This window comes from Nocardia sp. NPDC004654 (assembly GCF_040609595.1).
In the GTDB taxonomy this organism is placed as follows: Bacteria; Actinomycetota; Actinomycetes; order Mycobacteriales; family Mycobacteriaceae; genus Nocardia.
Map to the genome: position 1 here is coordinate 171,858 of NZ_JBEXKI010000009.1, position 57,671 is coordinate 229,528.

Here is a 57,671-nt window from a genome sequence, read left to right on the forward strand (position 1 = left end):
TTGGGCAGTTGCACCAGCACGCGGTCGTGGCGGCCGATACCCAATCGCGCCAGGCCGGTCGCCAGCGACCGGGAGCGATGGTCGAGCTCGGCATAGGTCCAGCGGTGCGCGTCGTCCACGACGGCGACCGCCTCCGGGATAGCCGCGGCGCGCGCGTCCAGCAGGTCGCCGAACGTTTCTCCGGTCCAGCAACCGAGCTCGCGATACCGTCTCGCCTCCTCCGACGGCCACGGCGTGAAGCTCGGTGGAACGGTCAATGCCATTGTGGGACACCTCATTTCGCAGGGCATTCGGGTCGCTCCGCGACCGTGTGGAAAGCGGAGCCCCCACATTCCTATCAGGTTAGGCTAACCTCATGTTCATGATCGATTCTGGTGCGCGGGTGGTCGTCGTCACCGGGGCGGCCGCGGGTATCGGCGCGGCGGTCGCGGCCGAACTCGCCAACGGCGCGCGGGCGGTGGCGCTATGGGACCGAGACCCGCGAGTGCACGACGTGGCACGGGAAATCGACGCCCGCACAGCCGGAGCCGTGCACGCCACCGAGGTGGACGTCGCCGACCGCGAGTCGGTGTCCGAGGCATTCGACCGTTTCGGCGCCGCGCACGGCACCCCCGACGTGGTGGTGCACGCCGCGGGGGTGATGGATCCCGGCGCGGCACTGGACATCACACCGGAGGCGTGGGAGCGCAGCTTCGCCGTCAACGCGACCGGCACCATGCACGTCACCCAGCGCGCCGCCCGCGACATGGTCGCCGCCGGACGCGGGGCCATCGTGGTGGTCTCCTCGAACGCGGCGAGCACGCCGCGGCTTGGCATGGCCGCCTACTGCGCCTCCAAGGCGGCGGCCACCGCCTTCACGCGCGCCCTTGCCCTACAGGTCGCCCCGCACGGCGTGCGCGTCAACCTGGTGTCGCCGGGCTCCACGAACACGTCCATGCTGAGCGGCCTGTACGCCGACGGTCTCGACGAGGCCACCCGCGCCGGTCTGCTCGATGGCGACCCCGAGACCTACCGCCTCGGTATTCCCCTGCGGCGCATAGCCGAACCCGCGGATATCGCCGCGGCCATCCGCTTCCTGGTATCCGACGACGCTCGCCACATCACCATGCACGATCTCCGGGTGGACGGCGGCGCGACCCTCGATAGGTGAACCGAGAGGATGATCCCCATTTCCGACACATCAGCCGATACTTCGGACCCCGCTTTCGTGCTGTCGCGCCCTTATCGCACCGTGGTCGCGCACGGCAGCGGTCGCACCTTCCGTTCCGCGCGGGACGCGGTGACCGCGCTGCGCCGCGGTGAGGTCAGCCATATCGTCGGTGCACTGCCGTTCCTGCCCGACGCTCCCGCGGCGCTGTGGGCCCCGGAATCGTTGTCCACCAGCGACAGCGGATACCGGCCCGCCGCGGCGCGGACGCCGCGCTTCGACTTCGAGGCCGCCGTTCCCGAGCCCGAAACCCATCTGCGCCGGGTGGCCACCGCCGTCCGGATGCTGGCCGATTCCGCTCATCCGATCCAAAAGGTAGTGCTGGCCAGGGCGATTCGCGCACGCAGCGCCGAATCCGTTCGGCCGCACGCCATTCTGGATCGCCTTGTCTCCACCGACCCGATGGGCAACGGCTTCCTGGTCGATCTGTCCGCCGCGGGCGCAGCGTACGCCGGAAAGCATCTGATCGGTTCCAGCCCAGAGGTACTGGTCCGACGGGACGGGCCGGAGGTGCTCAGCCATCCACTCGCCGGATCGGCGCGCCGCGTGCTCGACGACGAGGCGGCCGATCGCGAGGTCGCTCGGACGCTGCTCGGATCCGCCAAGGATCAGCACGAACACCGGTATGTGGTCGATCAGGTGAGCGGCGTGCTGCGCGACCGGTGTGTCGAAGTCAACGCTCCCGCACCGGAACTCACCAGCACACCGGAGATGTGGCACCTCGGTACGCCCATCACCGCCGCGGTGCGCGCGGATGGACCCTCGGCGCTGGAGTTGGCCGCGGCGCTGCATCCGACGCCCGCCGTCTGCGGGACGCCCACCGCGGCGGCCGCGCGGCTGATCGCCGAACTCGAGGGTGATCGCGGCTTCTACGCGGGTGCCGTCGGCTGGTGCGATGCCGAGGGCAACGGCGAGTGGATGGTGAGCATCCGCTGTGCCGAGCTGTCCGCCGATGGTCGCAGCCTGCTCGCGCACGCGGGCGGCGGCATCGTGGCGGAATCCGATCCGGCGGCCGAATTGGCCGAGACCACCGGCAAATTCCAGCGCATCCTCGCTCCGCTCGGTATCGCGGATCTTCCCCTCACGGTGGCCTGACCCGCACACCGCGACCGCTCTTCCGGCCCTCGGCCGTTCTCGCACAACGCACACGAAAACCGGAGATTCACATGCCCATTCCCCCGATCGCGCCCTACGACATGCCGACCGCGGCGGAAGTCACCGACAACCAGGTGCCATGGACAGTCGAGCCGTCCCGTACCGCGCTGCTGATCCACGACATGCAGCGGTACTTCCTCGCGGCCTACGACCTCGAGCAGGAACCGGCGCACACTCTCGTCGCCAATATCTCGCGGCTCCGAAACCGCTGCCACGAGTTGGGAATTCCGGTCGTCTACACCATGCAGCCCGGAAACCAGCACCCCTCGCGGCGCGGCATTCTCGCCGACTTCTGGGGCAGCGGGATGTCCACCGGCGCCGATACCGAGGTCATCGCCGAACTGCGCCCCGACGAGCGCGACATCCAGGTCACCAAGTGGCGCTACTCCGCGTTCCAGCGCACCGACCTACGCGAGCTGCTGGGCTACTACAACCGCGACCACCTCATGGTCACCGGCGTCTACACCCACATGGGCTGCATGCTCAGCGCCGCGGAGGCATTCATGAGCGACGTGCGCCCGTTCCTGGCACTGGACGCCACGGCCGACTTCAGCCGTGACGAACACCTCATGGCGCTGAACTACACGGCACGCCGCTGCGGTGCGGTGGTGACCACCGACGAGCTGCTCCGACAGCTCGACGAGGCCTCGGTACCCGCCGCGAAACGCGCTTCGTGACGGTATGGAGCCGACCGACCGTTACGCCGGGAGCAGTATCCGGCCGCCGAGCGAACCCGATGGCGCGAGAAGAGGCGGGCCGCCACAGCGCCGGGGGTCGTCCGCGTTCCGGGGAGTGTCGTGGATCGCGGTGCCGCTGGATGGATTCGACGGTCAGCGTTCGGCGGCGCGGTCGTCGGTCCGCGCAGTGCGACGCACCCAGACCCAGGTGCCAGCGAACGCGGCGAGGAGCATCGGTTTGTTGAGGACGAGCGCGAGAGTGCCCAGTAGTACGACGTTGTCGGCGAGGTAGACCGGGCCCATGATCACCACGTGAGCGACGCAGAAGACCATCCACGCCGCGGTGACGCGGCGGTGCAGGCGTGTGCGCGCGGCGGGATCCGGCGTGAGGTAGCGTGCTCGGCATGCAGCGCGCTCAGTCCACGACGACGCCGGACGACGTCCCGGCGCGCTGAACCCTGTTCTGATCGAAGCCCCGGGCGAATGCCCGGGGCTTTCTCGCGTGGTCATTCGCCCTCGACTGGGAGGAGACCCACATGCACGACCACCGAAAACTCGGCCGCGAACTCGACCTGTTCGACACCGACCCGCTGATCGGAGCGGGCTTGCCGTACTGGCTGCCCGACGGGGCGATCGTGCGCCACACCCTCGAGGAGTACATCCGCGCCGCGGAACGACGGGTGGGCTACCGGCACGTGTACTCGCCGGTGCTCGGCAAACGCGAGCTGTACGAGATCTCCGGGCACTGGGCGCATTACAACGACGACATGTACCCGCCGATGGATATCGGCGGTGAGCAGGTGGTGCTGCGTCCCAGCCTGTGTCCTGGCCACGCGGTGATCTACCGTTCCCGCTCACACAGCTACCGCGAACTGCCGCTGCGGATCGCGGAGCTCGGTGCGATGTACCGCTCCGAATTATCCGGGGTGCTGGGCGGTCTGACCCGTGTGCGCGCCATTCAGCTCAACGACGCGCACATCTTCTGCACCCTGGATCAGGTCGCCGACGAGGTCGCCGCCGCATTGGCCCTGATCTGCTCCGCGTACCGCGCCATGGGGATCACCGCCGCCCGCTACCGGCTGTCGCTGCCCGGAGCGAGTGGGAAATACGTTGCGGCACCGGATATGTGGTCGCGCGCGAGCAAGCTGTTGAGCGAGGCGCTCGACGGGGCCGGATTGTCGTATGAGGCAGTCGAGGGAGAGGCCGCGTTCTACGGCCCCAAGATCGACGTTCAGGTAGCCGATCACGCGGGGCGCGAATCCACCCTGTCCACCGTGCAGGTCGACTTCTACCAGCCCGAGCGATTCGATCTGCACTACATCGGCCCCGACGGCGGCAAGCATCGACCGGTCATGGTGCACCGCAGCATCATCGGCAGCGTCGAACGCGCGGTCGCCCACCTGATCGAACAACACGGCGGCGCATTCCCGGCGTGGCTGGCACCTGTTCAGGTCGCGGTGCTGCCGATATCCGCCGCCGAGGAACCCGCGGCTGCCGAGCTTCGTGACCGGTGCGTCGATGCCGGGCTGCGCGCCCGCGTCGCCGGTACCGAAGCGGGCAGTCTCGCGGCGCGTGTACGCGAGAACCGTTTGGCGCCATACCAGTTCATTCTCGGACCCGCCGAGATCGCACAGGCTGAGGTATCCGTGCGGCTGCGAGACGGACGCCGCCTCCCCGCCCAGTCGATGGATGCCGCCGTCGCGCGTATCCGCGCTTCGATCGAGCGCCACGACACCCGCTTGTGGACCGACTGACGGCTGCGTCGCTCAGATCGTGCGGACGTCCTGTGCCTGTCTGCCTTTGGCCCTGACCGCTTACGAACTCCACGCGCTGTCCCTATTTCAGGGATTCGAATCCCGAGCCGGAGGCGGCGGAGTAGTGAACGTAGGCGTCAGGGCCGCCATCAATCGACAACGGCGGCCAGATCTCCGCTGGCTTCGGCCTGTGGTCGATCTTGTAGGCTGTGGAACCGGAGGGCCGCTCGACCTGGGGAGTTGTCATAGCGCGCAAGGGTTTACGGCGATTCGTGTTTGCCGTCGCAACAGCATTGATGGTCGCCGCAAGCACCGTGGGCGCGGCGGGAGCGTCACCCGAGACGTCACCGAGCCACCCTGTGACTCTCTCGTTTCCTGCTCCGACAGGCCCATATTCCGTCGGCGTCACCGAACTACATCTGATCGACCCAGACCGCGCCGACCCGTGGGACGCCGGTCGACGCCGCGAACTGATGATCCAAATCTGGTATCCGGCCGAGGACAGCACCTCACCGCCCGCACCTTGGATGCCGCTCGGCGGACAAGAGGCGCAGCACGTCTACCTCACCGAACTCGGTGTACCACAAGGCAGTTGGACACTCGGGCTCAGCCACAGTCACGAGGATCTGCCCGCCCGCACCGATATCGGCCGGTTCCCGATCCTGCTGAATTCTCCCGGGATGGGCGACACCACTGGCTGGAGCACCGCCCAAGCCGAGGATTTGGCCAGCCATGGCTACGTCGTGGTCGCGATGAACCACACGCATGAAGCGTTCGCCGTCCATTTCCCAGATGGCCGGATCGAACGCACGGTGGTTCCGCTGGATTCGCCCCAGGAAGTGCTGCGGGATCTCCTGCTGCCGACACGGGTCGCCGATACCAGATTCGTGCTGGATCGGCTCGCCGCCTACGTTGCGGGCCAGCCTTCGGATCTCGGCAATACGCTGCCTGCGCATCTTGCTGAAAACATGAACTTCTCACACGTCGGAATGTTCGGACATTCGCTCGGCGGTTCGACCACGACCCAGGCTCTGCACGACGACCCAAGGATTCGCGCGGGTGTCAATCTGGACGGACCCATCCTGGGGTCGGTCGCCGACGACGGAATAAATCGTCCGCTGCTGATGCTCGCGAGTGAATCGTCGCCATGGTTCGGTAAGCCCGGCTGGGAACCCCACTGGCGGAACAACACCGGATCGAAACTGCCGCTGCGGGTGTCGGGCACCGAGCACATGTCCTTCTGCGACCAGCAGGCGATCCTGCCGCAACTCGCTACGGCCGGACTCCTCCCCGCGGACACGAGAACCAAGGCGGTCGGCTCCATCGACGCGGATCGGTCGATAGAACTCCAGCGCGGGTATCTGCGCGTCTATTTCGACGTGGTCTTCGGTCGTGTCGATGCCGATATCGTCGAGGCGATCGAGCACTTGCCCGAGGTCATTCCGCATCCGTAGCTATGCCGCCGGCGGGGGAGCGGGTGGTGGCGGGTAGCACTGTGCCCAGCCAGATCTTCTTGCCGTGGCGGTACGCGGTGGCGACGAGTTCCTCGTACCTGGCGATCGTCGGCGTCGGCGTCGGGGGTGGGCGGTAGTCCGAGGCCGTTGATGCCATCCAGGACCAGCACCCCGCTGACGCCTGCCTGCCGCAGCGCGTCGCGTTCGAATCGTGTTCGATGCGCCAGAGAGTAGCGTTGTTACTGGCATCGGTATATCCCTTGGTCAGTGCGGGCGGCGCGAGCCCTGCTCGGTCTCTGCGGGCCTGCCGTCGATGAAGTTCGGTCAGGGGCGCGATGACGCCTTCCGCTACCTCGTTGACCGGCCCGAAGGCCAATCCCATCGGTGGCTGCACTGTCTACTGAACACTGCACCGCCGGGAGGGGAGCCGAGATCCAGCTACGGTGTCGCGACCGTACACGACTTCCTTCGGTACGAAGCCGCGCACGCGGATATCGTCCTCGTTCGGTAGTCGATACCGGAGTGCGCGCGAGGCGCTTGTCGAGTAGCCGTATTCGATCTCGCTTTCATACGGTAAAATCGGGAGCGGCAGAGATCGGTACAGCGTTCGAGACGTAAAGGCGCACAACGGTACTTGATCCGTACCTCGGGTTCGATTCTGTGTGGGCACTACGAGCAGGGGGCGCGGCATGGTCATCGACAGGTCTCTCGTGATAGTGGACGCAGTTCGTACGGTTCGATTCCTCGAATAGTCACCGCCATCTCGCCGTAGTCGTGGAACCCCGGTCGCCAATTTGGCAGGCTGGGTGATGTCGGTCGTCTATTGGCCACGGCGACAGCCGGACGGGGTATTCGGACCGTCGATCAAGCGGTTGTTCGTCCTGGGTGACCCAGGTCGGCGACCACGAGATGTTCTTCGCTGAACAGTTTCGCGATCAACTCGGCGTTCGCCGGGCGCGATCGTCGGCAATTCGACCGGTGCGGCGAATCCGCTTCCCCGTCTGCAGGATCGACACTATTCGCGATTCCGATACCTACTCGCGCCTCGAAACCAGCGGCGCGGCTTCAGGAAACCCTCTCGCACGGAACAGGAAAGGAATGCAATGACCCAGCCTCGCCAGGACCGACTGCGACTACTTTCCCCCGATCAGGACCACGACGTCGACGCGGTCGTGCACGATCTGCTCACCGGAGACGCGACCGGTGTCCCCGCGGACCTCGTCGACGATATCGCCGCAGTCCGAGCCCAGTGTCGCCTCGGCGCCGAGCAGATTCCCGGTGCGGAAGGCGTGCTGCTCGACGCCTTCGCCGCATGGCCGAACACCGGCGGCCCGCACCCGCTCGTCATTCTTCCCGCCGGACTGGACCCCAAGGGCTGGAAGATGTACGGCGGCGCCATCATCCGATTGCTGATGCGCCGATACGCCGTCGTCGCGTACACCGAACGGGGTCTGCCGGGTTCCGACGGGAAGCTGACGGTGGCAGGTCCCGAGGACATCGCGGACGGACGCAAGGTCATCGACTGGGCGCTCGCCAACAGCGGACTCGACGCCGACCCGGACCGCATCGGCATGCTCGGCATCTCCTACGGTTCCGGCATCAGCCAGCTGGTCGCCAACGAGGACCAGCGGGTCAAGGCGGTGGTCGCGCTGAGCACCTGGGCGGACCTCGGCCAAGCGCTCTACGACAACCGGACCCGGCACATCGCGGCCGCGGAAGCCCTCGCCGCGATCAGCGATCGGCCGAGCGACGAACTGGTGCAGGTCCTCGAAGACTTCCGCGAGAACACCAACATCGACGAGGTGCTGGAGTGGGCGAAGCCGCGCTCGCCCGCGCACGTGAGTAAAAAGCGTTCCGTGCCAACATTCTTCACCAGCTACTGGCACGAAACGATCTTCCCGCAGAATCAGCTGCTCGACTACTTCGATCGCTACCCCGGCCCGAAGCGCCTCGACCTCGCCGTCGGCGACCACGGTGCGGTGGAGATTCCCGGTATCCTCCTGGGCGTCTACACCCGGACCACCGAAGCCGCCTACGACTGGCTGGACCACCACCTGCTCGGTGTGGACAACGGCATCGACCGAGACGGCGTCGTGCACACCGAGACCATGTACAACTTCGCCACAGAAGCCGCCGCGGACCTGAAATCCTGGTCGAACTCGATGCTGCGCTACTACCTGAACGCGCCGAGCGGCGGGTCCACCGACGGTGCGCTGACGACATCTCCGGCGCAGACCTACAGCCAGAGCATTCAGGCGGGCACCGAACAGGTCAGGGCGGCCAGCACGCTGGTGTTCGACGGTTTCCTCGAACGACTGCTGATGCCCAAGCGGCAGCTGCTCGACGACGTCGACCGTGGCGCCGCCGCGGTCTGGACCACCGAGCCGTTCCCCGAGCCCCGTCGCATCGCGGGCGCCCCTGAAATGCAGGTCACCGTCACTCCCTCCGACAAGACGGTCACCGTTTTCGCCTACCTGTTCGACCACAATCCCTTCACCGGCAAAATGCAGATCATCACCCATGCTGCCGTCACCGTGCAGAATGCGGAGGCCGGTCGCCCGACCGTGGTGAACGCTCGATTGCAGGCGGCCGACTACCGGATCCCCGCCGGTCACCATCTGACGATGATCGTCGACACCAAGGATCACCTGTACGGCGACGAAACCATCGCGGGTACGACCGTCACGCTCTCCAACCAGAACGGTCCGGCCTACGTGGACCTGCCCATGTCGTCCTGACCGCCCCGCGACCGAGTACACGGATTCCGCGAGCCGCCGAGCCTCTTCGGCTCGGCGGCTCTCGGAACGGGGGCGCCGCCGAGTTCCGGCGCTCTTGTCAGCTGGCCGGACCCAGCGCGCGGATGTCTCCGGTCTCGACGGCGCACTCCTGCCGATCGCGCCCGCGCGATCTCACCGCAGAGTATTTTGTGGTACGCGCTCCTCCTGTTCGACGCATCTTTCATCCAGCTGGCGAGGAGGACTATGTCTCCGGAGAACGGAACGAGCACGGAGGGATTGGTCCCGTTCTATTCGGACGTCCAGTCGCATTACGACCTGTCCGACGATTTCTTCGCGCTGTTCCTGGATCCGACTCGCACCTACAGTTGCGCGTATTTCGAACGCGAGGGGATGAGCCTCGAGGAAGCGCAACTGGCCAAAATCGACCTGGCGCTGGGCAAATGCGATCTGCGGCCCGGCATGACATTGCTCGACGTGGGGTGCGGCTGGGGCTCGACGATGATGCGCGCGATGGAGCGCTACGACGTCGACGTGATCGGGCTGACGCTGAGCCGCAACCAATACGAGCACGTCAACAGCCTGTTCGAGGCGCATCGCGGACCCAGGCGCGGCCGTGTGCTGCTGCAGGGTTGGGAAGAATTCGACGAGCCGGTGGATCGTATCGTCAGCATCGGCGCGTTCGAACATTTCCGGCGTGAGCGGTACGAATGGTTCTTCGGCAAGTGTCACCGCATGCTGCCCGCCGACGGACGGATGCTGCTGCATACGATCGTGCAGTTCGACCGGCACGAGTGGCGCGCGAAAGGACTGCCGATCAATCGCGAGATACTCGAATTCGGCAAGTTCATCGCCAGCGAGATCTTCCCGGGCGGCCAGCTGCCGGAGCCGCAATGGGTGATCGATTACGCCCGCGCGGCGCACTTCGACGTCCAGCGCGTGCATCCGCTCGGCCCGAATTACACCGTCACGCTCGAGCATTGGGCCCGTGCGCTGAGAGAACATCGCGACGAGGCGATCGCGCTGACCTCAGAGGAAACCTACGACACCTATTCGAAGTACCTGAGCGGCTGCGGCAGGTTCTTCCGCGATGGCTACATCGACGTCGTGCAGTTCAGCCTGGTCAAGAAGTAGTACCCGTGGGCGAGCGCGGTCGGCGCGGCGCGGTGAACTCGTCCGCGAGACCCGGTGGCGAAAGCGGATGCCGCACACCGATCGGCGGATCCTCGCCTACCGCCCAATCGGCTGTCGCGTGTCGGATTCCGTCGACACAGCCGTGTGTGTGTCGGATTCCGGCGACCGCACGGCGGGACTGGGCGTTGTGCGCGAATGCCGCCTGACACTCGGTTCGTCCGTTCCGAGAAGGAGGTAAAGAAATGTTGACTGTGCTGCCGATCAGGTATGTGTCGGATGTGCAGGCGTGCCGGAGGTTCTACGCCGGTCTGGGGCTCGCGTTCGACGCGGACGCGAGTGTCAATGTGTGGGCGCAACTTTCGGCCGACGCCGGGGCCGTCGGGTTGCACGACTTCAGGGTCTCGAAAGGGCGCCCGGCAGGCTCGGTCGAACTCGGGTTCGCGACCGACGAGAAGCTCGAGATGGTCGCGAACCGGCTGCGCGAGCAGGGCTACGAGTACGAGATCTTCGACGAGGACTTCGGTCGCAGCCTGCGGGTCGTCGATCCGGACGGTGTGACGATCCAGATCCAGGAGATCGACATGGAGGTCGCCAAGGCGTCGGAATCCGCCTTGGCGGCGCCGGAAGGTCACTGACCAGTTGCCGAACCCGAGGGCGGAACGCACGACGACTCGCTCTCGGGTGGCAGTCCGTCACCCCGATGTGGGCTGCGGCCGAATCGTTCGACCAATTTCCCCTCGGTTGACACATCGCGCATGCTTCGCGCTTACATCGGCTGGCATATCACGAACTGGCTCGCGCTCGACTTGGCGGCACCTGACTGATCGATGGTGCGTCCGAACGCTTTTCGGTGTGGTCGCCCGAGGCCGTGGTGCAGGCGCCGTGGCGGGTGAAGGGTTCGGCGAGCTGAGCCAGGTAGCCCACCGGGTAGTCGGGTTTGGCGGCCATGCCGAGGTCGGCGCTGGTGAAGCGGCGGGCGGGGTCGTAGCTGAAGGTGCGCAGCAGGTGATCCCAGACGAGGGTGAACAACCCGAAGTTGACGTCGCCGATGCCCGCCCATTTGAGGTGGTGGAAGCGGTGGCCTTCGTTGAGCGCCAGGACGTATTCGAGTGGGCCGACGCGGTAGTCGGCGTTGGAGTGCTGTAGCAGCAGCTGCACCGCGACCGCCAGCGACAACGCCGCCGCGACCGGCACCGGAATCCCGGCCACCAGCAGCGGGGTGACGCCCGCGGTCATCTCGAGTGTCTGGTGCAGGGGGTGCTTCATCAGGCCGTTGAGGCCGTAGAACCGCGTAACGCTGTGGTGCACAGCGTGAAACCGCCAGAGCAGCCCGATCTTGTGGCTGGCGTAGTGCGTCAGGGTGATGCCGAAGTCGGCGACCAGAATCGCGATCAGTACTTGAACGACGAAAGGCCACTCGGTGGGCCAGATCCCGTCGCCGGGGACGAGCGCGGCCAAGGCCGGGATGGCGGCGACACTGGTGAGAATGAGCGTTTCGTTGACGAAGGTGTGCGCGGTGTCGCGCCCGACGTCGCCGTGGGAGCTGTTCCAGACACCTTGATACGGCAGCAGGCGTTCGGCGCCGAACGACAATGCGATAGCGGCAACCAGCAGGGCCAGCAGCCAGGCTTTGTTCGCTCCGCTTGCGGCCAAGGCGATTCCGGCGCCGTTGATGCCCAGCAGCAAGAGCGGTGCGTAGCCGTAGCGGACCAGGGGGCGAATGATTGTGGACATGGGTTCAGCGTCGCCGCCGCAGCATGGTCGAGGCTTGTAGAAATCAGCTGAGCCGCGCGGGTGGTGGTCGCCAGCCGGTGGCGATGAGAGCTTCGGTGGGGGTGATGCCGAACAGGTCGCGGCAGGTCTTGGTGAGGTGAGCGCTGTCGGTGAAACCCGCGGCGTGCGCGGCTTCGGTCAGCGAGCCGCCCGCGCGCACGGTGCCGACGGCCAGCTGAAGCCGAGTCCAACGCCGCCACGCCGCGTACGGCAGACCGACGTGCTCGGTGAACAGATGCGACAGGCGGCTCGGCGACATCGCGACGGCGGCCGCGAGATCGCCCAGCGACGGTGGGCCGCCCGTGGAGACCGCTGCCACGCGAAGCGCCTCGGTCACCACCGGGTGCGCGGACCGGCGCGGCATCGAATGCGGTTGCGGTGCTTCCACTCTGGTGCGCGGCGTTGCCGCAGTGATCCAGCTGATGGCCGCATCGGCTGGCAGGCCACGCAGTCGAGTGAGGGCGGCACGGCCGACGAGATCGGCGGAGTCGAGGTAGGCGATGAAGCCTTTGGCTCCGGGGGTGGCGCGCACTTCGTGGCGTACACCGGGCGGGATGATCGCCACCTCGGCGGTCGTGGAGCGTCCGGCGGCGTCGATCAGCGTCACGTCGCCTGCGGTGACGAGCAAGATCTGCACGGCGGCATGGGAATGAGCCGCGGTGTCGCCGATGTCGCCCGTGAAGGCCATCAGGCCCGGCGTGAACAGGACCCCGCCGAGCCAGCGCGGCGTCACCGCGGTGCGCTTCCGGCTGAGCGAAGCGGGACGAGCACAGCCGGGGTCGCGCTGATCGCTGCACTGACCGAAAACGCCGACGACATCGCGTGAGCGTACCCGGGGAGCCGACAGCCTCAACTTCCACGAGCACCATTCCTTCCGTATGGAATACGCGCCGGAAGATGTCGACCAGCGCCGTTTGGCGCTGCGGCAGCAGTCCTCGGCGCTCGATTGGACGATCGTGCGCCCGAACTGGTTCCACCAGAACGTCACCGAGGGGCCGCTCCGCGATATCGCCCTCGCGGGCGCGGGAACGCTGCGGCTCCCGGTCGCCGGCGGCGCTGAGTTCCGTGGACACCCGGGATATCGCCGCGGTGGTGACCGAGGCGCTCGTCGCGGAACGCCACGCGATGTAGCCGACGTGCTCGGGGCATCGCCGCGCTCGTTCGCCGGTTCGCACGAGAATCTCGGCCTGACCCGCAGCTTGGCGACGGGGTACGAGATCGCACCGCGTGGCGCGGCCTCCCTGCGGGCCATCGAGGCCGAACAGCCGCACCGGTTCCGGGCGGCGAAGTGGGTAGGGTCGGTGTCGGCTGTCTGTCGTGACGGAGTTCGCTAGGTCGTGGCCGCCGCGAGCTCGATCAGGCGGGCGCGGACCAGGTCGGGGCGTTCGTCGGCGATGAAATGTCCACAGCCAATGACGGTTTCGAGGGTGTAGTCGTCGGCGCGGGCGGTTTCGGGGGCGGCCAGGGAAGGATGAAGAGCGACGTCGTCCAAGCCGAACAGTGCGCGAATGGGGATGGTGACGCGCCGACGCTCGGGATGCCGTGCGGCACTCGGGATTTCGCGCAGCCAGAACGTGCGGTAGGTGTCGGTGGCGGCGCGGGCGCAGACCGGATCGCGGAAGCGGTCGGCGAAGATTCGCACCACCTCGGGGTCGACCGCGCTGCGGTCGGTGATCGCGGCGGTGATGAGCCGTTCGAGGAGGCGAGTGCGCTGTTGCAGCGGCACGCCCGCGATGGCGAGCAGCGGTTGGTAGGCGAGGAAGCGCCAGAGATGTCGCGTCACCGTTGCCGCGGGTACCCAGGGATGCGCCATGTTCAGTGCGAGGTAGCCGTCGAAACGTTCGGGCTCGCGCAGCACCATCAGGTATCCGACGTAACCGCCCCAGTCGTGTCCGACGAGCAGTACGCGCTTCAGGTTCAGCGCATCGAGGAGCGCGAGCACATCGGAGGCGACGTCGTCCTTCGCCCATCGATGCGGCGCCGGGCCCGACCAGCCGTAGCCCGGCAGATCGGGCGCGATGATCCGGAGTCCCTCGGGCGGGTCGGCGAGGAGATCCCGGTAGGCGTAGTGGTGCTGCGGCCAGCCGTGCAGCAGCACGACCGGTCGGCCGTCGACCGGCCCGGCTTCGGTGACGTGGAATCGAACGCCGCGGGCGGTGCTGAACGATCGGCGCACCCCGGGGATGACTGGCGGTTCGGTAGCGGTACCGGCGGTAACAGGCATGACGCCACGATAGTTCGCCGGGTGGCCACCGAACCACCGTCCGCAGGTGGAGACGGCGATCCGACCGTGGGTGGAGAGCGAACCGTTCGGCGTCGTCGAATGGGAGCGGGGTCGGCGGATTCGGCTACACGGGCGCCTCCGCTGCCTCGGCTTCCGGAGTGGCGAGAATGCGCTGGAATTCCGGGCAGTCGACCAGCGGTCGGTGGGTGCAGGTCGCGGTGTGGCGGAGGCCGTCGCGCATTCTGGTGAGGCGAGCGATGTCCTCGTCGAGCTGGTTCGCTCTCTTGGCCAAGTGGGCGCGGAGTTCGGCGTCGTGGGGGGTGGCTGTCAGGAACCTGGCGATCTGCGTGAGGGTGAAACCGGCCGAGCGCGCGCAGGTCACCAGGGCCAGTCGGGCGAGCACATCGGGGCGGTAGGTGCGGCGTAAACCGTTGCGGCCGTCCGGCTCGATGAGGCCGCGCTTCTCGTAGAACCGCAACGCGGAGGGAGCCAACCCGGCCCGCTCGGCGACTTCGGCGATATCCAGCGACGTCATGCCCGATCACTCCTTGACTTGAACTGTGCTTCAAGTTGCACCATAGGCGCATGACCGAAGAAACAGAAGGCCAGATCTCGTTGCACCCGCAGGTCGAGGCATATTTGGAGCGGCTCGCCCAGTTCAATTTCGGTGAGCTGCACACGTTTCCCCTCGAGCTGGCGCGCGAAGGGGTGCGCAGGGGTGTCGCTCTTTTGGGGGAGCCCGAAGCTGTCGCCGCCGTCGAAGACCGCGTGATCCCCGTGGCGGATGGGGAGCTCGGAGTCCGGATCTACACTCCGGCGGGCGATGGCCCCTTCCCGGTGTTGTTGTTCTTCCACGGTGGCGGGTTTGTGCTCGGCGATCTGGACACCCACGATGGCCTGTGCCGGAGTCTCGCGAACGGCGCCGAGTCCATCGTGGTCTCCGTCGACTACCCGCGGGCGCCGGAGCACAAATATCCGGCGGCGCCCGATGCCTGCTACGCCGCGACGCGATGGGTCGCCGAGCACGCGGCCGAAATAGGCGGGGATCCCACCCGCATCGCTGTCGGCGGCGACAGCGCCGGAGGCAACTTGGCGGCGGTTGTCGCGCTGATGGCGCGGGAGCACGGCGGGCCTGCTCTGGCCTTCCAGCTCCTGATCTATCCCGACCTCGATTTCCGGAGGTCGAATTACTCCATCCGCGAGTACGCGGGTAAGTACGGCAATATCAGCAGGGCCACCCAGTACTGGTTCATGGACCACTACCTGACCACCGAAGCGGAGAAGCTCGATCCCCGAGTCTCACCCCTGCTCGCCCCCGACTTGGCCGGGCTTCCACCGGCACTCGTCATCACCGCCGAATACGACGCACTGCGAGACGAGGGTGAACAGTACGGTCGGCGTCTCGAGGAGGCCGGCGTCCCGGTCACCGTCAGCCGCTATCCCGGAATGATCCACGAATTCGTCCGGCACCCCTTCGACGACAGCGCGAAAGCCCGATCCGAAGCAGCGACAGCACTGCGAAAGGCGTTCGTCCGCTGAGCTTTGTCCCCCGGATCCTGAGATAGCGGAGAGGCATCTTCCTCGTGGCGGCCGCCGTTCACCTGTCGGTGGCCTGCCGCGTTGTCTCTGGACGCACACTTCCATCGGTTTCAAGCCAGGCTAGGGCCGCGGGCGATTTCAATGCGGCAGAACGCCGCGCTGACGGGCGGTGACTCCCGATGAGGCACTGGAGAGCCATGCCGCGATGATGTCGAAGTCGTTCGGCCGCAGTCCTGTTCGAGGGTCGACGTGATGCAGAAGCGCTCGGCCGCTGTGATGCTCCGCGATCCATTCCCGGTCGCTGGCGCTGATCTCGTCATCGATCCAGATGAACGAACGCCCCGCAGCCCGTTCGACCAATGCACGGGTCTTCCAGTGCAGGCCGAACCATTCGTCGATGCGATCGTCCGGTGAATCCGGCCAATCCATCACGGTCAGGGTCGGTAAACCCAGAATCGGGCCGACGAATCGGTTGGCGTCGTGCATCCAGGTCGTGGCCCAAACCAGTTCGCACGGAAGGGCCGCCAACATCCGCCCGATCTCCGAATCGAGCCGGGTCGCGAGCGGATTCGAACCAAGCCGGCCGTCGCGGAGAGGCATCGGTTCCGCCTCATGCCCGTGAACTCCGCCGAAGGGAATCAGCGGTCCATCGACGTCGAGGAACAGCAGAGGACGGTCCGGCGCGTCGGTCATACTTCGCAGGCTAGCGTCCTGATCGCGACCGATCCGGGTGCCGACTGCTCAGGAGCCGGTCACTTCCGGCGGAAGCGATCGGTTCTTTGTGTCGATGTCAGGGGCTGCGGGGCGGTTGTTCGGTGTCGGCGCCTCGCTGCTTCTCGCGTAACTTCGTGTCCGGATCGACCTTGTCGGCGCGTTCCCACTCCTTGTCCAATTCGGTTCGCGAATCCGCCGCCGCGCTGCGATCCATGTGCGCTTGCTGGGCAAGCTGCTCGGCTTGCGCCACCTTGGCCTCGCCTTCCGCCTTCGCCGCCCGGCTCCTGGCGGCGATCTCCTCGGCCCGCGCCTCCCGCTGAGCGACCTCGACGTCGCGTTCGGCCGCGCGGTCACGGAGAGCCCGAGCCTCGACCCGCTGGTGTTCGCGCCGTCTGCGCATCAGCACCCAGGCGGCGACCAGCAGGATGACCAGGGCGATGACAATGATCACGATCAGAACAGTGGTGCTCATCTTTCGACTCCTCGCACTCACCCCCCTTCACCCTAACGCCACTCGACCACCTCCGAACTGCGAAAACGCACGGCGGTCGGGCAGCGCAGGAGGACGGCGAGGCGAGGGGGCGGTGCGAAGATGCGCCTGAACAACGCCCACCGCCCAGGCCTCGGACGACGCTCAGGCCGCCACGAGCCGTCCGGCGGTGTATCCGTGTGCGGCGGCGACGGATTCGGACAGCAGCGTGCCCTGGTGAGTGCTCAGTCCGGCGGCCAGGCCGGGATCCGCGGCGACGGCGTCGCGCCAGCCGCGCTCCGCCAAGGCGATGACGTAGGGGAGGGTGGCGTTGGTGAGAGCCACCGTGGACGTGTTGGGGACCGCGCCGGGCATGTTCGCGACACAGTAGAACACCGAATCGTGGACCCGGTAGGTGGGTTCGGCGTGCGTGGTCGGCCGGGAATCGGCGAAGCAGCCGCCCTGGTCGATGGCGATGTCGACCAGCACCGAGCCGGGCTTGAGCTGTTCGACGAGATCGTGGGAGATGAGTTCGGGGGCTTTGGCGCCGGGCACCAGGACCGCGCCGATCACCAGATCCGCCTCGCGCACGGAGTTCTCGACCTCGAACGCGTTGGAGACGACGGTGCGGACCTGCCCGCGGTACAGGTCGTCCACCTCGCGCAACCGGGCGACGTTCAGATCCAGCACGGTGACGTCGGCGCGCATGCCGACCGCGACGGCGATGGCGTTGCGTCCGGAAACGCCCGCGCCGAGTACGACGACTTTGGCGGGTCGCACGCCGGGAATCCCGCCCATGAGCACGCCGCGGCCGCCTTCGCTGCGCATCAGGTGGTAGGCGCCCGCCTGGGGTGCGAGCCTGCCCGCGACCTCGCTCATCGGCGCCAGCAGCGGCAGGCTGCCGTCGCGTCCGGTCACCGTCTCGTAGGCCACGGAGGTGATGCCGGAGCTCAGCAGGGCGTCGGTGCACTCCTTGGAGGCGGCCAGGTGCAGGTAGGTGAACAGCAGCTGCCCGGCGCGCATCCGCGAATACTCCTCGGCCACCGGCTCTTTCACCTTGAGCACCATATCCGCGACGCCCCAGACCTCGTCCGCCGTCGGCAGGACGTGGGCGCCGACACAGCTGTAGGCGGCGTCGTCGAACGCCGATCCGGCGCCGGCATCCGCCTCGAGGAACACTTCGTGTCCGCGAGAGACAAGCTCACGGACACCGGCGGGCGTGCACGCCACTCGGTATTCGTGATTCTTGACCTCGCGGGGGATCCCGATTTTCATCAGCTCTCCTGATCGTCTCGTCGCTGTTCGAGCTAGAGCGAGTCCCTATCGGTCGGGGTCGCTTCAGGATCTAGTGTGAAGATTCTGCGAGATCAGATCCAGATGCCTGAAGATGATTCTCGAAAGAGGCGAATCACACGCGGATCTACCGGATCGACTGGTTACCGCGGCCGCCTGGTCGAATCATCTTCGCCGTTTCCGGGAGACCTCCGCGGTGGTGCCGGCGCGATCCCCTGATCGGTTCAGGTCGGGTTGACGGCGAGGACGGTCGCGGCGTTGAGAGTTATGCCGATGCCGATCCCGCCCACGGTCCACCCGAGGGCCTTCGCGCTGTTCCGGGTGAACCAGTCGTTGATTCGCTGCAGGAACGGATCGACCCGCTGGTGCGCGGCGAGGCGGGCCAGTGCCAAGGCGATGGCGGGCAGGGTCATGACGACGCAGTAGGCGGCCAGGGTGAAGCCGGTCAGCTGCCAGGGGAGATCGGCATTGGCGATCAGTCCGACGGCGGCGAGGTAGGGGAGCATGGTGGCGACTTCCAGGGCGGCGGCCACGAGTGCGAGCTTCATCAGGCTCCCCGCGCTGCCGTCGCCCGCCATCGTTCTGGACCGCCAGCGCTGGATCCTGCCTGGCGTCCCGGCCCGTCGTTCGGCCCTGGCCTCCAGCCGGTAGCTCAGCGCGATGATGAGGATGCCGAGGATCAGTTGCCCGATTCGCAGCGGAACCGGTGGGACTTCGATCGCGCCCACCGCTGAAAGCGCGGCGTCCGCGCCGAGGACCAACAGTATTCCGACCCCGAAGTAGAACACCGCGACGGTCCCGAGGTAGACCGCGATCCGCCCGGCCCGCAACCGCCCCGGAGTCAGCAACAACCAGATGGGGATCAGCAGCGTGCCGAAGCTGGTGCTGTCGATGAGCGCGAGCCCGATCAACGCCGCGACGAGAGTGAAAGTCATGCAATTCCTTTCGGACCGGCAGGACTCTCATCGTCGAGCGGCTGAACTCCCACCCACATCCGACAAAAGAAGGACACCGGGTCGTACATCGACGTGCGCCTCGTAGGCTGCCTTGCCGGGGGCTCCGGCCTGTTGTGCCGTGGTGTTCAGCATGGGACAGGCCGTTGCGGGTCTTTGTTCGGTGAGGAGTTGGTTGGTGTGCATCCCGATGTGGCCGAGGCGAGGCTTCTTCTCGACTCGCTGGGTTTGGCGTTCGCGGCGGCGCTTCCCGAGACGGAGAACGCCGAGTACGGGGCGTTCGTTTCCCGCGTGGGTCGCGGGTCGATCAGGTTTCGAGTCGGCAAGCTGACACCGACCAAGGTCGGCCTGTTCGTCACGGTGTGGAGGCGTGCGGCGGATGGGTCGACGGAGCCGTTGGCGGCCGAGGACGGCGTCGATCTGCTGGTGATCACCGCCCGAGAAGAGCAGCGTTTCGGTCAGTTCGTGTTCCCGAAGGCGGCACTGGTCGAGCACGGCGTCGTTTCCGTGGCCGGTCGCGGCGGGAAGCGCGGATTTCGGGTGTATCCGCCGTGGTCCGCGACCCAGAACCGGCAAGCGATGCGGTCCCAGAAGTGGCAGTGCGACTTCTTTCTCGAACTCGACGACGGCGAAAAGGTAGATCTGCGGCGGGCCCAGCGGCTCTACGACCCGGTGTGTCCCGGTCTCGATGATCGGTCCCGCTGATAGCGGTCAGCCGAGGGCCCGGTGCGGGACGTGCCGGGTGGCGATGCGGTGCAGCAGCCGTGCCGCGGCGCGCGCGGTCCGGTTGTCGATATCCAGGCTGGGATTCAGCTCGGCCACGTCGACGACGGCCAGTTTGCCGCTCGCGGTCACCCGGTCGCAGACGGATTGGATCGTCGAAAGGGGGATCCCGAACGCCGCGGGCGCGCTGACGCCCGGCGCGACGGCGGCGGGCAGGACGTCGAGATCGATGGTCAGGTGCACCAAGTCGACTTCGGCGAGGAAGTTCTCGACGAAGGTGAGCGACGTGGTGGAGTCACAGTCGTCGTCGAGGAGGTAGCGGACGTCGAACTTCGCGGCGGTGTGGAACAGCGCGGCGGTGTTGCTCGGCTGGCTGATGCCGAGCACGGCGTAGCGCACGGCGTCGCCCTCGGCTTCGAGGATCTGCCGGAACGGGGTGCCGGAGCTGGGGACCGGATCGGCGCGGAGGTCGAAATGCGCGTCGAGATTGAGGATTCCGACACGGGTGGTCGAGGTACGCCGCGCGGATCCGGCGACGCCGAGGTAGGTGCCGTAGGCGATTTCGTGCCCGCCGCCGAGAACGATAGGGAAGTGACCGGCGTCCAGCAGGGCGCTGACGGTGGCGCCGAGGTCACGCTGGCCTTCCTCCAGCTTCTCGTCGGTCACCGCGACGGTGCCCGCGTCGAACGCGCGATGCGGTTCGGCCAGCGCCATGGGTGCGAGTGCCTGCCGCAGGGCATCGGGTCCGGCCGCCGCACCGATGCGGCCCTTGTTGCGCCGCACCCCCTCCTCGCTGGCGAAGCCGACGAACACGCAGGCGCCCGGCTCGGCGCCAGGTACGTACGGTTCGACGACCTGATGCCAGCGCAGATGCTCGGGCGTGGTGCCGTCGGTGCGGCCGGTCCAGCGGGGCGCGGGGTGCATCGTGGTGGCCTCCTCACTTCGAGTAGGCGAGCGTGCCTTCGCGCCACACTCGGCTGATCAGGGGAACACCGGGCCGGTAGGCCAGGTGCAGGTGGGTAGGTGCGTCGAGCGCCAGGGCGTCGGCGCGGGCGCCTGGAGTGAGGGCGCCGAGATCGGTGCGGCGCAGCGCCCTCGCGCCACCGGCGGTGGCGGCCCAGACGGCTTCGTCGGGAGTCATGCGCATATCGCGTACCGCGATCGCGATACAGAACGGCAGGCTGGTCGTGTAGCTGGTGCCGGGATTGCAGTCCGCGCCGAGTGCCACCGTGATCCCGGCGTCGAGCAGTGCGCGAGCGTCGGGATAGCTGCCGCGGGTGCAGAAGTCGGCGCCGGGCAGCAGAGTGGCGACGGTGTCGCTGTGGGCGAGCGCGTCGATATCGGCCGAGTTCACGTGCGTGACATGGTCGACCGACGCCGCGCCCAGCTCCACCGCCAGCTGCACACCGGGCCCCTGCCGCAGCTGGTTTCCGTGCACCCGTGGAATCAGCCCGTGCGCCACACCGGCGCTGAGCACGGCATGTGCTTGATCTCGGTCGAAAGCGCCCTGCTCACAGAACACATCGATCCATTTCGCGTGCGGCGCGCATTTCGGGATCATCTCCGCGCACGCCATGGCTACGTAGTCGTCGACGCGCCCGGCGTACTCCGGCGGCGGGACGTGCGCGGCCAACAGCGTCACCTCGTCGGTGTAGCGTCCCGCCACCTGAACGCTGCGCAATTCGTGCTCGACCGACTGCCCGTACCCGGATTTGCACTCGACGGTCGTGCTGCCCGTCCGCAGTGATTCGTCCATCAACCGCCGGACATTCGCCTCGAGCTGCTGATCGGTGGCGGCCCGGGTGGCCTCGATGGTGGTCCGGATACCGCCCGCGGCGTACTGCTGCCCGGACATCCGGGCCGCGAACTCCTCGGCCCGATCCCCCGCGAACACCAGATGCGAATGCGATTCCACGAATCCGGGTAGCACGGCGCGCCCGCCCAGCTCGTGGCCGGTATCCGCCGCGGGCGCGTCGGCGGAATCGCCGACCCACGCGACGATGCCGTCCTCGAAGACGACCGCCGCGTTCCGGCGCAGGCCGAGGACGCCGTCGCCCAAGGCGGGATCGTTGGTGACGAGCAGTCCGATGTCGGTGAGTGCGGTGGTCGGCATGGATGACTCCTAGATCCGGGTATCGACCATCTCGGTCTGCGAGGGATAGATCATCTGCGCGGGCGGGTTGTTGGTGCGCTTGGCGACGGGGTAGTAGATCGCGCCGGTGAACACGATGCCGACGATCCACGAGATATCGGCGCCGCCGAGCATGTCGGTGATGGGTCCGGTGTACATCTTCTGCGCCAGGAACGGGATCTGTGCGACGACACCCAGGGCGTAGCAGACCAGCGCGGGCACGTTCCAGGATCCATAGCGGCCCTTCGGGTCGTAGAGCGCGGGCAGGTCGATGCGTTCCTTGGAGATCAGGTAGTAGTCGATCAGGTTGATCGCGCTCCACGGGGTGAACACCATCAGCAACACGAGCACGAAGTTCTTGAAGTTGTTCAGGAAGTCCGCGCTCGCGGCGATGGCGATCAGCATCGAGACCGCGACGAAGCCGAGGATGTAGAGAGCGCGCGCGGCGGTGGAGATATGGGACCGGCCGTTGAACGCGGTGACGGTGGTCAGGATCGACATGAACCCGCCGTAGGCGTTGAGCACGTTGACCGTCAGCTTGCCGACCACGATCACCAGGTAGATCAGGAACGCGAGGACGGCGGGTCCGGCGAGTTCACCCAGGAAACCGACCTGATTGCCGAGGAAGGCATCACCCGCGACGGCGGCGACCAGCGCGCCGAAGGTCATCGACCACTGCGAGCCGATCACGCTGCCGAGGAAGGTGGACCAGAAGGTGGTGCGCTCACTGGTGCCGCGCGGCAGATAGCGGGAGTAGTCGGCGACGTACGGGCCGAAGGTCAGCTGCCAACCGGCGCCGAGGGAGATCGCGAGCAGGAAGGTGACCGTGTCGAAGCCGACGGTGCCGACGAAATCGCCCACGTTGTACTCGGCGAACAGCCGGATCGCCAGATAGGTGAAGCCGATGATGCCGATGACGGTGGCGATGCGCCCGACGATGTGGATCAAGCGATAGCCGGTGATCGCGACGAAGGCGGTGAGACCGCCGAAGATCAGAATGCCGACCGTCGGACTGTCGATGTCGAGCATCTTGTTCACGGCCTGGCCTGCCAGCACGGTCCCGGTCGCGGCGAATCCGAGGTACATGAGGATCACCATGATCAGTGGCACCACCGCGCCTTTGACGCCGAACTGGGCGCGACTGGAGATCATCTGCGGCAGCCCCATACGCGGACCCTGGGCCGAATGCAGCGCCATCACCGCGCCGCCGACGACGTTGCCGATGAGCAGACCGAGGATCGCCCAGAGCGCGTCGGCACCGAACACCACCGCGAGTGCGCCGTCGACGATGGCGGTGATCTGCATGTTCGCCCCGAACCACAGGGTGAACTGACTGCGCGGGGTGCCGTGGCGTTCGTCGTCGGGCACGACGTCGATGGTGCGACGTTCGAGGGTGAGGAGATCCTCTTGGTTGCCGTCGTTCTTCATTGGCGGGCCTGGCTTTCTGCAGTGAATCCGGCGTATATACAAGCTGTCAAGAGTTCATCGGAATGCGCACGCCGCGCTCGCGGGCCACCTCGGCGGCATGGTCGTAGCCGGCGTCGACATGCCGGATGACGCCCATGCCCGGGTCGTTGGTGAGTACGCGCTCCAGCTTCTGGGCGGCCAGTTCGGTGCCGTCGGCGATGCACACCTGCCCGGCGTGGATGGAGCGGCCCATGCCGACGCCGCCACCGTGGTGGATCGACACCCACGAGGCGCCGGAGGCGGTGTTGACCAGGGCATTGAGCAGCGGCCAGTCGGCAATGGCGTCGGAGCCGTCGGCCATCGCCTCGGTTTCCCGATACGGCGAGGCCACCGAGCCGGAATCGAGGTGATCGCGGCCGATGGCGATGGGCGCGGAGAGCTCGCCCGAGGCGACCATCTCGTTGAACTTCAGCCCGGCACGGTGTCGTTCGCCGTAACCGAGCCAGCAGATCCGCGCGGGCAGACCCTCGAACTTCACCTTCTCGCCTGCCAGCTCGATCCACCGCCGGAGGTGCTCGTTCTCCGGGAACAGCTCTAGGATCGCCCGGTCGGTGGCGGCGATGTCTTTCGGGTCGCCGGACAGCGCGGCCCAGCGGAACGGGCCGAGCCCCTCCTCGAACAGCGGCCGGATGTAGGCCGGGACGAATCCGGGGAACTCGAAAGCGCGGTCGTAGCCGCCCTTTCGGGCCTCGTCGCGGATGGAGTTGCCGTAGTCGAAGACCTCCGCGCCCTTGTCCATGAAGCCGACCATGGCTTCGACGTGCTTGGCCATCGATGCCTGCGACTCCGTGGTGAACCAGGCCGGATCCTTGTCGGCGAGGGTGTGCCAGTCCTCGAGCGCGACGCCGATCGGCAGGTAGGACAGCGGGTCGTGTGCCGAGGTCTGATCGGTGACGATGTCGATCGGCGCTGCCATGGCCAGCAGCTGTGGGAAGACCTCGGCGGCATTGCCGAGCACGCCGATGGACAGCGGCCTGCGCTCGTCGCGGGCGCGGATCGCCAGGTCGAGCGCCTCCTGCACCGTCTCGGCCTTGGTGTCGAGATAACCGTGATCGATGCGGCGGTCGATGCGCGCCGGGTCGCATTCCACGCAGATCGCCACGCCCTCGTTCATCGTCACCGCCAGCGGCTGGGCGCCGCCCATGCCGCCGAGGCCCGCGGTGAGCGTGATGGTGCCCGCCAGGGATCCGCCGAATCGCTTGCGCGCCACCGCGCCGAAGGTTTCGTAGGTTCCCTGCAGGATGCCCTGGCTACCGATGTAGATCCAGGAACCGGCGGTCATCTGGCCGTACATGATCAGGCCGAGCTGCTCCAGCTTGCGGAACTCTTCCCAGTTGGCCCAATCGCCGACGAGGTTGGAGTTCGCCAGCAGAACGCGGGGCGCCCACTCGTGGGTGCGGAAGACGCCGACCGGCTTGCCCGACTGGACCAGCAGCGTCTCATCGGATTTCAGGGTCTTCAGTGTGCGCACGATCGCGTCGAACGCGGCCCAGCTGCGCGCGGCCCGGCCGGTGCCGCCGTAGACGAGGAGATCGTCGGGGCGTTCGGCGACTTCGGGGTCGAGGTTGTTCATCAGCATCCGCAGCGCGCCTTCTTGCTGCCAGCCGAGGGTGCTCAGTTCGGTGCCGCGGTCCGCGGAGACGGGACGTGGGCCAGGTTCGGGCGTGGATGCGTCGGTCATGTTCTCTCCTCTGACGGGTGTGCGCGGGGTCACTCAATGGGTGTATAGTCCTGTATATACAACCACCTGTCAAGCGTGCTCGGAGGTCTTCCACTTGCTCGCGCCACTACGCATCGGCCACTACGGGAAGCTATGAGCGACATGTCGATCCGAACAGCGCGCGGCGCGAGCGTCCCGCGTCGGACGCGGTCGAGCCGCGCCCTGGAACGAGTGGTCGAAGCGAACGCAGCGCCGCTGGCGTGTGGGAGGGTGTTCGGCGACGCCGAGTGCGGTGCCGACCGCGGCGTGGCCCGACCGGTCCGTCCGCGACGTATCCTCGGGGCGATATCGGAATCGGGCGACCGAGACTCGGCGGCGCTGTCGGTCGTCGCCCGGCGGCTACGGGTGTCGGCGCGGAGCGTGTCGGTGCGAAGCCCCGTGAGGCAAGGGAACGGATGTCGGTGGTGGCGATCGAAATAGTCGACGCGGACCTGGCCGCGCTCTACGACGGACTCGGTACCGAGTTCGCCGCGTACGAGCGCGTCAAGCAGCTGATCGCTTCGCAGATCAAGGGCGGCCGGTGGCGGCCGGGCGATCAGATCCCCTCCGAGAACCAACTCGTCAACGCGTTGGGCCTGTCCCGGATGACCATCAACCGGGCTCTGCGCGACCTCACCGCCGACGGCGTGCTGAACCGGGTGATGGGCGTCGGCACCTTCGTGGCGCAGGCCAAAACGGCCTCACCGCTGTTCGAGGTGAAGAACATCGCCGACGAGATCCAGCAGCGCGGGCATCGGCACCGCACCGAGGTGGTGTTCGTCCGGGCCGAAGACGTCGAGATGGGTCACCCGGTGCTGGGTAACGCACTGGGCGGCAAGGTGTTCCATTCGCTGATCGTGCATTTCGAGGACGACGTGCCGATTCAGGTGGAGGACCGCTACGTCAACCCGGCCGAGGCGCCGGAGTATCTCCAGCAGGATTTCACCACGCTGACCCCGAACACCTATCTCAGCAAGGTGGCCCCGCTGGAGCGTGGTGAGCACGTCGTCGAGGCGGTCCTGGCCAGCGCCGAGGAATGCAGATTGCTCGGTATCCCACGCTCGGAACCGTGCCTGTTGATCCGGCGGCGTACCTGGTCGTCGACCGGCCTGGTCAGCGCGGCCCGACTGATCCACCCGGGTTCGCGGAACCGGCTCGAGGGCAGTTTCGGCAGCTCTCCGATCTGACGCACCCGCGCGACGGCAGGAGTGTCGCCGTACCTCGGCCTGATTCCGGAACTGGCGGCTACGTCCGAGCTCGAATTCCCATCCATCCCAATGGCAATTGGAGACGCCGTGCTCGAATCTCCGCCACCATTTCCGCGTAGCCCTCTCGGGCTTCGCTCAGGTGACACCATGCCTCGTGGCGCGTTTCGCCATCCGCCGAATGCAGCACTGTCCACCACGTCTCCGCATACAGCTTGGCGATGTGGCTCAACACCTCGCCCAGCGAATGCGTGTGCTTGCGTGCGCCTTTCGTACGTGGAAGGTTGCGCGCCGCCCACGAATCGATCTCGCGCACGACTCGGTCGATCCTTAAGCGAAGCCGTTCACGAGCAACCGCTTTGTACTGCGGCATCGGGGCGATTTGTGCGGGTATCAGTTCGGCATGCATATCGCCGAGCTCTCGTACCCATTCCACGAGAGGCAGGCTGCCGGTACGGCATCCGGAGATGGCCTGAAGTAGATGCGCGGGTTCCAACAACGGGACTGTCCTGATTCGGTCCATTGTGGGTGTCGATCCGTTCGAATACATCACGTTCTGCCTGTAACTGAGAGACGAGTTGTTCGATCCACCTTCGGATTTCATTCGGACTTGGCGTTGCGCACACGGCAAGCGAGGTATCCCGCCCCGACGGCCACCGCCCAGACGGCGCCGACCGCGACGGCGGTGCGCCCGCTGCCGGTGAACAACAGCAGAACGACGACGAGAACGAGAAGTCCGAGCGCGAACCAAGTGGTCACCGGCGCGGCGGGCAGCCGGTAGTCGCTGGCGGGCAGTGCGCCGGCCCTGACGCGGGCGCGGTAGATCATGTGGCAGACGAGAATGATTCCCCAGACGAAGATGATGCCGACGGTGGAGACCGAGGTGATGTAGGCGAACGCCCTGTCGGGGGAGATGGCGTTGACGATTACGCCCAGAACCATGACACCGGCGGAAAGGCAGATTCCGGCGAAGGGCACCGAGCGGGAGTTGAGTGCGCCGACCGCGGCCGGTGCTTCCCCGCGCAGCGACAGGCTGCGAAGCATCCGTCCCGTGGAGTAGATGCCCGAGTTGCACGACGACAGTGCGGCGGTGAGCAGGACGAAGTTGACAATGCCTGCCGCGGCGGGGATTCCGATCTGCTCGAAGACTTCGACGAACGGACTTCTTCCCGCGTGGAACGTTCGCCAACTGGCAACAGACATGATCACCAACAGCGAACCGATGTAGAACAGGCCTATGCGAATCGGCAGAGTGTTGATCGCTTTCCGCAGCGTCTTCTTCGGGTCGCGGGCCTCGCCGGCGGTCACACCGACGAGTTCGACGCCGACGTAGGCGAACAGCACGATCTGCAATGTCATCAAAGACGGTCCGAAGCCCTGGGGGAACACTCCGCCGTCGTCCCATAGATTGGTAACGGACGGCTGCGCGGCGTGGCCGAATCCTATTGTCAGAACTCCGATCCCGATCAGGATCATGCCGAGGATCGCGGTGATCTTGACCGCGGAGAACCAGAACTCGGCCTCCCCGAACAGCCGTACCGAGATCATGTTCGCACCGAACAGCGCCGTCAACACAACCAGCGCGGTGATCCACGGTTCGATGTCGAACCAGTACTCGACGTACTTGCCCGCGACGGTGATCTCGGCCATGCAGGTGCTCACCCACACCGCCCAATAGGTCCAACCGGTGGCGAACCCGGCGAAACGGCCGAGGAACTCGTTGGCGTACTCCGCGAAACTGCCGGACACCGGCCGGTACGTCAGCAACTCCCCAAGCGCGCGCATCACGACGAAGACGGCCACTCCCGCAACGAGATACGACAGAATCAACGCGGGCCCCGCCTGCTCGATCGCTCCGGCCGAACCGTAGAACAGACCGGTGCCGATCGCCCCACCGATCGCGATCATCTGTATCGTCCGCGGAGTCAAACCGCGGGCGTATCCCTCCGACTCGCTGGTCGCCGGTGCCGGCCGCGCACTCCTCTTCGTCTGATTCTGCTGATCGGGAATCGTCATACATCTCCTTCGGCGCCCGCGGCCGCGGTCAGGGCGGGGGTCTCTCCGCTACGCGGCATGCGTCGTCGTCTGGATTTTCAGATTGATTCGTGGGGCGGTGTCGAGGGGTGGTGACAGCGCCGCGGCCGATCGACGTGATGTGCATCACCAGTAGGCCGGCACCTAGTATCGAATATTCCTCAGCGCTATCGATATTGTGTTGCAGATAATTCTGATATTGGCTGTCCACTGCGCGAGATGTTCCAGCTGGGCGCTGAATCACGGCCTGGTGTCGTGGAATCTTCGGTATTGAGCGGTAGTGCCGCTCGTTCGGAGGCGTTGGATCCAGCCCAGTGCTGGGTCTGAGCGCCTGTGGATCGACGAGGGCGCTGCATCGGGTGCCGAGCTTGCTCATGTCCGATAACCCTGGCTCATCGCCCCCTGTCCGCCATGGCTTGGAGGGTCCCGGCCGCCACTACGACACGTCGCGGTCTCCGCACTAGGAGAGCCCTGGCTCGGTTTGTCTCGGCATGCTCGCGCAATACGATTGGCGGGAAGGGATCGACGAGATCCGGAAGGTTTCGCAGCGGCTCGGATCGCGGCCACGCGCCACGGCGGGACCGACCGCGCGCGGCCTGGAGCCACCCCGTTTGACCAGCGGATTAGCTCTCCAGACATACACTGTTGTAATCTCTTCAAGCGCCCCAAGCGGGCGCACCACGGGCTGTGGCGCAGTTTGGTAGCGCACTTGACTGGGGGTCAAGTGGTCGCAGGTTCAAATCCTGTCAGCCCGACATAGAAAACCCCTTCCGACCAGGTCGGAAGGGGTTTTCTCGTTCTCGGCCGGACGTCGGAATTCGAGCGTTTCTCACAAAAATCTCACGTTTTCGGCTCCCGCGACCCCCGCGCCCAGGCCTCGAGCACGTCCCGGTTGTCGGGCACCGTTTCGGGGATGTCGATGTAGTGGGTCTTGGCCACCTCCCGGGTGTTGCCCAGCTGGCGCGCGGCACGCTCGGGGTCGTCGTAGGCGTGATCGACCGCGGTCGCCACGCCCTTGCGGAAGGTTCGCGGAGTGACCCAGGCGAAGCTCTCCCCACGCGCTGCCCGCCAGATGCGTCCGAAGTTGTTCGGGTTGCGCACCGAGCCGTTGCGCGCCGGGAACAACAACCCCATCGGGTTGGGCCGGGCGGTGACCTCGAGGTCCTTGATCGCCTCCCGGACCGCCTCGACGGTGTGCTCGGGCAGCAGGATGCGCCGCCACCCGTTGTCGGTTTTGGGAGCTGGTTTGCGTACCCATCCTCCGGAGCCCTCGCCTTTGACCTCGACGAGGGTGCCGGTTACATCGAGGTAGGGATCGCTGGCGTCGAGATCGATGTCGTCGAGCAGCAGGGCGAACACCTCGTGTGGACGCATCCCGGTCCCGGTGATCACATCGACCACCCACACCACCGTCCAATCCCGCGCCGGCCCACTGACGTAGCCGGGGGTGCCGGGGATGGCCTCTCCGCGCGCCCACGCACGCACCTGCGCCCGGAACGCTGGGAGCGCGCCGTGGTCTTGCACCTTGCCTCGCGCCGTGACGCGGCGGCGGGTGAATCCGCCGACCCCGTCGATCGGGTTGGTGTCGATCACCCCGTGGCGGACCGCGATCTGCATCATGGCGCGCAGGATGATCTTGTGTTGCTTGGCTTTGCGTCGCAATCCCAGCGAGACGAGGTGTTTGAGGTGGCGGTCGAGCTCACTGGCGGTGGCCTGCCAGATCTGCAGCCGACCCAGCGAGTTCTCGATCTTGATCGTCTTCCGGCTGGCACGCCGGTCTTTCGAGACATAGATCTCGCGCCGGTAATCCTCCACATTGCCTGCGGCGTAGGCGTCGTCACCGGCCAGCTCGCGCAGCAACTCGGCCGCCAGATCGATCAGCTTGGTAGTGCGCGTGATTCGTCCCTGGCCGAGCTGGTCTCGATAGTCGCGCATCGCCTCGGCCAACCGGTTTCGGGCATCGTCGGCACTCGAGCCGATCCGTTCGATCTGATGCGCCCCACCTGCGCCGTAGTACCGCACGGTTGTCCGCCAGCGTCCGTTGGCCTGCTTCTTCGGCTTGGTCGGCACCCCGAAGGTACCCACCGGCTTCGGTAGCCGTCCTCCCACGTGCCTCCCTTCCGAATCATCTCGATTGCCGCCAGTTCGCCCCGATCGATGACCGCCCGGCGTCGCGTCGTGCTTCGGTCTCAGTGGTCAGGGAGCTGCGCCCGGCGAAGATGCTTCAGTGCGCCGGTCAGCGTGCAGCGACCATCCAACTGGCCGCAAGAGCCAAATAGTTGCTAGAAGATTGCTGTCAGTGTTAGTGGCATCCGCCGCCGCAGCTGCTGGTTCCAGCGCTAGGCGGTCACGAACTGCTGCGACCGCCGCCTCCGCGCTCCACCTGTTGCTGCTCCCAGGCGAGCAAGTCGCTGAGCCGGTAGCGGCGGTACCTGCCCATCCGCGCATAGCGTGGGCCGCGACCACCCGCGGCCCACGCCGCCAGCGTCTTCACCGGAATCTGCAGGCGGCGCGCAACCTCGTGCGTACTGAGCCAGATCTCGTCCAACCCGCTGGTATCGGCACCTAACGTGGGCTCGGTCGATGCGAAACCACCCGAGGATCGAGCCGGTTTCGGCGTCGGCTTACCACGCATGAGAGAACGCTTCGAACGAAAGTCCTGGGAGACAATAGATCCGGCGGCCGCGCACCTCGGCGATGATCGGAAAGCGATTGCGCCTCGAAGGACTACGAAGCGGGCGAAGCAGTGCCGCAACGGTGTCCCGATCGGGAATGCATGGCGCAACGGCGAGCGTCGCGTCGCGCGGGCAACACTGCGAGTGCCCTACTCGCGCTCTGCTGTGTGAAACCTTGGCCCTGCCGGGCGCTTTCGAGTACAGCACAGCACAGCAGATCAGTTTCGAACTCGAATTCGGCATGACGAACTCCTCACGGGCCCGTCTGCCTGATTCCCAACCGCGAGCCTACCAGCGCGCGGACCATCCAGCTCCCCTCGGAGCGAGACCGACTCCACGCCAACGCATTGCCAGCCCCAGCATCGAGGCGACACCGCCACCAAGAATCGGAACTGGAGGATCGGCACATCGGAACGCACCTTCCGCCGCAGCCGATTCGTGTCGGACCGCACCCGCTCACTCTCGGCCCCGCTCCGGTCACAGCGGCCCGAGAACGCTGTGGCGCTCCCGGGACCGACGGGGAAGTGGCCCGTCCTCCATCTCGACTGGTCGAGGACAGGCTCGTCTCTCCATGTAGTCCACGTTCAGGATGTGGCCTTCGGCGTCGTCGGCTGGCCCGCGCCGATATAGGTCATATCGCCCCGCCGACCACTCGAGCGCCACGGGGAGCTGCGGCTGAGTCCCGCGCCCCTGGCTCGACGCTCCTGCTCTGCCGAGCAGGTCGTCAACGACACGGATCGGCACATGAGCAGAACGCCGCGTTGGTTGGGTCGGCGGTTCAGTAGTTCGCGGTGGCTGGGGTCGATGCCGACTTGCCGACGGATACGTGCCGGGAGGTGGAGTGGCTAGCCGCCCATGAGGCTGCATTGACGCGGACGATGACGCCCTCGCTGTGGCGGCGCATGTCCAGGCGGGTCGCAGGCTCCCAGTCCGCGGTGTGCACAACGGTTTTCGCCATAACGCGCCATTGATGTCGACACGTCGGATGCCGCGATGGTGGTCACCAGGCGAGAATGGCGTCACCACCGCTCGCTGCGGTGTGCGCGGATGGTCTCCGAACGACGAAAAGACACCTATGGCAGCGCAAATTCGCTACGAAAAGGAGTCCTTACATCTGTAAGAGTCCACGGCGCGCTGCACGCTTGCAACGCGAATGTGTTCATGTCGAGCGAGATTACACCTCGTTTATCTCCTGAGGTGACAGCGTGGTCCATGGCCCGCGTCTGCAGGTCGCATATTCATGCCCTGGCGAGCTCGCATCGCCGGTACGGGCAGCCCGCAAATCCCATTCCACCAATATGATTCCGAGGATAATGCGAGGCAGTTCGGTGGCATCGTGCCGCGAACCCTGCGAAGGTTGCGGGGGTTGGTCTAGGTAGCCGCCTAGGCTTCCTAGCGCACGGTTGCCAAGTGGTGATGGGGTGGTTGTTCTGGGTTGTGTGTTCGGGTCGGAACCTGGGGTGCGGCTGAAGTTCCAGGAGGGTTCCGAACTGGCGATGTGGGCAGATCTCGTCGGCGAGTTGTCTTTGACGTATCGGTGTACTGTCTCGCGGAGCATAACTGCAGCTCATGCAGGGCAGCGCCGGACCTCCGGGTCCGGCGAGAATCTCAACGCCGAGGGCATCCCCGAGGTGAGCGCCTACGGGCGCGCAGCGCCGGACCTCCGGGTCCGGCGAGAATCTCAACGACGCCACGGACCTCGAGAACTACATCAAGTCCAGGCAGCGCCGGACCTCCGGGTCCGGCGAGAATCTCAACACTCGTTGTCGTCGGCGCTGACGCTCGGTCGGATCGCAGCGCCGGACCTCCGGGTCCGGCGAGAATCTCAACGACACCGAGTATCGCGACGCGGAGATCCCGGCGGAGGCAGCGCCGGACCTCCGGGTCCGGCGAGAATCTCAACAACCTGCGCAACGCGGGCCTGTCCGAGGACGAGGCAGCGCCGGACCTCCGGGTCCGGCGAGAATCTCAACGTGGACGGTCCCGCAGCTGCAGGCGTACGCGAAGGGCAGCGCCGGACCTCCGGGTCCGGCGAGAATCTCAACACCGTCGGCTCGCCGCGTTCGCCATCGACCACGGCGGCAGCGCCGGACCTCCGGGTCCGGCGAGAATCTCAACTTCGAGCGGCCCGACCTCACGGACCCCCGCGAGCGCAGCGCCGGACCTCCGGGTCCGGCGAGAATCTCAACTGGAAGGTCATCGCCACCTTGGAAAAAGACACCAAGGCAGCGCCGGACCTCCGGGTCCGGCGAGAATCTCAACACCGGCGAGAACGTCAGATCGTATCCAGCGACGGTCGCAGCGCCGGACCTCCGGGTCCGGCGAGAATCTCAACGCGTAGCCGTCGGGCAGGCGGATCTCCTCGGTCACGCAGCGCCGGACCTCCGGGTCCGGCGAGAATCTCAACATCGGCAGCGTGTTCGACACGATGGCGCTCGCACGCAGCGCCGGACCTCCGGGTCCGGCGAGAATCTCAACTTCGGACGAGCCAACGGAGCCAGCGGCCGCATGTCGCAGCGCCGGACCTCCGGATCCGGCGAGAATCTCAACAAGAACTTCCACGAGATGGCGACGCCGATCATGGAGCAGCGCCGGACCTCCGGGTCCGGCGAGAATCTCAACTCACCCAAGGGTTTGTCGCAGTAGACGCAGGCGAGGCAGCGCCGGACCTCCGGGTCCGGCGAGAATCTCAACGGCCATCTGGATCCGTGACGGCCGTGAGCCGCGGCGCAGCGCCGGACCTCCGGGTCCGGCGAGAATCTCAACAACGGGAGCATGCAGGTTCCCGATCCAGTCTCGGGGCAGCGCCGGACCTCCGGGTCCGGCGAGAATCTCAACACCCGTGCCGCACGCCAAGTCTCGTCGTCGATCCGCGCAGCGCCGGACCTACGGGTCCGGCGAGAATCTCAACTCCGGCCAGCATGGCGGCGATGAACCGCGGAATGAGCAGCGCCGGACCTCCGGGTCCGGCGAGAATCTCAACGATCTGGTTCCCGCGCGCGGGCAGACTGCGGACGGTGCAGCGCCGGACCTCCGGGTCCGGCGAGAATCTCAAATCGCAACGGAATCCGTCCGAAGCCTCCCCGCCGCGCCCGGGGTAATCGTTTGGCGACTACCCCGGACCACGCTTCGCAGAACCCCGTCGGCTACTGCGGTCTTCCGGAGAAGACCGAGTTCTGCAGACGCTCTTGCGGTTACGGCTGCGTCGAGATCAGCACGCGCGATTTCCTGCCCGGTCAGTACGTGCGCGCCATCCAGGACCGCGTCCGCCGGATGTTTGCCGGATCGGCGCTTGAGTTCATTCGCTGGGTAGACCGGATGGGCGCCGAGCACGGTGTTCCGGTCCTGCCCGTGCGCAATCCCGCTGCCCGATAACCGCTTCGTCTCGTCGCTGGAACCCTACGACCAGCCGCTGAGCAACCCGGCGGCCAGGGTGGCGAGCTCGCAGAGCCCGTGCGGAGCGAATAATGATGAGCGACAACAACTCCTACGGCCAGATGGTCTGCTGGCCGGCCTGCATGCCCTGCTCCGGCTGCGACTGCCAACACGTCGACCTCCCGTCGGGCAGGATGTCCGAGGGCGGAAGAACCGAGATCCGCACCTGCCCGGACTGTGGCACGCAGATCGCTACAGTGCCGCGGTTGACCTGCCGCAACCGACTGGCTCACCTGACCGAACCCGGGCGTCGAATCCAGAGATCCCGCTGCCGCTTTCAGCGACAGCGAACCCTTGTTGTGCACCGACCGGCGCCGAAGGGGTGGTGGGCTACACCAGTTCGGGTGCTCCGCGGCGGATGCGGTTGAGTGCGTCGTCGGCGCGGGTCGATTGCAGCGATTTCAGGATCGGCACCGCGGTGGTCCAGGCGTCCGTTGCTCCGGCGTGGTCACCGTATTCCCAGCGCGCGACACCGACGTCGGCGATGGTTCGACCCCAGACCCGCCGGTGCTGGGCGGGGTCCCAGTACGAGGCGGCTTGGAGGTGGTGGGTCTCGGCTTCGCGCCATTCACCGAGGGCGCGGAAGGCTTTCGCTGTCTGGTTGTGCGTGGTGGCTTTGTCACCGCACCACCACGCGCACCAGGAGGGAGCCGCGGACACCTGGTCGGTGTGGATTCCGGGTTCGGTCGCGACGAGAGCGGCACGGGCATCGGCATGGCGGCCGGTTTCGGCGTGGCAGCGTGCGAGCGCCACGGTGAACCCGGCCTCGGTGGCGATGTCGACCTTGCCGCGTGCGCGGCGGAGGGCTTCTTCGGCCAGGTCGACACAGAACCGGCGTTGTCCGAGGTCGGCGCCTTGGAGTGCGAGGATCCGGAACACCCATCCGTCGTGGCCGGGTATCCCGGATTCGGTGGCTAGGTCCAGCGCGGTCAGGTAGTAGCGTTGCGCCAGCCCGTGGTGGGCGGCGTCGTGGGTTTTGAATCCGGCGAGGTAGGCGAGCTCGGCCGCAGCGGAGAACGCCTGCGCGCGTACAACCGTTGTCGAGTGGCGGGCGCGGAGCATGTCGGCGACGTCGGTGGCCAGCAGTTCGGCGACCGCGGTACGGCCGACACCGCCTCCGCGGTGTTCATCCAGGCGCGCGAACGCATCGATGACCTGCCGCAGCGCTTGGACCTCGCCGATGCCGACCATGCGGGAGCGGTCGGTGGCGACGAGGCGCTGGACCGGTTCGCCTGGCAGCGCCAGGGCGCTGGCGCTGGTCGCGGCGGAGTAGGCGGCGCGGCGTAGGAACGAGCGTCTGTCCACGTCATTCCTCCCAAGAGCGGTCATCGAGGTTACCGGGTCGATCGCAGGTCCGAACAGTCGTTGGTAGCAGGAGATCACATCGGCGTTCGGAGTGCGGCGACCGGTCTCGAAATGCCCCAACGCGGCCTTACTCCACGAGGTCCGGGCCGCCACCGCATCCAGAGACATTCCCGCCGCTTCCCGTGCTGCTGGCAGCCGCGCACCGACCATCGCCGGGTCCGGTGTCGCCATCTTCCGACGGCGTCAGCCTCGCGGTCGTCCACGGCGTGGTACTGCAGCGAGGGCGACCGAGGCGGCCGAAATGGCCTGACGTTTTGGAGCTTTTCGGAGGCTTGACCTCGTCATCGAGGTGGCGCAAAGCCTTCAGGCCATCGGGTTTCAGAGTTGTACGAAATCCCGGTCAGGTTCGCCCCGGTGAGGTTCGCGCCGGTCAGGTTCGCACCATCCAGTGCCGCCCCGGTGAGATTCGCCCCGGTGAGGTTCGCGTTGGTCAGCGTCGCGCGGAACAAATCCGCGCCGATCAGGCTCGCCCCAGTCAGGTTCGCGCTGCTCAGGTCCGCAAGAATCAGATCTGCGTCGTTCAGGTCCGTGTCTCTCAGACTCGCCCGGTGCACGTTTGCCTCGCCGAGGTCCGCCCCGCTTAGTTTCGCCCTTGCCAGGCTCGCAACGTGCAGGTTCGCGCTATTCAGCTTCGCACCGGTCAGATCTGCACCAAGCAGATACGCACCAGTCAGGTCTGCGCCATTGACGGTCGCCCCGGTCAGGTTGGCGTCGAACAGGTAGGCGCCCTTCAAGTTCGCATAGGACAGGATCGCCTCGTTCATGTTCGCGTTGCGCAGATGCGCGTCATTCAAGTCCGCATGGGAGAAGTTGGCTCGGTACAACTGCGCACGAGTTAGGTTCGCATGAGCTAAGTTCGCGCCGCTCAGGGTCACGAGGGCCAGGTCCGCCTGGTACAGACCAGCGCGAGTGAGGCAGGTTTCGTGAAGTTCTGGCTTGTCCTCGACACGCTCGAAATTCGTGCCCCGGCGGCTGATGACGGTCAGCGCAGCTTCGATATCCACTGGCCTCGCAGCAGGTGGAGTTGGGCAGTCGGTTGCGGGTGCCTGGGTGCGTACGAATGCCGCAATGACTGCGAACACAGTCGCGTGATCGTTCCGGGAGTCCTTGGCGAGGCGTTCGAGCAGGTAGATACCCGAGAGCCGGACGTTGATCTTGTCCGAGGCCAGCTGCTCGGCGGCCAGGCGGAAGCGATCGGTGACCGCAGTCTGCTGTGAGAGTCCGTACTGATTGTTGGTTGCCCGCAGGGACTGGTTGGTGAAGTAGAGAGCACCCACGGTGCCAGCCGCCACGACGACGGTGGCGATGGTGGTCATGGCGGCACCGAGTTTGGGCCATCCCGGCCAGTGCAGAAACCGGCCCACCCGTGACGCAGTAGACGGGGGCGGATCCACTGGCTCTGTCGGTGGAGCGGCAGAGGCAGCTGGACGCAGCGACCGGCCGCGACCGGCCACCGGAGCTCGCCGCGCGGAAGGACTTCCACCCGTTGTCATTCCCGGTCTCCTGTCGCGCGAGGTGTGCCGCCAAGGTACCCGTTATCCAGCGACGAGTCAGGGTTCTCGGAGGTATCCCTAGCCCTGGCGCTGACACTCGCCGAGGGCCACCAGCACGACATCGTCCGCAAGACCGCGACGCTCCCGCGCACCGCGGCCAAAATGGCCGGCACCGCAGCGGGGTCGACGACGACAAGCGCCTGCGATCCTGGCCCGTCATGCCGAAGCGCAGTCGTCGCGCGAGATCCATTGCTATTGCGGCGTCGAGGTCAGCTCGCGGCCGTCCGCGGCGTGGTGATTGCCGGGAGATCCCGACCTCGCGGTCTTACTGCGCCGCTCGGCACGAGCGAATACGTTGTCGGCCATGACCTTGCCTGAGATCGTGCTCACCGAATACACGCCGAGCGACCTGCCCACATTGCAACAGTGGTGGAAAGACAAGGATGTGTTGGAGTACGTCCACGAACTGGAGCACCAGTTGGAAGGCGATACGCCGGGCTCCAAGGTGGGCGCTGGCAAGTACATCGCCCGGCGGAATGTGCGCTTCATGGTGCGCGATGCGGTCACCGGTGCGGCGGTCGGGTTCATCTGCGTACAGGTGACCGGCGCGAGTTGGACTGAACGGGAAGGCGAGCCGGTGATGCCGCCTTTCCACGGCGGCGTGAACATCGTCATCGATCCCCTGCGACAGCACGGCGGCATCGGACCGGCCGCACTCAAAGCCCTCTTTGACCATCCGAAGCTTGAGAATCTGGTGACGCTGGGCGGGGCCGTCGACGCCGCGAACAAGGCGAGCCTTGGGATGCTGCGCAAACTCGGCTATGTGCCGTCCGGTCCTGCTGTGAAGGGCATGGTTCCGTTCACGGTCCCCGGCCCAGCGGCGCGGCGTTCATCCACCGTTTCCGACCACCGATGAGTTCCGGCGAGAATCTCAACGGTGCCTTGTACATCGGCACCGATATCCCGGGGTGTGCAGCGCCGGACCTTCGGTATCGGCGAGAATCTGAACATCCAGATGGTTGGCGACCTCATCGCCACGGCGGTGGCAGCGCCGGACCTCCGGGTTCGGCGCGAATCTCAATTCGGTCTTCGGCCGTACCAGCGCGGTCCCGCGGCAGCAGCGCCGGACTTTTGGGTCCGGCGAGAATCTCAACAAGCCCGACGGCTGTACGCCCCCACTACGGCGGCGCGCGCCGGACTCTCGGGTTCGGCAAGAAGCTCAACATGGACTGAGCGAAGTCGACCATGCTGGTCTTCAGGCAGCGCCGCACCTCAGGGGTCAGCGCGAATCTCAACAGCTGTGCCACAGTGGATCTCCGAGCATTACACGGCAGCGCTGGACTTCCGGGTCCGGCGAGAGTCTCAACAGGTAGGCCTCGTCGCCGGGGTACTTCCCGCCAAAGGCAGCGCCGGATCTCAGGGTCTGGCGAGAATCTCAACGTCATCGTGATCGATGCGATCTTCGGCACCGTCAAGCAGCGCCGGACCTCCGGGTCCGCGAGAATCTCAACCTCTTGTGGGTTTCCTGACCGGTCCACGCGATCGAGCAGCGCCGTCTCCTGGGTCGGCGAGAACCTCAACCCGGCCGCGGAGAGCGAAGCCGCTGAACGGTATACAGCGCCGGATTCCCGGGTCTGGAGAGAATCCAGACTGCGACACCCGCTCAAGGCTAGGTCCGGCTCGGCGCGCTGGAGGTGGGGTCTGGTGAGCAACTTGACCGCGCCGAAGTGAGATAGTGACCCACCTGTGGTTCAGCGCAAGTCCGTCGTGTAAGCCAAGACCTTCAGCAATTTCGGTACTTCCCGTATCAGGCTGCACCGCAGCCAGCACGAACCGCCGTCGCAGGTACAGATCCTCAGCGTGTCGCCGAGGTTATTGAGCAGTAGGCGATTCCAGGCACGGATCCGAGGCCAACGGCGGCAGCTGATGAGCCGGAGTCGACGTAATCGCAGAGAGTTTGTCAGACCTGTGGCGTAGGGTCGCTGCGTCGTTGAGCTCTTCGGTTCGGCAGGGGTGGTATGGCGGAATTTTGGGCGCACAGCAAGAACTTTCAGCAGCGCCGTCATGAGCTGGGGGTGCATCTGCGTGGTACCGCGGGGCGTGCTCGGGCATTCGCTGAGGTATTCGGTGCGGGTGCGCTCGCGTTCTATTTGGGCTTGGTTCATGACGTAGGGAAGGCGACTCGTGCGTGGCAGGTGGGATTGCTGCGTGCCGAGGCGACGAACTCTCGGGTCCTTGGCGTCGATGGGCGGGGAATCGATCACAAGCGGGCGGGGACATGGCTTGCCGCGCGGCAAGCGAAGCTGGGTGTGTTCGCGATGGTCGTGTGGGGTCATCACGGCGGGCTGCGGGATAAGCAGGTGTTGAAAGATGCAGTGACACAAGCTGAACGGTCGAATTCGGCTGCGATGAAAGAGGCTGTCGGGAATGTTGTTGCTCTCGTTCCAGAGATCGAGGGTGTACTGCCGGTGGTCCTTCCGGACTGGTTGACTCGCGACGCTGATGGCGAGGCCGTGGAGTTGATGGTGCGTATGGTCTTCAGCGCGGTCGTCGACGCCGATGTTATCGACACCCGCGAGCATCGAACTGGTCAGGCGCCGGTGGAGGTGCAGCCGTTGTCGTCGCTGGTGGAGTCGTTCGAAGCGAATCGTAGTCGCTATCTAGCCGAGCAGCTCCGGCAATGGGGATCGTCGCCGGTTGATGAGGTTCGGGCACGGGTGTATGCGCAGGCGGTGGCGGCCGGGTCAGGGGCGGGGGAGCCGGGGATCTACCCCTTCGCGGCGCCCACCGGTGCAGGTAAGACGATCGCGGCGGCTGGTTTCGGCGTGTACCACGCGCGACGACGTGGTCTGCGGCGGATGATCGTCGCGGTCCCGCTCACGTCGATCACCGAGCAGAACGCGAAGGTCTATCGGAGCTTGTTCGGCGCGGAGAATGTGCTTGAACACCACTCGAGCGTGGACGTCGACGGTATGGCCGATGATCGGCGACGACAGCATCGTCTGGCGGTCGAGAATTGGGACGCTCCCGTGGTGGTGACCACAACGGTGCAGTTGTTCGAGTCTCTGTTCGACTGCCGTCCGGCGGCGATGCGGAAACTGCACCGTCTGGCGGGCGCGGTGATCGTGTTGGACGAGGTGCAGGCTCTTCCGGATGCGATGCTGATGCCGATTCTGACGGTCCTGCGGCATCTGGTCGAGTGCTTCGACACCAGTGTGGTGTTGGCTTCGGCGACGCAGCCGGAGTACTTCGCACTCGACATCTTCCGGGACGTGCCAGCGGCGCCGTTGATCACCGAGCCGCAGCAACTTTTCGATGAACTTCGCCGGGTGCGATTCGAGTGGCGCTGTCGCCCGAAGCCGTCGTTCGCCGAGATCGCGGAGGAATCCGCTGATCTGCGCCAAGTGTTGCTGATCGTCAATACCACTCGCGACGCTGCCCGACTGCACCGGGAACTGAGCGCTGTGCGGGGATGCGGCGGACCAGTGCTGCATCTGTCGACACGCATGGCGGGTGCGCATCGACGCAAGGTGTTGAAGCGAATCAATCTTCGACTTCGGCTCGGGCGAGCGGTGGCGGTGGTCAGCACGCAGTTGGTCGAAGCGGGAGTGGATGTGGACTTCCCGGTCGTGTACCGCGCACTGGCGCCCGCGGAGGCATTGCTGCAAGCCGCAGGGCGCTGTAATCGCCACGGAGTCAGATCCGAAGGCAGAGTTGTGGTTTTCGAACCTGCCGACGGCGACATCCGGGCAGCGCAACTGATCTATGGCTCAGCACTGGATATCACCCGAACGCAATTCGGCCCGGGCCGCGAGCTGGACCAGCTCGACGCTATGAGCCGCTACTACAAGACACGGTATGCCGTCGACGGGATCGAAAACTCAACTACTGCAGTGAGAATCAGGCAGCTGCGTCGCGAGTTCAACTTCACCAAGGTCGCCGAGCTGTTCACGATGATCGAGGAACGCACGGTATCGGTCGTCGTTCCCTACGGCGACCCGGCCGAACGTCGAGAGCTGCTGGAGGAACTCCTCGCCGAGGGGCCGGTGGACCCGTCGGTGTATCGACGCTTGCAGCCGTACACGGCAAGTCTTCCGCGGCGCCTCGCCGCGCGTGCGGTGGCCGACGGACTCACAAGAGTGTTGGTGGGGGATCTGTACGAATGGCTCGGTGACTATCACCGTGACCGAGGAATCGACTATGGCACAGGAGATTTCATATTTTGACTACGCCGAGACGTCTGTATCCACCGCTGGTGGTCGAAGTACGCGGTGAGTACGCGTGCTTCACCAGACCGGAATTGAAGGCAGAACGGTTCAGCTACGAGGTGATGACCCCCTCGGCTGCCCAGGGGGTGCTCAAGGCAATCTTCTGGAAACCGGGCTTTGAGTACCGAATCGAGAAGATCGACGTGCTGAGACCGATTCGCTGGTTCTCGATCCGACGCAACGAGGTCAAGTCGATGACCACCGAGGACTGGGTACGTCGGGCGATGGTAGACCAGAGCCTGCGCTACGAGGCCGAAGCCGATCGTGACCAACGCAATACGGTCGCGCTGCGTGATGTCGCCTACCGCATCTACGCCCAGATAGAGCTGCTGCCCGACACCCACGGCACCGAGGTGAAGTATCGCGAGCAGTTCCGACGCCGGGTCAACAGGGGAGCATGCTTCACCCAACCGTTTTTGGGGTGCCGAGAATTCACCGCAGAATTCGGCAATCCCAGCCAAGAACGACCGATCCATGGACAGGACGCCAACAAGGACCTCGGTGTCATGCTGCACACCATCGTCTATGGTGAGACTGGGGGCGAAACCTACGAATGGTTTCTCGCCAGACTCGACAACGGCACACTTCACATCCCGCCGCGAGGGCTCGAGTTGCCCACCGCAGCGCCACCCACGCCGGGCCGTAGCCAGCATCGGCGTGCACACCAGCGGCAGGCGTCGTGCTGATCACCCAACTCGCCGCCCGCGGCAGCGGCAACCGCCCCCACTACCACCGCGACCGTGCAGTGCGGTGGGTGATCTCGATCGACACCGCTGGCACAGCGAGCCTGCTCGACCGCCGCACCGGCGATCACAGAGCCGGCTCACTGATCTCAGTACCGTATCTGGTGCGGGCGGGGCAGAAGCCGCCACCGATGCTGCTCGTGGACACCGCCGAGTATGTCTTCGGCATCGCCAAAGACGACAGCGACAAAGCCCACACCACCGCGCAAACGCGCAATGACGACTACCTCGCGCTGTTGCAGCAGTGGGCTGAATCAAGCAGCGACCCGGTCGCACGTCAGGTGAGCGAATTTTTCAGTGATGAAGGCCATTTGAAGCTGCTCAACCACCTCGATGATGCCACCGAAGCAGAACTGTCCGTGTCCGACCTCGTGGGTGTCATGATCGATGGCGCGTGGGCCCATCAACGGCCCTCGGCGATTGCATTCTGGGTACAGGTCGCACGAGCCCGCAAGAGCAGCGGCGCTGAAGGGCTGTGTCTGTCCTGCGGCACGGCCGGGCCCTTGTTGAAAACCATTCCGGACATGGTGAAGGGCCGCCTCATCCCGGTCGGCGTCGACAGCCACGGCCGCCCCAAGCAAGGCCGCGACGCCGCACTCGTCTCGATCAACACGGCGGCCCAAGGGCGGATGGGGGCTGTCCAGTTGGTCAACACTCCCGTGTGTGAGGACTGTGGCGCCACCGTCATGACTGCGCTCAATGACCTCTTGGCCGACCCGGACCAGCGTCGCCGTGGTGAGGACACCGTGTTCACGTGGTGGCTTCGCGTACCCGCGGATACCAGCTGGATGGACCTGGATACACCCAACCGCGAAGCGGTGGAGAAACTGCTCCGCCAACCCCACATCGGCCGACCCCGCCCTGCCGGAAACCAACACGACTCGGAGGCAGACGAGCAAGACGAACTCGACAGCGCCAACCAGTTCTATGCGCTCACGCTGTCGGCCAACCAGAGCCGGGTCATCGTTCGAGACTGGATCGACGTCCCGGTCAGGCGGATCAAACAGCGTCTAGCGGACTGGTTCCGCGATCACCAATCCACCCAGCCGTGGGAAGACGGTCTGCACTACGTCCCGTTGTGGGCCATGGTGCAGGCCAGCGGCCGCTGGGACCGGCACCGCAAACGCTACGTCGCCGGTAGCGCCGCCCACGGCATCGAGAAAGACCTCCTCCGGTGCGCACTGCACGGAGGCGCGCCGCCACCACATCTGATGGCCGGACTGCTCCACCGCATCCGCAACGACCACCACGTAGACCTTGCCCGCGTCGCGACGCTGCGCCTGTGCGTGAACCGCCCGCCCTATAGGCATTCCCCCGAAAAGGAGACGATCATGCCCGGTCTCGACGAGACCGCGACCGACCCGGCCTATGTGTGGGGCCGCATGTTCGCGGTCCTGGAAACAATCCAACGCACCGCGATCCCTGACATCAACACCACCATCCGCGACCGCTACTTCACCGTCGCGATGACCCAACCCGCAACCACCATGCGGCGGCTGCGCTCCAACGCCAACAGCCACCTCAAGAAGCTCACCGGCAAAGACAGCACTAAACCCGCCGGCATCGCACTGGACCGGAAACTAGTGCAACTCACCGCACTGCTCGACCGCGCCGATGGCATGCCCGAACACCTCGACAACCTCGGTCAAACCCAATTCATCTTCGGCTACGACCATCAACGTGCCGCTGACCTCGCCGCCATGCGAGAAGCCAGAAGCGACAAGGAGAACGCGGCCGCCGCGCTCACCTGCTGACCACATCAACTTAATTCCCACAAAGGAGCCGCCACATGACCGATCCCGTTCACCTGGACCCGACCCGCAAACACGACTTCGTGTTCCTGTTCGACATCACCGACGGCAACCCCAACGGAGACCCCGACGCCGCGGGGATGCCACGCACCGACCCCGAAACCATGCAGGGGCTGGTCACCGACGTCGCGATCAAACGCAAGATTCGCAACATGGTCAGCCTGCTCGGCGAAGGCAAACCCGGCACCGACATCTACGTCCAAGCGGGTGTATCCCTCAACTCCCAGCATGAACGTGCCTACACAGAACTGAAACTCGACAGCGGCAAGGACTCCGTGTCACGCGCGCAACGCTGGATGTGTGAAACTTTCTACGACGTCCGCATGTTCGGCGCTGTCATGTCCACAGGTAAAGGCGACAACGGCAAAGCCGCCAAAACCGCGGGCCGCGTCCAAGGACCGCTGCAACTCGGATTCTCCAGAAGCATCCACCCCGTACTGACCCAAGAACACGGAATCACCCGCGTCACTCGCACCCGCGAAGACGCCGACAAAGAAACCGAAATGGGCAGCAAGCACACCATCCCCTACGGCCTCTACCGTGGCGTCGGCCACTACAGCGCCCCACTGGCCAACCGGACCGGCGTCACCTCCGAAGACCTGGCACTGCTGTGGCGCAGCTTCACCCTGATGTTCGAACACGACCGCGCCGCCGCCCGCGCCGAAATGGCCCTGCGCGGCCTCTACGTCTTCACCCACCCCGACGCCTACGGCAGCGCCCCCGCACACACCCTCACCGACACGATCATCGTCACCCCCGATACGAAACAACCACCCACCACACCAATCCGCGCCTTCACCGACTACACCATCACCATCAACGAAACAGCCATCCCCGACACGGTCACCCTCACCAAAATCGTCGGATAAGATGGGCGACTTCGCCTCAGCGCCGAGTCGCAACGTTCGGCGAGAATCTCACCCACCTCGACGAGATGGACAACGCGCACCCCTCGGGCAGCGCCGGATTGTCAGGTCGGGCGAGAATCTCAATATCGATGAACCACATGAGGCGCTCAGGAACCTGAACGCGACGCCAGACCTTCGGGCCCGGCGAAAATCGCAACCTGCGTGACCGCTCGGAGTTGATCGGCCCGCACTAGCAGCGCTGGACTTCCGGGTCCGGCGAGAATCTCAACGCCGTCCACGGTCCTGGTGATGTGGGTGGGGAGAGCAGCGCCGGACTTTCCCCGGTCCGGCGAAAATCTCAACACGACCTACTACACCGCCGAACTGCTCACCTCAGAGCAGCGCCGGGCCTCCCGGACCGGGGAGAATCTCAACCTGCGGGGAAAGATGTATTGGGCGACGAAGTCGGCGCAGCGTCCGGGTCCGGGTCCCCGAGAATCTCAATAGCCCAGTATTGACGCAGTCTGGTGAGTACGCGCCGGTGCAGCGCCAAGCCTCCTGGCTGGGCGAGAATCTCAACACCTCGACGCGCGTCGTAGGCGGTGCCGTACGCGGTCGCAGGCGCCGAGCCTCCGGGCTCGGCGAGAATCTCAACGACCGACCCCGCGACCCGTACGCCTACCTCGCTCAGCAGGCAGCGCCGAGCCTCCGGGCTCGGCGAGAATCTCAACGCGAGCGGAATCGACCTCGCCACACCGTCTCCCGCCCAGCGCCGAGCCTTCGGGCTCGGCAAGAATCGCAATAGCTAGCCGAACCTGCCGACGTCACACGGAACTGCCGATGCAGTAGCGCATCGTTGGAACATCGGCCGTTCCCGGGTGATGCCACAGGTCGGGGTGGGAGAATGGCACGACTCTTCGCACGCGTCAGGAGGGTCTAGCCGATGACGGCGCACAGTGCGGCTGACCCAGCCAGTCCTGCCGGGGATAGTCCTGTGCCACAACAACTTCGGTGACGGACCTCCCTGATCACGTGCAGCGCTGGACCTCCGGGTCCAGCGTGAATCTCAACCCGCTGACCTTACCCTACGTGTCAGGCTCCAACGCGATGCTGGGTGAGGTGGGCCATTACAACTTGGTTCGCTTGCCAGCCATCGGGAAATTTGGCCGGGACTGACAGATGGATGGGCTCGGTTGATGGGTGGCTGTCCAGCAGGTCCGTGATGCCCGCTCTGGCGACAACGATGCAAGCCTGGCGGTGCCGTGAGGTGAGAACGCAGAGTCGGCCAGCTTCGAGGTGGAACGAGCTTGCGTCGCGTCGGCCTGATAGCGGGTGCATCACGATGACGACTTCGTATTCGCGTCCCTGGAGTCTGTTGGCGTTGTCGACGGTGATTTCACTCGCTGCGGGGTTACCTGTTCGGGTGAGCGCGACCCGGGCGAGGTCGGCTTGGTCGCGGTGAGCCACTCCGATCGCGATGTCGCTGGCCTGCAGCTCACGACCGTCGGGGTGGTGTTCGCAGAAGCCGATGGCGCCTCGGTCAAGCAGTCTGGCTGCGAGGTCTGCTGCAGTTTGGATGGTCTCGGCGTCTGTTCGGGGGACATGTCGACGGGGGAGTTCGTGCAGTGCCCATCCGGTTGTGGCGGCCATTTCGAGTGTCTCGTCGAGAGCTGTCGAGCCGAAGCCCATAGTCCGGAATTGTAAGGTTCGCGTGCCCTCTTCTGTGCCGGAGGTGAATTCGGAGAGCGGGTAGAAGGCTTCCTGGATTGTGGGCGCAGCCGAAGCTGGAAGGCGCCAGGAGACTGGCAGCTCGTGTACCGGGGTGTGTGGGTTGTGCTGCAGCATTACGCTGACGCCGTTCTTGGTCGGGTCGTGAGGAAGGCCCGTCCACCGTTCTGTCTCTGCCACCGTGAAGGGATCGAGTTGGCCGGGGTCGCCGACGAACAGTCCCCGATCGAATCGTTCGACGATCTGCAGGAGCTTGTCGGAGCGCATCTGATACGCCTCGTCCAGGATCGCCCACCTGAATTGGCTGTCGCGATCCAAGGCCCACTTTGCGGATGTACCGACGACGATCTGACATGCGGCCAAGGCAGCGATGTTCGTCTCGACGGTGCAGGCGTCGGCGACCACCGGCGAAGGCCGGTAGTCGCCGCCGCTGAGTCTGCCGATCGGGATGTCGGGGTGTTCGCGCGCCAGACGAAGGATGAGGTCGTCGACCTGATTGTTGGTCTGGGCAACGATCATTGGGCGTTCGTCGCCTGCGACGAGGTTGCCCGCAGCGCGAACTACGAGAGTGCTCTTCCCTGCTCCGGGCGGTGAGTCGACGACGATTGCTCGGTTGCCGGAGCTGGCGAGGTCGGTCAAGATCTTGTCGGTGACTGCCGCAGCTCGCGCGGCGGGGTCGAGGATGAGCGGGCTGTTAGTCCTCATCGCCCCACTCCTCTGTGCTTGCTGTGGCGGAAGTTGAGATGTCAAGGTCTGCTGCCGTTGTGTCGGTATGTGTCCATGGCATTGTCCCGCTGGCGGGGAAGGTAGGCGTGGCCCGCCAGCCCGGATCCGGTAGGTAGGCGACAATCTGACCGAGTTCGGGGATCGATCCGATGGTCGGTTTTCCTGGACGGCCCATGCCGCCAACGACTTCTACAGTGACGAGGGTCGAGTCTTCGTCGAGCACTGTTCCGACGATCTTGGCCTTGTGGCCGACTGGCATCGTGGGGCTGATCAGCTGGGTTCCATCTGCGAGCCTGGTGGGGTCGAGGGTTCGGATAGCGATGAGCGGTCTCAATATCGGACGGTTCTTGTCACTGGTAACGACCCGGTCGGGTTCCACGGCTTCAACGGTGCCGGCAAACGCTTCGCCGATGCTGCGTCGGTCGGCAAGTACGAAGGGGTCATCGAAGGCCATGTCGGCTTCAAAGGCTTCGATGGAGCGTTCCAGGCGACTGAGTCGTCTCGCGGCGCCGACTGCGTCGTCTCGCGCCCGCTGGGGCAGCGCGGCACCAGTCTCCTGATAGTCGGAGAAGTCCGTGAACGACGCGCAGTCCGCGTCGAAACGTTTTGCTGCGCTAGGTGCCTCGGGGACGCCGTGCAGTAGGGCGATCGCGTCCCACATCATTCGCCAGGTCGGCTTGATCTGGTCGCCGATGAGGTCGCGGAGCTCCTGCTGGGCGGCATTGAAGGCCGCCGTGTCGCCGGATTCCCGAGCGGCGTCGAATCCCTTGATCGCCGAGTGCAACTGCTGATTGTCGAACTCCGGTGATGTCGAGGGTCCGGCGGGCGGCCAGATGACCGGGTTCTCGGCGTCCAAGAGCGCCTGCTCGACGCTTACACCGGTTGGTGGGGCAATCCAGGCCATGACGGAAGCCAGATTTTGGTCTTCGAGGGTGCTCTGGCCCGTCGCCCAGTGTTCGGTGAGCAGATCGGTGAGGGCCAGCAGCATCGAGGTTCCGGCCTGCTCCGCCGAGTCGGTAAGGAATGTGAGCCACCTACCCAACTCGGGGACGACAGCAGAGACCGGGAAGTCGCCGGTTGTCTTACGGAAGCGGCAGGTACGGCCCAGATCTACGAGTGCTTTGATGCCACCGCGGTTGGGCACGAGAACCTGCGGGGCTCCGGTGAATCGGGATCGCGACTCGCCGCTTCGAGAATGAATTTCCCGGCGGTTCAGCCGGTGGTCGTTGATGTAGTCCATCACGACGTCGCCGAGTTCCGCGGCGAAAACGAAACGCTGATCAGGATTTCGTGGCTGACCCACGATGATCAGTCGTGGTGACCGTTTGGTCTGGCCTATCATCACCGCGAGTGGAGAGCCGGCTTCGCCAGCCATCACGAGTGGGATCACGACCAGTGGCTTGTCCGAGAGCCGTCGGTGCCGAAACTGCGTGATGGGCAGCGCTTTCATGGACTCCAGTGCTTCCAGGCGCGCCAGGGCCGAAACCTTACTCACCGCGCGCTCCTCATCGATGTGCTGCTGGTGTCGACCAGTTCAGCTCGCAGCCGTGCGGCGTGGCGCAGAGCGACTGCCATCTCGATTTGCTCCTGGTTCGGCTCGAGTTCGCCGCGGGCGAGCCCGAGGGCCATGGTCATGGTGTCGATGCCGCCGAGGGGCTCGGTGACGGTCGACCCGATCACATCAAGGGATCCGGCGGCCCGTGCGCGTGAGCGGCAGAAGAAGGCCATCTCGCAGTGATTGAGACAGTCGGGACGGTATGCGGCTGGCACGGTGTCGAGCGCATCCAGCAGTTCGTCTCGGGGGCGCTGCGGGCGTCCGTCCTTGTCCTCGGCGAGGTCGAAGGTCAGGTCTTCGGGCAGCAGGTCGAGTTGGTTGCCGATGCGTTCGATGCGGGCCAGCTGGCGGGCGAGGTTCTTCACCTGGTTGCGCGCGTCGACGAAGGCCCCGGTCGGGCGGTTAGTGAAGTTTTTGGGTCCGATCAGCACAATCTTGTCGGACACGATTTCGTCGGGGTTGCTGATGCCGGCAGCGGCGAGCATGGTGCGTAGCGCGAGGATGTACGCGCATGCCTGGGTTGTCGCCGACTTCACCAGTGCTGTGTCCGCCTGCCCGTCGACGATCGGGAAGCTTTTGATCTCCACCACGTAGAACTGGGCGCCGAACTTGAACGCCACGAGGTCAGGCTCGAGGAATACGGGCTGGCCACCGACCTCCAACCGCAGCAGTGGGTGGTCGTAGAGAGTGCCGTCTGCATCGCCTCGGGCGGCTGCCAGCAGTAGCTTCTCGGTCTCGGTGTAGCGGACCGAGAGCCCACTGGCGCCGCCGACATCGTTGAGATCCCGGTATCCGACTTCTGGAATCGGGAGTTCGAGGACCTCTCGGAGTACGCGCAGCAGTTCGGCGCATCCGTTGGCCTTCACCATCTTCTCGAAGTTGTTCCCTCGCGTGATAGCGAAGATGGACTGGCCGAACTGAGTAGGGTATCCGGTATGGGCGGCGATGGCGGTCTTGTTGGAGCCGGAGGCATCCAGGACCGCCCTCAAGGTGCAGCGCGGATTGTTTTCGAGCGCGGCCAGTGACCGAGCGTTGTAATTCAGACGCGGTGCAGACCCACGCAACGCGTCCAATCGGGGGTCGGGAGCTACCTTCACGGCAGTGTGATTCCTTGAGGAGGGGGACTGGAGGGGCCTAACGGGGTTTAACCTGGTCAGGAGTCGGCATGTTTGAGCCGGGCCTGTCGGATCGGGGCGCCGAACAGCTGCTGTTCGTCGCTTAGCTGCTTTCGTGCCCGTTGCGCGGACGCGGTTCTGGTCGCATGATCGGCGTCGGAATGGATTTCCAGCTCGGCGAGCGACGCATCAATTACTTGCCCGATGTCGTGTACGACGAGGCTTGACTCCGGCGGCATCGCGCCAGGGATGTTGGTCGCGAAGCGCCATAGCAAGCGCATCGCGGCCGGCGTGGGTTCTGAACCGGCCGTTTGCATCCCGCGAATGGCCTCGGCGATTCGGATGGCACCGGTCAGGAAGTTCACCCGGGGGGATAGCGGGCCGATGATGCGCTGCTCGAGCGGCCAGGTACTGATCGTGAGCAACGCTCTGGTCGGCGACAGGAGGTCGTGGTTGAGCGCCGGACACAGGTAGTAGGGCCGGGCGCCAGGAGCTGAACGGTAGGAGCGTTCCTCGTCGCGGCGCAGGCTCGACAGCTTGGATGCCGTCAGATCTCCCGGGAAGAACGCGTCGTGGACGTCAACGATCAGCTTCGGCGCTGCGGGGGCCTGGAGCAGAACCAGTGCTCGCTGCACGTGTTCGCGGGCGGGCAGTGTCATCGCGCGTGGTTCGGCCGCCGTCGGCTGGTCCGGAATCGCAGTCGACGGTGTCGTTGCGTCGGCTTCGATGAGGGCATCCCATGCACGCTCGGTCCGGCGAAGTTGCGCCCGAAGTTCGCCGACCCGCTCCGAGTCGCCAGCGGTGGACGCGTCGCGGATCGCGCGTCGCAGCTCTGCGATGCTCTTGTCCAGCGCGTCCAGTGGGTTGCTCATGGCTCCGGAGCCTACCAGGCTTCCAGAGATTTTCCTGACATCCTCCCGAGTGTGATGTAATCTCAGTGCTGCTCGACTCCATTCGACCGCGGCGGTGCATGGGATGCCCGCCCGTTACATTCTTCGGAGTACTCCTTGACCGCACGCGTGTTCCACACGTCCGATTGGCATTTGGGACGCCAGATCGGACGCCACCGGCGCGACGCAGAATTCGATGCCGTGTTGGCCGAGATCGTAGATATCGCAGCTGATTTCGGACCCGACGTGATCGTTCACAGTGGAGACCTATTCGACGGTCATCGACCGAGTCTGGACGACATGCGCCGAGCCGCCCGGGCACTGCGACGTCTCGGCGACATCGCGCCCGTGGTGGTTGTCGCTGGTAACCACGACACTCGACACGTGCTGTCGTTCCTGGAGTTCATGCTCAGCGATCTGGGTGCCCGGACCGACGAAGCCCGGGTGCGGTTCGCGACCGACGCTCGGCCCGACGGGCTGCTGGTTGCCGAATATCCGACCGCTGAAGGAGAATTCACGGTTCGGGTGGGTGCGCTGCCGTATCTGCACCCGAATCGGTTCGCCTACGATTTCGCCGACCCGGTGACTGCGACCGCAACCTACGCCGAGCGGATGCGGGCGGTGCAGGCTGACGTGTATCGCCGCCTTGCTCGCGATCGTGGTCCGCGTGACGTGTTGGTCTTTGCGGCGCATCTGTTCGTCGAGGGAGCCACGCCGTCGTATTCCGAGCGGCAGATCTCCATCGAGTCCGACTACGCTGCGACGGCTACCAGCCTGCCTCTGGTCGACTACGGTGCACTCGGCCATATCCACAAGCCGCAGCGGATCGATGGGATCGGCTTCACCGGCCGCTACGCCGGTAGTCCGCTCCAGATGGACTTCGGCGAGACTCGCGACACCAAGAGCGTGGTTCTCGCCGAGATCGCGCCCGGTCGAGATCCTCGAATCGAGATTGTGCCACTGGAATCCGGGCGACGACTGGTCAAGCTTGTCGGGACGTTGGATCAGATCAGGACCGATGCAGGCCGAGTCGGCGATGCGTGGGTGAAGGTCGCGGTCCACACCGACGGTCCGACGTTGAGGCTTGCGGAGACACTGGCAGAGATGCTGCCGAAGGCGACGATCGTCGGCATCGATGAAATCCGCAAGGGTGCCGAAAAGCAGATCCTCGACCGGGGAACGGCAGCCGCGGACCTCCCCAGTGTGGAAGATATTCTGCGCGAATACCTCTCCGAAGGTCGTGTCTCCGGACCAGTGCTGGACCACGTGATGACCACCTTCGCTGACCTACAGGCGGACCCGGATCCGATAGACCGAACAACCTGCTGTGAAGAGAACTTGCTGGCCGCCGCAATCGACGGGCGGTCCCTCGACAGCATCGATCGTGCGGGTGTGCTGACCGTCGGCCATTCTACTGATTCGGAGGTACCGCGATGAAACCGATCACACTCGCCATGAAGGGATTCCGCAGCTACCCCGAACCAACGACTATCGACTTCACCGACAAGGGTCTGACCGCTGTGCTCGGCGACACCGGCGCCGGCAAGAGCAGCATCCTGGAGGCGATCACCTTCGCGCTGTTCGGCAAAAGTTCGTGGGACGGCCGGGAGACAAAACTTCTCATTGCCGACCACGCCGACATCGGCAGCGTCGATCTCACCTTCACACACGGAGGGCATCGGTGGCAGGTGCATCGCACGATCCACGCCACCAATTCCAATGCTGGACGACACCATCTGAAGAACTTCGACACCGGCGAGGAAGTCGACGGCGCGACGGCTGTGACCAGCCGTATCGAAGCCGTTCTGCAGTTGGGCTACAACACGTTCTTACGTGTGGGACTGCTGCCGCAGGGAAAGTTCGACCAACTTCTGACCTCCAAACCCAGTGACCGCAAGAAACATCTGCGCGAGCTGTTCGGTGCGGATTCGCTGGTGGCGGTCCAGGACCTCGCTCGAGAGCGGGCATCAGAGCTGAAAGCGCTCCTCGAGAAAGCAACGGAAAAACGCAAGGGCATGCCCGACAAGCCGGAGCAGACCGCCGCCGATTGCTGCTCGAAGGCCTCAGCTGCTGAAAAGTTGGCAGCCCAGCTGGTGACATCGATCGACACAATAACCACACTGCAGGAGAAGGTCTCGACGGCTCGTGGGGCGTCAGTCGCGGCCCAGAAGGCCGCCGACAACCTCGCGGACGGGGTGGTGCATGATGCGGTCGCGACCCTCGACAAGCTCGCGCCGATCGCCGAACACGCTGAGAAACGACGAGCTTCGCTCTCCGACAGTGCAGCCGAAATCAAGACTCGTGAACAAGGTTTGGTGGAACAGATTCGACAGCGAGAGCAGGCTGGGGAGGGCCTCGGTCCTCTTGCCGACGCTGCCGCGATCCTTGCTCACCTCCCAGACCGCATCGAAGGTCACCGTCAAAAGCGCTTTAGCCTCGAGACCCGCACCGCACAATTGGCTGCAGATGCCAGTCGAATCGCCGCCGACGAGGCCGCATTGGACAAACAAGCCGAGCAGATTCAGCCACTCGTCGACGAGGCCGACGCAGCCGCCGAAGTCGGTCAGAGTGTGTGGAACCGTGCCCGCGAACTCCGTACACAGATCGCCGACTCGACCAAGGCCGCCCTGCTGATCGCCGAGACAACCACTGCGCGAAGGTCGGCGAACGATGAGCTGGACGACGCCAACAAGGTGAATGCACGTCTCGAGCAAGAACTCGGTGCCGCGATTGCCGAAGTCACCGCCGCTGAGAAAAGAATAGATGCACTGGATCGGCAAGATCGGGCAGCCCTGATCGCGGCGGACGTCCATCCCGGTGATAACTGCCCGGTCTGCCGACAGCAAGTGCCAGCCTCTTTCGAGGCCGACGCAACTCCGGGCACCGATGAGATGCTTAAGGCGAGGGCCGCTCTGGGCGACGCCACGGAGCTGCGCGGAAAGATCAGTGGCGAACTTGCCGTGGCCAAGGCCAGAATCATCACCGCATCGCAGGCAGTTTCGAACAGCGTGGAAAGACTTCGCGCCGCGGAGCTCGACGCGCAGCGCGCCGCGGACGCGACGCGCACACAGTTCGACGAATTCTCCTCCCTTGTCGCACGAGTCGGCGGAACCTTCGATGCGGCAGCATCATTCACGATGCTTGCCGCCGCAATGGACACATTGGCCGCCCCGACAGGGCACGTCGCGCCGGACCAGACCCTGACAGAGCCGATCACCTCAGCGATCTCCAGGTGCGAGGAGGCAGTTTCGGCCCACATTACGCGGCTCCGGGAGAACGAGCTTCGGGCCACTCTCACCATCAGGTCTGACCGCGAAACGCTCGCAAACCGTCAAAGAGCACATCTTTCGGCAGTCGAGGAAGCTGGCACAGTTGCAGCCAGTGAAACCGAGGCTATCGCTCGCACCGCTACCGAGGTTCGTGGCCTGCCCGTCCGCATCCGAAACATGCTGGCGGGCGAAATACTCGACATCACAGACGAATCTGTCAGCGAGGCAACCGATGCGGTCACTGCCGCGAAGTCCGATATAGAAATTCTGGTCAACGCTCGGGAGGCCGCTCGCCAGGAGATGACCGATGTCCTCACCCAGCAGCACCAGTTGGACCAAGAAACCAACCAACTCCTGGATAGGCCGCTGGCGGAACTACAGAGCGCCCTCGGTACCTGGGCCAAAGAACTGCATCGAGCGATCGACTATCTCGATGATGGCACGCATCAAGCCCCGCGATTCCCCGCCGAACTGGGCGTCGACGAGACTCGCACGCTCCTCACCGACCTGTGCGAGATTACCGCCGAGGTCAACTCCGACCTGGCCAGCGCGCGCGCTGCACACACCCTGGAATACGAACAAGCCACTGCCAAACTCGTCGAGGAGGCCCGACAGTTGCCCGACGTGCCAGGCATCGACGCGACCGTCGACTGGACCAGGCCGCAGTCGGTTCACCCGCTCATCGAGGCCATGACAGAGGCGCGCAAAGAGGCCAAAGACTGGCGCACGGCTGAAAGTGTGGCAAAGGCGCAGATACAGCAGGCGGCAGACCTCGATTTCGCGATCGCCGCCGGCGAAGCACGCTACGCGGCGCTGGATGTATTACGGCGAGAGTTCGTCGACGCCAAGTTCCTGGGCCATCTGACGACCCTGAACACCCAAACGCTCCTCGGTATCGCTAGCACCTTGCTCGGACAGCTGACCGAGAATCAGTTCGGGTTCGCCCCCAATTGCGATATCGTCAGCCGCAGCAGCCAGGTTGAGCACAGTGCCAACCGGCTTTCCGGCGGCGAGAAATTCCTGGCGTCGCTGGCCTTGGCTCTTGCCCTGGCAGAACTGCATTCCCTCAACGGCCCCCGCCTCGGGTCATTGTTCCTCGACGAGGGCTTCGCAACCCTGGACACCGATGCATTGCAATCGGCACTCGAAGTCCTGCGCGCCCAGACCGGCGACGAGCGCCTCGTCATGGTGATCAGCCATCTGCACGCGGTCGCGGAAGCTGTCGACGATGTCCTATGGGTCGAGCGGCCAGCCGGTGGCAGCTCGATAGCACGGTGGCTCACCGCCGATGAACGCGACGAGCTGGTCAACGCCGACCTTGCCAGCGGCCTACAAGCGCTGACTTAACAGGATCGTGGCCGGGGCGAGCGCGTCCTGGCCACGCGACTGAAGCCCTGCGCAACGGTGGTCCTGAGATTGCGACCGCCACCCGGCGAGCAGTTTCGCTGTCGGTCCACGTACCTATGCTGGCGAGGCGGCCGTAGAGCGACGAATCTAGGGGGAGCTGGTGCCGAACAGTGATGCTGAACGATTGCTGCATGAGTTCCGTAGCAATGCAGACACCGACGTCACCATGTCACTGTTGCGGTCGAACGACGCCCTGTTGCACCTGGCTCTGATGGCGGCGCATCTGGGTAACGGTCAGATTGTCGATGGGGAGACGTTGACCGCGGCCCTCGACGAAGACCTGCCGCGGCTGTTGCGGAGCTACCCCCACGGCGAGGAAGCTGAACTGGTCTCGTTCCCCGACACCGACGCCGTCCTGATCCGATGGACGAAACGGGGATGGGTGCGCAGAACAATCGACCCGGACAGTCGCATCGAGCGCTATCAGCTCACCTCGGGCGCGGCCCAGGCCGTGCGGCAGATGCGCAACCTGAGACGGCGTTCCTCGATCGCCACCGAATCGGCCCTGGCGATGGTCATGATGGAGATCCGGCAGATCGCGACCGAGGCGAACCCCGATGCCGAGTCGCGTCGGATCGCTCTCGACGAGCAGATCGCGCAACTGACGGCCCAGCGTGATGCACTCGACGAGGACATCCCGATCGAGATAAATCAACGTGAACTCATCGACAAGGTCTCTGCGCTGGTGCAACTGATCGAACGGATGCCCTCGGATATCGCACGGTATGGCGAGCAAATGCAGGCCAACACAGCCGAACTGATCCGGCGCACGTTCGCTGACGACCCTGCCGAGTTCGCCGACTCCCTCGAGCGGATGTTCGACGGCCATGACGTAATCAGTGAATCCCCTGAGGGTTTGGCTTTTCGGTCGTTCGCGACTTTGGTGTCACGGCCGTCGCAACGCAGTCAGCTCGAGTCGGACATCGAGGCCATCCTTCATCACCTGGATCAGCTTCCCGGGGATCTCGCTGAGCCGTTGGACGGGTTCATCGACGCGATGTGGAGCCGGATCAGCGAAGTCGAAGACGCCCGCCAAGTCGCATTCCGCCGGATGAACGCATTCGTCCGAAGCGGCGATGCCTTGCACTATCAGGGTATTCGGACACGTATCAGTAACGCGCAGGCCGCTGCCGTGGAGGCATTCAAACGCACCCACGGAGGCCGCGATATCGGGTTCACTGTCCCGATGAGTGGGGTCGACACCTCGTCTGTGGGACGGTTACGGCTGCACGAAGGGGTAGCCGACAAACCCGACCCGCTGGTCGAGATCCCCGACACGCCGGTCGATGTGACCGCAATGGTAGGCCGCGAGTCGATCGACTGGGCTGCGCTTCGCGACGCCGTCAACACAGCTCTGCGTCGACGCGGCGGCCACGCCGACCTGCAGGATGTCCTCACCGAACTGGATCGCCCACGAACAGGTGACGTAGTCGGTCTCTGGTCACTCGGCTCACCCCCAGCACAACCGGACGCCGTTGTCACGGTGGTCGCGCACACCAGCCGCGGACCGCGGGAAATCACCCTGCCGTCTGTGCTGTTCAGCACGCCGATTCCCCAGCCGGTCGAGCGGGCCCACACCGGCTACGCACGCACATTGCGAGCCCAGCAGATGCTATTCGAACCACCCACGAAAGAAGACGAGGATGTCTGAACCCTTCGACGAAGTCTTCGCCGACCTACATACCGGTCTCACCCCCGCGGCTGTCGCGCTGGATCCAGGAGAGGTATTCAACCAGCCGGACCAAGCAGTATCCGGATCGCGCGTCGAACCCGGCCACCATGAGCCGCGCTTCGATGGAGACACCAGCGAACTGGCGCCCGAGGCGTGCTGGACGTTGCAGGCACTGATTACCGCGCCATACGTCAGCGAGGCAGACCGCAAATACTGGTCGTGCGTACTTCAGTACGAAGACATTCTCCGCAGTCGTCTGGCCGAGCTCGGAGTCGTGCTCAAGATCAACCGAGAGCACCGCTACGCCTTCACCGAGCCAGCCGTCGACCCG

General features: G+C 65.4%; 46 protein-coding genes, 1 tRNA gene, 2 pseudogenes and 1 CRISPR repeat array (2 of these 50 cut by a window edge). Of the genes and pseudogenes, 23 read left to right on the plus strand and 26 right to left on the minus strand.

What is annotated here, in order from left to right; all coding sequences use genetic code 11:
* Positions 1 to 263, minus strand: the 5' portion of a protein-coding gene (locus ABZV58_RS28370; RefSeq protein WP_355003233.1) for an AMP-binding protein. It extends 1,387 nt beyond the left edge of the window; the window shows 263 of its 1,650 coding nt (coding positions 1-263); the start codon lies at positions 261 to 263; its stop codon lies off the left edge, out of view.
* Between the two features lie 98 nt (positions 264 to 361).
* On the opposite strand from ABZV58_RS28370, the gene ABZV58_RS28375 reads away from it, so the two are divergent.
* The 3 genes from ABZV58_RS28375 (at position 362) to ABZV58_RS28385 (ending at position 3,039) form a co-directional block, all read left to right on the plus strand.
* Positions 362 to 1,150: an SDR family oxidoreductase gene (locus ABZV58_RS28375; RefSeq protein WP_355003234.1), complete on the plus strand. Its 789-nt coding sequence runs from the start codon at positions 362 to 364 to the stop codon at positions 1,148 to 1,150.
* A 9-nt stretch (positions 1,151 to 1,159) separates the two neighbouring features.
* Positions 1,160 to 2,302: an isochorismate synthase gene (locus ABZV58_RS28380; protein ID WP_355003235.1), complete on the plus strand. Its 1,143-nt coding sequence runs from the start codon at positions 1,160 to 1,162 to the stop codon at positions 2,300 to 2,302.
* Positions 2,303 to 2,373: 71 nt separating this feature from the next.
* Positions 2,374 to 3,039, plus strand: coding sequence for an isochorismatase family protein (locus tag ABZV58_RS28385; RefSeq protein ID WP_355003236.1), 666 nt, complete (start codon positions 2,374 to 2,376; stop codon positions 3,037 to 3,039).
* A 153-nt stretch (positions 3,040 to 3,192) separates the two neighbouring features.
* Here ABZV58_RS28385 and ABZV58_RS28390 read toward each other — a convergent pair whose 3' ends face one another.
* Positions 3,193 to 3,549 (minus strand): DUF3159 domain-containing protein, encoded by a 357-nt coding sequence (locus ABZV58_RS28390; protein ID WP_355003237.1) that lies wholly within the window; start codon positions 3,547 to 3,549, stop codon positions 3,193 to 3,195.
* 20 nt (positions 3,550 to 3,569) lie between these two features.
* Between ABZV58_RS28390 and thrS the strand changes: the two are divergent.
* Together thrS and ABZV58_RS28400 are read left to right on the plus strand one after the other, a co-directional pair.
* A pseudogene (thrS, locus tag ABZV58_RS28395) lies at positions 3,570 to 4,793 on the plus strand (threonine--tRNA ligase); the annotation flags it as partial.
* A 359-nt stretch (positions 4,794 to 5,152) separates the two neighbouring features.
* Positions 5,153 to 6,247: a hypothetical protein gene (locus ABZV58_RS28400; RefSeq protein ID WP_355003238.1), complete on the plus strand. Its 1,095-nt coding sequence runs from the start codon at positions 5,153 to 5,155 to the stop codon at positions 6,245 to 6,247.
* On the opposite strand, the gene ABZV58_RS28405 is transcribed toward ABZV58_RS28400, so the two are convergent.
* Positions 6,231 to 6,404: a hypothetical protein gene (locus tag ABZV58_RS28405; RefSeq protein ID WP_355003239.1), complete on the minus strand. Its 174-nt coding sequence runs from the start codon at positions 6,402 to 6,404 to the stop codon at positions 6,231 to 6,233. The genes ABZV58_RS28400 and ABZV58_RS28405 overlap by 17 nt on opposite strands.
* A 946-nt stretch (positions 6,405 to 7,350) precedes the next feature.
* Between ABZV58_RS28405 and ABZV58_RS28410 the strand changes: the two genes are divergently transcribed.
* The 3 genes from ABZV58_RS28410 to ABZV58_RS28420 all read left to right on the plus strand — a co-directional run bounded on the left by ABZV58_RS28410 (position 7,351) and on the right by ABZV58_RS28420 (position 10,751).
* On the plus strand, positions 7,351 to 8,985 hold the full coding sequence (locus ABZV58_RS28410; RefSeq protein ID WP_355003240.1) for a CocE/NonD family hydrolase: 1,635 nt from the start codon (positions 7,351 to 7,353) through the stop codon (positions 8,983 to 8,985).
* 243 nt (positions 8,986 to 9,228) lie between these two features.
* The gene (locus tag ABZV58_RS28415) at positions 9,229 to 10,116 is read left to right on the plus strand and encodes a cyclopropane mycolic acid synthase family methyltransferase (protein ID WP_355003241.1); all 888 of its coding nucleotides are present in this window, start codon (positions 9,229 to 9,231) and stop codon (positions 10,114 to 10,116) included.
* Positions 10,117 to 10,358: 242 nt separating this feature from the next.
* A complete protein-coding gene (locus ABZV58_RS28420) occupies positions 10,359 to 10,751 on the plus strand; it encodes a VOC family protein (RefSeq protein WP_355003242.1) in 393 nt (130 codons plus the stop codon).
* Between the two features lie 148 nt (positions 10,752 to 10,899).
* Here the strand turns inward: ABZV58_RS28420 and ABZV58_RS28425 are convergent, their stop codons facing one another.
* Both ABZV58_RS28425 and ABZV58_RS28430 read right to left on the minus strand, forming a co-directional pair.
* On the minus strand, positions 10,900 to 11,850 hold the full coding sequence (locus ABZV58_RS28425; RefSeq protein ID WP_355003243.1) for a sterol desaturase family protein: 951 nt from the start codon (positions 11,848 to 11,850) through the stop codon (positions 10,900 to 10,902).
* A gap of 43 nt (positions 11,851 to 11,893) precedes the next feature.
* Entirely contained in the window at positions 11,894 to 12,622 is a 729-nt protein-coding gene (locus ABZV58_RS28430) for an AraC family transcriptional regulator (RefSeq protein ID WP_355003244.1), read from the minus strand.
* Positions 12,623 to 12,767: 145 nt separating this feature from the next.
* Here ABZV58_RS28430 and ABZV58_RS28435 point away from each other — a divergent pair, with 145 nt between their 5' ends.
* A complete protein-coding gene (locus ABZV58_RS28435; RefSeq protein ID WP_355003245.1) occupies positions 12,768 to 13,223 on the plus strand; it encodes a hypothetical protein in 456 nt (151 codons plus the stop codon).
* On the opposite strand, the gene ABZV58_RS28440 is transcribed toward ABZV58_RS28435, so the two are convergent.
* Positions 13,220 to 14,113: an alpha/beta hydrolase gene (locus ABZV58_RS28440; RefSeq protein WP_355003246.1), complete on the minus strand. Its 894-nt coding sequence runs from the start codon at positions 14,111 to 14,113 to the stop codon at positions 13,220 to 13,222. The genes ABZV58_RS28435 and ABZV58_RS28440 overlap by 4 nt on opposite strands.
* A 124-nt stretch (positions 14,114 to 14,237) precedes the next feature.
* Positions 14,238 to 14,648 carry a MerR family transcriptional regulator gene (locus ABZV58_RS28445; protein WP_355003247.1) on the minus strand — a complete coding sequence of 137 codons (411 nt, stop codon included), beginning with the start codon at positions 14,646 to 14,648 and terminating at the stop codon, positions 14,238 to 14,240.
* Between the two features lie 50 nt (positions 14,649 to 14,698).
* Between ABZV58_RS28445 and ABZV58_RS28450 the strand changes: the two genes are divergently transcribed.
* Positions 14,699 to 15,652: an alpha/beta hydrolase gene (locus ABZV58_RS28450; protein ID WP_355003248.1), complete on the plus strand. Its 954-nt coding sequence runs from the start codon at positions 14,699 to 14,701 to the stop codon at positions 15,650 to 15,652.
* A 138-nt stretch (positions 15,653 to 15,790) separates the two neighbouring features.
* Here ABZV58_RS28450 and ABZV58_RS28455 read toward each other — a convergent pair whose 3' ends face one another.
* The 4 genes from ABZV58_RS28455 to ABZV58_RS28470 all read right to left on the minus strand — a co-directional run bounded on the left by ABZV58_RS28455 (position 15,791) and on the right by ABZV58_RS28470 (position 19,063).
* Entirely contained in the window at positions 15,791 to 16,345 is a 555-nt protein-coding gene (locus ABZV58_RS28455; protein ID WP_355003249.1) for an HAD domain-containing protein, read from the minus strand.
* A 97-nt stretch (positions 16,346 to 16,442) separates the two neighbouring features.
* On the minus strand, positions 16,443 to 16,838 hold the full coding sequence (locus ABZV58_RS28460; RefSeq protein ID WP_355003250.1) for a hypothetical protein: 396 nt from the start codon (positions 16,836 to 16,838) through the stop codon (positions 16,443 to 16,445).
* 162 nt (positions 16,839 to 17,000) lie between these two features.
* Positions 17,001 to 18,110, minus strand: coding sequence for an alanine dehydrogenase (gene ald, locus ABZV58_RS28465; protein WP_355003251.1), 1,110 nt, complete (start codon positions 18,108 to 18,110; stop codon positions 17,001 to 17,003).
* A 242-nt stretch (positions 18,111 to 18,352) separates the two neighbouring features.
* Entirely contained in the window at positions 18,353 to 19,063 is a 711-nt protein-coding gene (locus ABZV58_RS28470; RefSeq protein ID WP_355003252.1) for a GAP family protein, read from the minus strand.
* Between the two features lie 198 nt (positions 19,064 to 19,261).
* On the opposite strand from ABZV58_RS28470, the gene ABZV58_RS28475 reads away from it, so the two are divergent.
* Positions 19,262 to 19,786: a MepB family protein gene (locus ABZV58_RS28475; protein ID WP_355003253.1), complete on the plus strand. Its 525-nt coding sequence runs from the start codon at positions 19,262 to 19,264 to the stop codon at positions 19,784 to 19,786.
* A 6-nt stretch (positions 19,787 to 19,792) separates the two neighbouring features.
* Here ABZV58_RS28475 and hutG read toward each other — a convergent pair whose 3' ends face one another.
* The 4 genes from hutG to hutU are packed head-to-tail and all read right to left on the minus strand — an operon-like array spanning position 19,793 to position 25,083.
* Positions 19,793 to 20,728: a formimidoylglutamase gene (gene hutG / locus ABZV58_RS28480; RefSeq protein ID WP_355003254.1), complete on the minus strand. Its 936-nt coding sequence runs from the start codon at positions 20,726 to 20,728 to the stop codon at positions 19,793 to 19,795.
* A gap of 13 nt (positions 20,729 to 20,741) precedes the next feature.
* The gene (gene hutI / locus ABZV58_RS28485; RefSeq protein WP_355003255.1) at positions 20,742 to 21,917 is read right to left on the minus strand and encodes an imidazolonepropionase; all 1,176 of its coding nucleotides are present in this window, start codon (positions 21,915 to 21,917) and stop codon (positions 20,742 to 20,744) included.
* Between the two features lie 9 nt (positions 21,918 to 21,926).
* Positions 21,927 to 23,363 carry a cytosine permease gene (locus ABZV58_RS28490; protein ID WP_355003256.1) on the minus strand — a complete coding sequence of 479 codons (1,437 nt, stop codon included), beginning with the start codon at positions 23,361 to 23,363 and terminating at the stop codon, positions 21,927 to 21,929.
* 46 nt (positions 23,364 to 23,409) lie between these two features.
* Positions 23,410 to 25,083: a urocanate hydratase gene (gene hutU / locus ABZV58_RS28495; RefSeq protein ID WP_355003257.1), complete on the minus strand. Its 1,674-nt coding sequence runs from the start codon at positions 25,081 to 25,083 to the stop codon at positions 23,410 to 23,412.
* 434 nt (positions 25,084 to 25,517) lie between these two features.
* Between hutU and hutC the strand changes: the two genes are divergently transcribed.
* Positions 25,518 to 26,288, plus strand: a complete 771-nt coding sequence (hutC, locus tag ABZV58_RS28500; RefSeq protein WP_355003258.1) for a histidine utilization repressor — start codon at positions 25,518 to 25,520, stop codon at positions 26,286 to 26,288.
* 58 nt (positions 26,289 to 26,346) lie between these two features.
* Here hutC and ABZV58_RS28505 read toward each other — a convergent pair whose 3' ends face one another.
* Together ABZV58_RS28505 and ABZV58_RS28510 are read right to left on the minus strand one after the other, a co-directional pair.
* Positions 26,347 to 26,742 carry a hypothetical protein gene (locus ABZV58_RS28505; protein WP_355003259.1) on the minus strand — a complete coding sequence of 132 codons (396 nt, stop codon included), beginning with the start codon at positions 26,740 to 26,742 and terminating at the stop codon, positions 26,347 to 26,349.
* A gap of 164 nt (positions 26,743 to 26,906) precedes the next feature.
* Positions 26,907 to 28,322 carry an amino acid permease gene (locus ABZV58_RS28510; protein WP_355003260.1) on the minus strand — a complete coding sequence of 472 codons (1,416 nt, stop codon included), beginning with the start codon at positions 28,320 to 28,322 and terminating at the stop codon, positions 26,907 to 26,909.
* 699 nt (positions 28,323 to 29,021) lie between these two features.
* Between ABZV58_RS28510 and ABZV58_RS28515 the strand changes: the two genes are divergently transcribed.
* Positions 29,022 to 29,095, plus strand: a tRNA-Pro gene (locus tag ABZV58_RS28515).
* Positions 29,096 to 29,180: 85 nt separating this feature from the next.
* Here the strand turns inward: ABZV58_RS28515 and ABZV58_RS28520 are convergent.
* The gene (locus ABZV58_RS28520) at positions 29,181 to 30,425 is read right to left on the minus strand and encodes a hypothetical protein (protein WP_355003261.1); all 1,245 of its coding nucleotides are present in this window, start codon (positions 30,423 to 30,425) and stop codon (positions 29,181 to 29,183) included.
* A 262-nt stretch (positions 30,426 to 30,687) separates the two neighbouring features.
* Entirely contained in the window at positions 30,688 to 30,888 is a 201-nt protein-coding gene (locus ABZV58_RS28525) for a helix-turn-helix domain-containing protein (RefSeq protein WP_355003262.1), read from the minus strand.
* A gap of 1,703 nt (positions 30,889 to 32,591) precedes the next feature.
* Positions 32,592 to 34,071: a CRISPR direct-repeat array (repeat unit 37 nt; unit sequence GCAGCGCCGGACCTCCGGGTCCGGCGAGAATCTCAAC).
* A 49-nt stretch (positions 34,072 to 34,120) separates the two neighbouring features.
* Here ABZV58_RS28525 and ABZV58_RS28530 point away from each other — a divergent pair.
* Positions 34,121 to 34,390: a hypothetical protein gene (locus ABZV58_RS28530; RefSeq protein WP_355003263.1), complete on the plus strand. Its 270-nt coding sequence runs from the start codon at positions 34,121 to 34,123 to the stop codon at positions 34,388 to 34,390.
* 390 nt (positions 34,391 to 34,780) lie between these two features.
* Here ABZV58_RS28530 and ABZV58_RS28535 read toward each other — a convergent pair whose 3' ends face one another.
* The 3 genes and pseudogenes from ABZV58_RS28535 to ABZV58_RS28545 form a co-directional block, all read right to left on the minus strand.
* Positions 34,781 to 35,755, minus strand: coding sequence for a hypothetical protein (locus ABZV58_RS28535; protein WP_355003467.1), 975 nt, complete (start codon positions 35,753 to 35,755; stop codon positions 34,781 to 34,783).
* Between the two features lie 84 nt (positions 35,756 to 35,839).
* Positions 35,840 to 35,986: pseudogene (locus ABZV58_RS28540) on the minus strand (helix-turn-helix transcriptional regulator); the annotation flags it as partial.
* Positions 35,987 to 36,096: 110 nt separating this feature from the next.
* Positions 36,097 to 37,131 carry a pentapeptide repeat-containing protein gene (locus ABZV58_RS28545; RefSeq protein WP_355003264.1) on the minus strand — a complete coding sequence of 345 codons (1,035 nt, stop codon included), beginning with the start codon at positions 37,129 to 37,131 and terminating at the stop codon, positions 36,097 to 36,099.
* Between the two features lie 541 nt (positions 37,132 to 37,672).
* Here ABZV58_RS28545 and ABZV58_RS28550 point away from each other — a divergent pair.
* The 5 genes from ABZV58_RS28550 to cas7c all read left to right on the plus strand — a co-directional run bounded on the left by ABZV58_RS28550 (position 37,673) and on the right by cas7c (position 44,999).
* Entirely contained in the window at positions 37,673 to 38,224 is a 552-nt protein-coding gene (locus ABZV58_RS28550) for a GNAT family protein (protein ID WP_355003265.1), read from the plus strand.
* A 1,102-nt stretch (positions 38,225 to 39,326) separates the two neighbouring features.
* A complete protein-coding gene (gene cas3 / locus ABZV58_RS28555) occupies positions 39,327 to 41,534 on the plus strand; it encodes a CRISPR-associated helicase Cas3' (RefSeq protein WP_355003266.1) in 2,208 nt (735 codons plus the stop codon).
* A gap of 29 nt (positions 41,535 to 41,563) precedes the next feature.
* Complete coding sequence (gene cas5c / locus ABZV58_RS28560; protein ID WP_355003267.1) at positions 41,564 to 42,262, plus strand: type I-C CRISPR-associated protein Cas5c; 699 nt, start codon at positions 41,564 to 41,566, stop codon at positions 42,260 to 42,262.
* Positions 42,256 to 44,073 carry a type I-C CRISPR-associated protein Cas8c/Csd1 gene (gene cas8c / locus ABZV58_RS28565; RefSeq protein ID WP_355003268.1) on the plus strand — a complete coding sequence of 606 codons (1,818 nt, stop codon included), beginning with the start codon at positions 42,256 to 42,258 and terminating at the stop codon, positions 44,071 to 44,073. The genes cas5c and cas8c overlap by 7 nt, the downstream gene beginning before the upstream one ends.
* 35 nt (positions 44,074 to 44,108) lie before the next feature.
* Positions 44,109 to 44,999 carry a type I-C CRISPR-associated protein Cas7/Csd2 gene (gene cas7c / locus ABZV58_RS28570; protein ID WP_355003269.1) on the plus strand — a complete coding sequence of 297 codons (891 nt, stop codon included), beginning with the start codon at positions 44,109 to 44,111 and terminating at the stop codon, positions 44,997 to 44,999.
* Positions 45,000 to 46,070: 1,071 nt separating this feature from the next.
* Here the strand turns inward: cas7c and ABZV58_RS28575 are convergent.
* The 4 genes from ABZV58_RS28575 to ABZV58_RS28590 are packed head-to-tail and all read right to left on the minus strand — an operon-like array spanning position 46,071 to position 50,974.
* A complete protein-coding gene (locus ABZV58_RS28575; RefSeq protein ID WP_355003270.1) occupies positions 46,071 to 47,411 on the minus strand; it encodes an AAA domain-containing protein in 1,341 nt (446 codons plus the stop codon).
* The gene (locus ABZV58_RS28580; RefSeq protein ID WP_355003271.1) at positions 47,401 to 48,927 is read right to left on the minus strand and encodes a hypothetical protein; all 1,527 of its coding nucleotides are present in this window, start codon (positions 48,925 to 48,927) and stop codon (positions 47,401 to 47,403) included. The genes ABZV58_RS28575 and ABZV58_RS28580 overlap by 11 nt, the downstream gene beginning before the upstream one ends.
* Entirely contained in the window at positions 48,924 to 50,084 is a 1,161-nt protein-coding gene (locus ABZV58_RS28585) for a hypothetical protein (RefSeq protein ID WP_355003272.1), read from the minus strand. Before ABZV58_RS28585 ends, ABZV58_RS28580 begins: the two co-directional genes overlap by 4 nt.
* 56 nt (positions 50,085 to 50,140) lie before the next feature.
* On the minus strand, positions 50,141 to 50,974 hold the full coding sequence (locus ABZV58_RS28590; protein WP_355003273.1) for a hypothetical protein: 834 nt from the start codon (positions 50,972 to 50,974) through the stop codon (positions 50,141 to 50,143).
* Positions 50,975 to 51,109: 135 nt separating this feature from the next.
* Between ABZV58_RS28590 and ABZV58_RS28595 the strand changes: the two genes are divergently transcribed.
* From ABZV58_RS28595 to ABZV58_RS28610, 4 genes are all read left to right on the plus strand, one after another.
* Positions 51,110 to 52,429, plus strand: a complete 1,320-nt coding sequence (locus ABZV58_RS28595; RefSeq protein ID WP_355003274.1) for an exonuclease SbcCD subunit D — start codon at positions 51,110 to 51,112, stop codon at positions 52,427 to 52,429.
* The gene (locus ABZV58_RS28600; protein WP_355003275.1) at positions 52,426 to 55,608 is read left to right on the plus strand and encodes an SMC family ATPase; all 3,183 of its coding nucleotides are present in this window, start codon (positions 52,426 to 52,428) and stop codon (positions 55,606 to 55,608) included. The genes ABZV58_RS28595 and ABZV58_RS28600 overlap by 4 nt, the downstream gene beginning before the upstream one ends.
* A 160-nt stretch (positions 55,609 to 55,768) precedes the next feature.
* Positions 55,769 to 57,319 (plus strand): DUF3375 family protein, encoded by a 1,551-nt coding sequence (locus tag ABZV58_RS28605; protein ID WP_355003276.1) that lies wholly within the window; start codon positions 55,769 to 55,771, stop codon positions 57,317 to 57,319.
* A protein-coding gene (locus ABZV58_RS28610) for a DUF4194 domain-containing protein (RefSeq protein WP_355003277.1) crosses the window boundary here: on the plus strand, positions 57,312 to 57,671 show its beginning. Its footprint extends 387 nt past the window's final position; only the first 360 of its 747 coding nucleotides appear in the window; it begins with the start codon at positions 57,312 to 57,314; the stop codon falls past the right edge of the window. Before ABZV58_RS28605 ends, ABZV58_RS28610 begins: the two co-directional genes overlap by 8 nt.

Excerpts from the sequence above, each read along its gene's own strand:
- ABZV58_RS28375 (WP_355003234.1), top strand. The coding sequence starts at position 362 with ATGATCGATTCTGGTGCGCGGGTGGTCGTCGTCACCGGGGCGGCCGCG.
- ABZV58_RS28380 (WP_355003235.1), top strand. The coding sequence starts at position 1,160 with ATGATCCCCATTTCCGACACATCAGCCGATACTTCGGACCCCGCTTTC.
- ABZV58_RS28385 (WP_355003236.1), top strand. The coding sequence starts at position 2,374 with ATGCCCATTCCCCCGATCGCGCCCTACGACATGCCGACCGCGGCGGAA.
- ABZV58_RS28390 (WP_355003237.1), bottom strand. The coding sequence starts at position 3,549 with ATGACCACGCGAGAAAGCCCCGGGCATTCGCCCGGGGCTTCGATCAGA.
- ABZV58_RS28405 (WP_355003239.1), bottom strand. The coding sequence starts at position 6,404 with ATGGCATCAACGGCCTCGGACTACCGCCCACCCCCGACGCCGACGCCG.
- ABZV58_RS28410 (WP_355003240.1), top strand. The coding sequence starts at position 7,351 with ATGACCCAGCCTCGCCAGGACCGACTGCGACTACTTTCCCCCGATCAG.
- ABZV58_RS28415 (WP_355003241.1), top strand. The coding sequence starts at position 9,229 with ATGTCTCCGGAGAACGGAACGAGCACGGAGGGATTGGTCCCGTTCTAT.
- ABZV58_RS28420 (WP_355003242.1), top strand. The coding sequence starts at position 10,359 with ATGTTGACTGTGCTGCCGATCAGGTATGTGTCGGATGTGCAGGCGTGC.
- ABZV58_RS28425 (WP_355003243.1), bottom strand. The coding sequence starts at position 11,850 with ATGTCCACAATCATTCGCCCCCTGGTCCGCTACGGCTACGCACCGCTC.
- ABZV58_RS28435 (WP_355003245.1), top strand. The coding sequence starts at position 12,768 with ATGGAATACGCGCCGGAAGATGTCGACCAGCGCCGTTTGGCGCTGCGG.
- ABZV58_RS28440 (WP_355003246.1), bottom strand. The coding sequence starts at position 14,113 with ATGCCTGTTACCGCCGGTACCGCTACCGAACCGCCAGTCATCCCCGGG.
- ABZV58_RS28445 (WP_355003247.1), bottom strand. The coding sequence starts at position 14,648 with ATGACGTCGCTGGATATCGCCGAAGTCGCCGAGCGGGCCGGGTTGGCT.
- ABZV58_RS28450 (WP_355003248.1), top strand. The coding sequence starts at position 14,699 with ATGACCGAAGAAACAGAAGGCCAGATCTCGTTGCACCCGCAGGTCGAG.
- ABZV58_RS28455 (WP_355003249.1), bottom strand. The coding sequence starts at position 16,345 with ATGACCGACGCGCCGGACCGTCCTCTGCTGTTCCTCGACGTCGATGGA.
- ABZV58_RS28460 (WP_355003250.1), bottom strand. The coding sequence starts at position 16,838 with ATGAGCACCACTGTTCTGATCGTGATCATTGTCATCGCCCTGGTCATC.
- ald (WP_355003251.1), bottom strand. The coding sequence starts at position 18,110 with ATGAAAATCGGGATCCCCCGCGAGGTCAAGAATCACGAATACCGAGTG.
- ABZV58_RS28470 (WP_355003252.1), bottom strand. The coding sequence starts at position 19,063 with ATGACTTTCACTCTCGTCGCGGCGTTGATCGGGCTCGCGCTCATCGAC.
- hutG (WP_355003254.1), bottom strand. The coding sequence starts at position 20,728 with ATGCACCCCGCGCCCCGCTGGACCGGCCGCACCGACGGCACCACGCCC.
- hutI (WP_355003255.1), bottom strand. The coding sequence starts at position 21,917 with ATGCCGACCACCGCACTCACCGACATCGGACTGCTCGTCACCAACGAT.
- ABZV58_RS28490 (WP_355003256.1), bottom strand. The coding sequence starts at position 23,363 with ATGAAGAACGACGGCAACCAAGAGGATCTCCTCACCCTCGAACGTCGC.
- hutU (WP_355003257.1), bottom strand. The coding sequence starts at position 25,083 with ATGACCGACGCATCCACGCCCGAACCTGGCCCACGTCCCGTCTCCGCG.
- hutC (WP_355003258.1), top strand. The coding sequence starts at position 25,518 with ATGTCGGTGGTGGCGATCGAAATAGTCGACGCGGACCTGGCCGCGCTC.
- ABZV58_RS28510 (WP_355003260.1), bottom strand. The coding sequence starts at position 28,322 with ATGACGATTCCCGATCAGCAGAATCAGACGAAGAGGAGTGCGCGGCCG.
- ABZV58_RS28545 (WP_355003264.1), bottom strand. The coding sequence starts at position 37,131 with ATGACCACCATCGCCACCGTCGTCGTGGCGGCTGGCACCGTGGGTGCT.
- ABZV58_RS28550 (WP_355003265.1), top strand. The coding sequence starts at position 37,673 with ATGACCTTGCCTGAGATCGTGCTCACCGAATACACGCCGAGCGACCTG.
- cas3 (WP_355003266.1), top strand. The coding sequence starts at position 39,327 with ATGGCGGAATTTTGGGCGCACAGCAAGAACTTTCAGCAGCGCCGTCAT.
- cas7c (WP_355003269.1), top strand. The coding sequence starts at position 44,109 with ATGACCGATCCCGTTCACCTGGACCCGACCCGCAAACACGACTTCGTG.
- ABZV58_RS28575 (WP_355003270.1), bottom strand. The coding sequence starts at position 47,411 with ATGAGGACTAACAGCCCGCTCATCCTCGACCCCGCCGCGCGAGCTGCG.
- ABZV58_RS28590 (WP_355003273.1), bottom strand. The coding sequence starts at position 50,974 with ATGAGCAACCCACTGGACGCGCTGGACAAGAGCATCGCAGAGCTGCGA.
- ABZV58_RS28600 (WP_355003275.1), top strand. The coding sequence starts at position 52,426 with ATGAAACCGATCACACTCGCCATGAAGGGATTCCGCAGCTACCCCGAA.